The 56,879-nt window shown below is 71.4% G+C and carries 53 protein-coding genes (2 of these 53 running past the window's edge); 26 read left to right on the top strand and 27 right to left on the bottom strand.

The genetic code is table 11. The features are described from left to right. The 6 genes from ACH35V_RS15590 to ACH35V_RS15565 form a co-directional block, all read left to right on the top strand. Window positions 1-1,461 carry the 3' portion of a tetratricopeptide repeat protein gene (locus ACH35V_RS15590; RefSeq protein ID WP_395973423.1) on the top strand. The gene continues 600 nt to the left of window position 1, outside the view, so only the last 1,461 of its 2,061 coding nucleotides appear in the window; its start codon lies off the left edge, out of view; it ends in the stop codon at window positions 1,459-1,461. 2 nt (window positions 1,462-1,463) lie between these two features. Beyond that, window positions 1,464-2,534, top strand: coding sequence for a protein phosphatase 2C domain-containing protein (locus ACH35V_RS15585; RefSeq protein ID WP_395972953.1), 1,071 nt, complete (start codon window positions 1,464-1,466; stop codon window positions 2,532-2,534). Continuing rightward, entirely contained in the window at window positions 2,531-3,904 is a 1,374-nt protein-coding gene (locus ACH35V_RS15580) for a VWA domain-containing protein (protein ID WP_395972952.1), read from the top strand. The genes ACH35V_RS15585 and ACH35V_RS15580 overlap by 4 nt, the downstream gene beginning before the upstream one ends. Before the next feature lie 5 nt (window positions 3,905-3,909). Beyond that, entirely contained in the window at window positions 3,910-4,656 is a 747-nt protein-coding gene (locus tag ACH35V_RS15575) for an FHA domain-containing protein (protein WP_395972951.1), read from the top strand. Window positions 4,657-4,748: 92 nt separating this feature from the next. Continuing rightward, window positions 4,749-6,218 (top strand): hypothetical protein, encoded by a 1,470-nt coding sequence (locus tag ACH35V_RS15570; RefSeq protein WP_395972949.1) that lies wholly within the window; start codon window positions 4,749-4,751, stop codon window positions 6,216-6,218. A gap of 11 nt (window positions 6,219-6,229) precedes the next feature. Further along, window positions 6,230-7,066: a glutamate ABC transporter substrate-binding protein gene (locus ACH35V_RS15565; RefSeq protein ID WP_395972947.1), complete on the top strand. Its 837-nt coding sequence runs from the start codon at window positions 6,230-6,232 to the stop codon at window positions 7,064-7,066. Between the two features lie 9 nt (window positions 7,067-7,075). Here the strand turns inward: ACH35V_RS15565 and ACH35V_RS15560 are convergent, their stop codons facing one another. Then, on the bottom strand, window positions 7,076-7,432 hold the full coding sequence (locus tag ACH35V_RS15560) for an STAS domain-containing protein (RefSeq protein ID WP_395972945.1): 357 nt from the start codon (window positions 7,430-7,432) through the stop codon (window positions 7,076-7,078). Between the two features lie 409 nt (window positions 7,433-7,841). On the opposite strand from ACH35V_RS15560, the gene ACH35V_RS15555 reads away from it, so the two are divergent. The 7 genes from ACH35V_RS15555 (at window position 7,842) to hisC (ending at window position 13,466) form a co-directional block, all read left to right on the top strand. After that, the gene (locus ACH35V_RS15555) at window positions 7,842-8,513 is read left to right on the top strand and encodes a lysophospholipid acyltransferase family protein (protein WP_395972944.1); all 672 of its coding nucleotides are present in this window, start codon (window positions 7,842-7,844) and stop codon (window positions 8,511-8,513) included. 71 nt (window positions 8,514-8,584) lie between these two features. Beyond that, the gene (locus ACH35V_RS15550) at window positions 8,585-9,277 is read left to right on the top strand and encodes a hypothetical protein (protein ID WP_395972942.1); all 693 of its coding nucleotides are present in this window, start codon (window positions 8,585-8,587) and stop codon (window positions 9,275-9,277) included. Window positions 9,278-9,392: 115 nt separating this feature from the next. Next, a complete protein-coding gene (locus ACH35V_RS15545) occupies window positions 9,393-9,575 on the top strand; it encodes a hypothetical protein (RefSeq protein WP_395956514.1) in 183 nt (60 codons plus the stop codon). Window positions 9,576-9,773: 198 nt separating this feature from the next. Further along, the gene (locus tag ACH35V_RS15540; RefSeq protein ID WP_395972940.1) at window positions 9,774-11,135 is read left to right on the top strand and encodes an SPFH domain-containing protein; all 1,362 of its coding nucleotides are present in this window, start codon (window positions 9,774-9,776) and stop codon (window positions 11,133-11,135) included. 89 nt (window positions 11,136-11,224) lie between these two features. After that, on the top strand, window positions 11,225-11,920 hold the full coding sequence (locus ACH35V_RS15535; RefSeq protein WP_395972939.1) for an NrtR DNA-binding winged helix domain-containing protein: 696 nt from the start codon (window positions 11,225-11,227) through the stop codon (window positions 11,918-11,920). Between the two features lie 104 nt (window positions 11,921-12,024). Beyond that, complete coding sequence (locus ACH35V_RS15530) at window positions 12,025-12,318, top strand: DUF6401 family natural product biosynthesis protein (RefSeq protein ID WP_395972938.1); 294 nt, start codon at window positions 12,025-12,027, stop codon at window positions 12,316-12,318. Between the two features lie 68 nt (window positions 12,319-12,386). Beyond that, window positions 12,387-13,466, top strand: a complete 1,080-nt coding sequence (gene hisC, locus ACH35V_RS15525) for a histidinol-phosphate transaminase (protein WP_395972937.1) — start codon at window positions 12,387-12,389, stop codon at window positions 13,464-13,466. 87 nt (window positions 13,467-13,553) lie between these two features. Here hisC and ACH35V_RS15520 read toward each other — a convergent pair whose 3' ends face one another. From ACH35V_RS15520 to purD, 4 genes are all read right to left on the bottom strand, one after another. Next, the gene (locus ACH35V_RS15520; RefSeq protein WP_395972936.1) at window positions 13,554-14,885 is read right to left on the bottom strand and encodes a transcriptional regulator; all 1,332 of its coding nucleotides are present in this window, start codon (window positions 14,883-14,885) and stop codon (window positions 13,554-13,556) included. A gap of 776 nt (window positions 14,886-15,661) precedes the next feature. After that, on the bottom strand, window positions 15,662-16,948 hold the full coding sequence (murA, locus tag ACH35V_RS15515) for a UDP-N-acetylglucosamine 1-carboxyvinyltransferase (RefSeq protein ID WP_395973422.1): 1,287 nt from the start codon (window positions 16,946-16,948) through the stop codon (window positions 15,662-15,664). 282 nt (window positions 16,949-17,230) lie between these two features. Further along, on the bottom strand, window positions 17,231-18,541 hold the full coding sequence (purB, locus tag ACH35V_RS15510; RefSeq protein WP_395972935.1) for an adenylosuccinate lyase: 1,311 nt from the start codon (window positions 18,539-18,541) through the stop codon (window positions 17,231-17,233). A gap of 52 nt (window positions 18,542-18,593) precedes the next feature. Then, window positions 18,594-19,847: a phosphoribosylamine--glycine ligase gene (gene purD / locus ACH35V_RS15505; RefSeq protein WP_395972934.1), complete on the bottom strand. Its 1,254-nt coding sequence runs from the start codon at window positions 19,845-19,847 to the stop codon at window positions 18,594-18,596. Window positions 19,848-20,166: 319 nt separating this feature from the next. Here purD and ACH35V_RS15500 point away from each other — a divergent pair, with 319 nt between their 5' ends. Further along, window positions 20,167-21,252, top strand: coding sequence for a magnesium and cobalt transport protein CorA (locus tag ACH35V_RS15500; RefSeq protein ID WP_395972933.1), 1,086 nt, complete (start codon window positions 20,167-20,169; stop codon window positions 21,250-21,252). Between the two features lie 179 nt (window positions 21,253-21,431). Here ACH35V_RS15500 and ACH35V_RS15495 read toward each other — a convergent pair whose 3' ends face one another. From ACH35V_RS15495 to ACH35V_RS15485, 3 genes are all read right to left on the bottom strand, one after another. Beyond that, the gene (locus ACH35V_RS15495; protein ID WP_395972932.1) at window positions 21,432-22,301 is read right to left on the bottom strand and encodes a glycerophosphodiester phosphodiesterase family protein; all 870 of its coding nucleotides are present in this window, start codon (window positions 22,299-22,301) and stop codon (window positions 21,432-21,434) included. Between the two features lies 1 nt (window position 22,302). Then, entirely contained in the window at window positions 22,303-23,586 is a 1,284-nt protein-coding gene (locus ACH35V_RS15490; RefSeq protein ID WP_395972931.1) for an adenylosuccinate synthase, read from the bottom strand. A gap of 120 nt (window positions 23,587-23,706) precedes the next feature. Beyond that, complete coding sequence (locus ACH35V_RS15485; RefSeq protein WP_395972930.1) at window positions 23,707-24,606, bottom strand: SDR family oxidoreductase; 900 nt, start codon at window positions 24,604-24,606, stop codon at window positions 23,707-23,709. A gap of 131 nt (window positions 24,607-24,737) precedes the next feature. On the opposite strand from ACH35V_RS15485, the gene ACH35V_RS15480 reads away from it, so the two are divergent. Next, entirely contained in the window at window positions 24,738-25,631 is an 894-nt protein-coding gene (locus tag ACH35V_RS15480) for a LysR family transcriptional regulator (RefSeq protein ID WP_395972928.1), read from the top strand. Window positions 25,632-25,672: 41 nt separating this feature from the next. On the opposite strand, the gene ACH35V_RS15475 is transcribed toward ACH35V_RS15480, so the two are convergent. The 4 genes from ACH35V_RS15475 to fbaA form a co-directional block, all read right to left on the bottom strand. Next, window positions 25,673-26,095 (bottom strand): DUF3151 domain-containing protein, encoded by a 423-nt coding sequence (locus ACH35V_RS15475; RefSeq protein WP_395973420.1) that lies wholly within the window; start codon window positions 26,093-26,095, stop codon window positions 25,673-25,675. Between the two features lie 65 nt (window positions 26,096-26,160). Next, a complete protein-coding gene (locus ACH35V_RS15470; protein WP_395972926.1) occupies window positions 26,161-26,670 on the bottom strand; it encodes a GNAT family N-acetyltransferase in 510 nt (169 codons plus the stop codon). A 67-nt stretch (window positions 26,671-26,737) separates the two neighbouring features. Further along, the gene (locus ACH35V_RS15465) at window positions 26,738-27,187 is read right to left on the bottom strand and encodes a winged helix-turn-helix transcriptional regulator (RefSeq protein ID WP_395972924.1); all 450 of its coding nucleotides are present in this window, start codon (window positions 27,185-27,187) and stop codon (window positions 26,738-26,740) included. 152 nt (window positions 27,188-27,339) lie between these two features. Next, window positions 27,340-28,362 (bottom strand): class II fructose-bisphosphate aldolase, encoded by a 1,023-nt coding sequence (gene fbaA / locus ACH35V_RS15460; RefSeq protein WP_395972922.1) that lies wholly within the window; start codon window positions 28,360-28,362, stop codon window positions 27,340-27,342. Between the two features lie 240 nt (window positions 28,363-28,602). Between fbaA and ACH35V_RS15455 the strand changes: the two genes are divergently transcribed. Continuing rightward, complete coding sequence (locus ACH35V_RS15455) at window positions 28,603-29,328, top strand: DedA family protein (RefSeq protein WP_395972920.1); 726 nt, start codon at window positions 28,603-28,605, stop codon at window positions 29,326-29,328. A 105-nt stretch (window positions 29,329-29,433) separates the two neighbouring features. Further along, complete coding sequence (locus ACH35V_RS15450; protein ID WP_395972918.1) at window positions 29,434-29,811, top strand: RodZ domain-containing protein; 378 nt, start codon at window positions 29,434-29,436, stop codon at window positions 29,809-29,811. 84 nt (window positions 29,812-29,895) lie between these two features. Here ACH35V_RS15450 and pyrE read toward each other — a convergent pair whose 3' ends face one another. Further along, on the bottom strand, window positions 29,896-30,432 hold the full coding sequence (gene pyrE / locus ACH35V_RS15445) for an orotate phosphoribosyltransferase (protein WP_395972917.1): 537 nt from the start codon (window positions 30,430-30,432) through the stop codon (window positions 29,896-29,898). Between the two features lie 37 nt (window positions 30,433-30,469). On the opposite strand from pyrE, the gene ACH35V_RS15440 reads away from it, so the two are divergent. Continuing rightward, the gene (locus tag ACH35V_RS15440; RefSeq protein ID WP_395972916.1) at window positions 30,470-30,994 is read left to right on the top strand and encodes a hypothetical protein; all 525 of its coding nucleotides are present in this window, start codon (window positions 30,470-30,472) and stop codon (window positions 30,992-30,994) included. A gap of 194 nt (window positions 30,995-31,188) precedes the next feature. Here the strand turns inward: ACH35V_RS15440 and ACH35V_RS15435 are convergent, their stop codons facing one another. The 11 genes from ACH35V_RS15435 to dnaK all read right to left on the bottom strand — a co-directional run bounded on the left by ACH35V_RS15435 (window position 31,189) and on the right by dnaK (window position 45,489). After that, window positions 31,189-31,431 carry a hypothetical protein gene (locus ACH35V_RS15435; RefSeq protein ID WP_395972915.1) on the bottom strand — a complete coding sequence of 81 codons (243 nt, stop codon included), beginning with the start codon at window positions 31,429-31,431 and terminating at the stop codon, window positions 31,189-31,191. A gap of 415 nt (window positions 31,432-31,846) precedes the next feature. Continuing rightward, on the bottom strand, window positions 31,847-32,494 hold the full coding sequence (locus ACH35V_RS15430; RefSeq protein ID WP_395972914.1) for a tol-pal system YbgF family protein: 648 nt from the start codon (window positions 32,492-32,494) through the stop codon (window positions 31,847-31,849). A gap of 81 nt (window positions 32,495-32,575) precedes the next feature. Then, the gene (locus ACH35V_RS15425) at window positions 32,576-33,952 is read right to left on the bottom strand and encodes an NYN domain-containing protein (protein WP_395972912.1); all 1,377 of its coding nucleotides are present in this window, start codon (window positions 33,950-33,952) and stop codon (window positions 32,576-32,578) included. 251 nt (window positions 33,953-34,203) lie between these two features. Beyond that, window positions 34,204-35,541, bottom strand: coding sequence for an RNA polymerase sigma factor (locus ACH35V_RS15420; protein WP_395972911.1), 1,338 nt, complete (start codon window positions 35,539-35,541; stop codon window positions 34,204-34,206). Between the two features lie 261 nt (window positions 35,542-35,802). Further along, window positions 35,803-37,398, bottom strand: coding sequence for an alkaline phosphatase D family protein (locus tag ACH35V_RS15415; protein WP_395972909.1), 1,596 nt, complete (start codon window positions 37,396-37,398; stop codon window positions 35,803-35,805). A gap of 105 nt (window positions 37,399-37,503) precedes the next feature. Beyond that, the gene (locus tag ACH35V_RS15410) at window positions 37,504-38,493 is read right to left on the bottom strand and encodes an SDR family oxidoreductase (RefSeq protein ID WP_395972907.1); all 990 of its coding nucleotides are present in this window, start codon (window positions 38,491-38,493) and stop codon (window positions 37,504-37,506) included. Between the two features lie 59 nt (window positions 38,494-38,552). Next, window positions 38,553-41,150 (bottom strand): ATP-dependent chaperone ClpB, encoded by a 2,598-nt coding sequence (clpB, locus tag ACH35V_RS15405; protein ID WP_395972906.1) that lies wholly within the window; start codon window positions 41,148-41,150, stop codon window positions 38,553-38,555. 8 nt (window positions 41,151-41,158) lie between these two features. Beyond that, a complete protein-coding gene (locus ACH35V_RS15400) occupies window positions 41,159-41,605 on the bottom strand; it encodes a heat shock protein transcriptional repressor HspR (protein ID WP_395972905.1) in 447 nt (148 codons plus the stop codon). Between the two features lie 4 nt (window positions 41,606-41,609). Continuing rightward, window positions 41,610-42,791: a molecular chaperone DnaJ gene (gene dnaJ / locus ACH35V_RS15395; protein ID WP_395972904.1), complete on the bottom strand. Its 1,182-nt coding sequence runs from the start codon at window positions 42,789-42,791 to the stop codon at window positions 41,610-41,612. A 131-nt stretch (window positions 42,792-42,922) separates the two neighbouring features. Next, window positions 42,923-43,627 carry a nucleotide exchange factor GrpE gene (grpE, locus tag ACH35V_RS15390; RefSeq protein WP_395972902.1) on the bottom strand — a complete coding sequence of 235 codons (705 nt, stop codon included), beginning with the start codon at window positions 43,625-43,627 and terminating at the stop codon, window positions 42,923-42,925. Then, window positions 43,624-45,489: a molecular chaperone DnaK gene (dnaK, locus tag ACH35V_RS15385; protein WP_395972901.1), complete on the bottom strand. Its 1,866-nt coding sequence runs from the start codon at window positions 45,487-45,489 to the stop codon at window positions 43,624-43,626. The genes grpE and dnaK overlap by 4 nt, the downstream gene beginning before the upstream one ends. A 326-nt stretch (window positions 45,490-45,815) precedes the next feature. Here dnaK and ACH35V_RS15380 point away from each other — a divergent pair, with 326 nt between their 5' ends. From ACH35V_RS15380 to ACH35V_RS15355, 6 genes are all read left to right on the top strand, one after another. Further along, the gene (locus tag ACH35V_RS15380; protein WP_395972899.1) at window positions 45,816-46,265 is read left to right on the top strand and encodes a DoxX family protein; all 450 of its coding nucleotides are present in this window, start codon (window positions 45,816-45,818) and stop codon (window positions 46,263-46,265) included. 605 nt (window positions 46,266-46,870) lie between these two features. Then, complete coding sequence (locus tag ACH35V_RS15375) at window positions 46,871-47,440, top strand: hypothetical protein (protein WP_395972898.1); 570 nt, start codon at window positions 46,871-46,873, stop codon at window positions 47,438-47,440. Between the two features lies 1 nt (window position 47,441). Further along, entirely contained in the window at window positions 47,442-48,086 is a 645-nt protein-coding gene (locus ACH35V_RS15370; protein WP_395972896.1) for a class F sortase, read from the top strand. A gap of 181 nt (window positions 48,087-48,267) precedes the next feature. After that, window positions 48,268-48,834 (top strand): hypothetical protein, encoded by a 567-nt coding sequence (locus ACH35V_RS15365; RefSeq protein ID WP_395972894.1) that lies wholly within the window; start codon window positions 48,268-48,270, stop codon window positions 48,832-48,834. 94 nt (window positions 48,835-48,928) lie between these two features. After that, window positions 48,929-49,495 (top strand): RNA polymerase sigma factor, encoded by a 567-nt coding sequence (locus ACH35V_RS15360; protein WP_395972892.1) that lies wholly within the window; start codon window positions 48,929-48,931, stop codon window positions 49,493-49,495. Further along, complete coding sequence (locus tag ACH35V_RS15355) at window positions 49,488-50,648, top strand: hypothetical protein (protein ID WP_395972890.1); 1,161 nt, start codon at window positions 49,488-49,490, stop codon at window positions 50,646-50,648. Before ACH35V_RS15360 ends, ACH35V_RS15355 begins: the two co-directional genes overlap by 8 nt. Here ACH35V_RS15355 and ACH35V_RS15350 read toward each other — a convergent pair. Then, on the bottom strand, window positions 50,645-52,222 hold the full coding sequence (locus ACH35V_RS15350; RefSeq protein ID WP_395972889.1) for a 3-hydroxyacyl-CoA dehydrogenase: 1,578 nt from the start codon (window positions 52,220-52,222) through the stop codon (window positions 50,645-50,647). The two genes, ACH35V_RS15355 and ACH35V_RS15350, sit on opposite strands and share 4 nt — an antisense overlap. A gap of 96 nt (window positions 52,223-52,318) precedes the next feature. Here ACH35V_RS15350 and ACH35V_RS15345 point away from each other — a divergent pair, with 96 nt between their 5' ends. Next, window positions 52,319-53,527: an acetyl-CoA C-acetyltransferase gene (locus ACH35V_RS15345; protein WP_395972887.1), complete on the top strand. Its 1,209-nt coding sequence runs from the start codon at window positions 52,319-52,321 to the stop codon at window positions 53,525-53,527. Window positions 53,528-53,570: 43 nt separating this feature from the next. Here the strand turns inward: ACH35V_RS15345 and ACH35V_RS15340 are convergent, their stop codons facing one another. Next, on the bottom strand, window positions 53,571-54,161 hold the full coding sequence (locus tag ACH35V_RS15340) for a TIGR03086 family metal-binding protein (RefSeq protein ID WP_395972885.1): 591 nt from the start codon (window positions 54,159-54,161) through the stop codon (window positions 53,571-53,573). A gap of 201 nt (window positions 54,162-54,362) precedes the next feature. Between ACH35V_RS15340 and ACH35V_RS15335 the strand changes: the two genes are divergently transcribed. Continuing rightward, the gene (locus ACH35V_RS15335; RefSeq protein ID WP_395972884.1) at window positions 54,363-56,513 is read left to right on the top strand and encodes a heterodisulfide reductase-related iron-sulfur binding cluster; all 2,151 of its coding nucleotides are present in this window, start codon (window positions 54,363-54,365) and stop codon (window positions 56,511-56,513) included. 31 nt (window positions 56,514-56,544) lie between these two features. On the opposite strand, the gene ACH35V_RS15330 is transcribed toward ACH35V_RS15335, so the two are convergent. Then, window positions 56,545-56,879: the 3' portion of a BTAD domain-containing putative transcriptional regulator gene (locus tag ACH35V_RS15330; RefSeq protein ID WP_395972882.1), read on the bottom strand. Its footprint extends 1,462 nt past the window's final position; the window shows 335 of its 1,797 coding nt (coding positions 1,463-1,797); its start codon lies off the right edge, out of view; its stop codon occupies window positions 56,545-56,547.

Genomic DNA, 56,879 nt, shown 5'->3' with positions numbered 1-56,879 from the left:
GGCGTCGGGCTCCTGTACTGCGACTTCAAGCCGGACAACGCGATCCAGTCGGAGGAGCAGCTCAAGCTGATCGACCTCGGCGGGGTGCGGCGGGCATTCGACGTCGACAGCCCGATCTTCGGGACGCCCGGCTACCAGGCCCCCGAGATCGGCTCGCGGGGCCCGTCGATCACGTCCGACCTGTACACGGTGGGACGGACGCTGGCGGTGCTGAGCTTCCCGTTCCGCGGCTACACCGGACGGCATCTGCGCAGCCTGCCGCCCCGCGAGGAGGTGCCGCTGTTCCAGCGGCACGAGTCGTACCACCGGCTGCTGCGCCGCGCCACGCACCCCGACCCGACCCGCCGTTTCCAGAGCGCCGCCGAGATGGCCGAGCAGCTCACTGGCGTCCTGCGGGAGGTGCTGTCGGCCGAGGACGGACGGCCACGCCCCGCGCCGTCGCCGCTGTTCGGGCAGGAGCAGCAGACCGCCGGGACGGACATCGTCGGCGGCCTCGGCCCGGCGTCCGGCCAGAACGGCACCGGTGCGTCGTCGCAACCGCCGATCCTCGCCCCGCTGGAGCCCGGGGCCGCCGCGGCGGCGCTGCCCGTCCCGCTGGTGTCGGGGGCGGATCCGGCGGCCGCGTTCCTCGCCGGGCTCACCGCCCGCGACCCCGGCGACCTGGCGGCGGCGCTGAGCGCGGCGCCGGTCGCGTCCCGGGAGGTCAGGCTGGCGCTGGTCCGGGTCCGGATCGAGCTTGGCGACCTGGACGGCGCGCACCGCCTCCTGGAGGAGCTCGCCGTCGAGGACCCGGACGACTGGCGCGTCGACTGGTACCGCGGCGTCCGCGCCCTCGCGGACGGGCGGGGCAGGGACGCGAGCGCCGTTTTCAACGACCTGTACGACCTCGCGCCCGGCGAGCAGGCGCCGAAGCTGGCGCTCGCCTTCTGCAACGAGCTGATGGGCGTGATCCCGCAGGCCGACCGCTTCTACGAGACGGTCTGGCGCACCGACCCGACGCATGTGAGCGCCGCGTTCGGCCTGGCCAGGACCCGTCTCGGGAACGGCGACCGGGCCGCCGCCGAACGCGTCCTGGACTCGGTGCCGCGGATCTCCAGCCACTATCTCGCCGCGCAGCTCGCGGCCGTCGCGGTCGCCGTCCGCGGCCGGGGCCCGGCCGACCTGAACGCGCCGACGCTGATCGAGGCGGGCCGCCGCCTCGCGTCCCTCCGGCTGGACACCGAGCGCGCCGCGGCGTTCGCCGCCGAGGTGCTGGAGGCCGCGCTCGCCTGGGTCCGGACCGGCCGCACGCTCCCGGCCGGGGTGCGGCAGCCGATCCTCGGGACCGGGCTGGACGAGCCGTCCCTCCGCGTGAAGCTGGAGGAGACGTACCGCGTCCTGGCCAAGCTCGCCGACGGCGCTGAACACCGGCACAGGATGGTCAGGCGCGCGAACGCCGTGCGTCCGAGGACGCTGTTCTGACGATGGACGCCGACCAGCACACCCATGCCGGGCTATGCCGCACCTGCGGCGCGCCCGCCCGTGTGCGCGACCGCTTCTGCGAGCAGTGCGGCCGTCCAGACCCGACCGCCCCGGACCGAACGTGCGCCGACTGCGGGACCGGCTCCATCGGGACGGACGGCTACTGCGACCAATGCGGCTTCCGCCAGCCGGGCGAGCGGGAGCACGTCGAGGCCGAGCTGGGCGGGTTCGCGGCGGCGGTGAGCGACCTCGGGCTGAAGCGCAAGCGCAACGAGGACGCGTTCACGCTCGCGCCCCTGCCCGGCGGGGCGTGCGCCGTGGTGTGCGACGGCGTCGCGACGGCACCGGGCTCGGAGGAGGCGTCGCGGCTGGCGGCGGAGGCGGCGGCGTCCGTCCTGGCCGGGCGCGTCTCGGTCGGCATGGACCCGGAGGCCGCCACGCGCGCGGCGGCGGAACGGGCGGCCGAGGTCGTCGCGAGCCTCAGCGAGGACCCGAAGGACCTGGACGGCGCGCCCGCCTGCACATTCGCGTCGGCCGTCGTGGACGGAGCGGGCGTCACCGTCGGCTGGGTCGGGGACAGCCGCGTCTACTGGCTCTCGCCCGGCGCCTCGTTCCTGCTGACGCGGGACGACTCGTGGGCCGCGCAGATGATCGAGCGCGGCGAGATGAGCGCGGCGGACGCGTGGGCCGACCGGCGCGCGCACCTGCTGACGGCCTGGCTCGGCGCGGACGCGGGGATCGTCAAACCGCAGGTCGCGGCGTTCCGGCCCGCCGGTCCGGGCATGGTCCTGATCTGCAGCGACGGCCTGTGGAACGACCTGCCGGAGGCGGCGGACCTCGCGGCCGTGGCCTTCACAGACGAAGACGGCGAAGACGGCGGGGTCGGCCCCGGCGGGCGGACGGTCCGCGCGGCGCGGCGGCTGCTGCGCGCGGCGCTCGACGCGGGCGGGCACGACAACGTCACGGCGGTGCTGATCGCGTGGCCGCCGCCGGGAGCGAGCGGGCCACCGGGAGCGGGCGGGCCGCCAGGAGCGGGCGGGTCGCCAGGAGCGAGCAGGGAGCCGGGAAGATGAGCGACGTCCCCGAGTTCACGGTCCGCGTGGACCAGAACGCCTACCTCCCGGCCGGCGGACGCGAGATGCACGCGATCGTGACCGTCGAGGCGCGCTCGTCCAGGGCCGACGCCACCGGCACCGGCACCGGCACCGGCACCGGAAATGATGGAGGACGCGCGCCCGCCGCCGAGATCATCCTCATCGACACCTCGGGCTCGATGTCGTACCGGGGCAAGATGGCCGCCGCGAAACGGGCGGCGCGGGCGGCGGTGAACGTGCTGCGCGACGGCGTCCACTTCGCCGTCGTCGCGGGCGCGAACCGGCCGCGGATGATCTACCCGCAGGGGGAGCGGCTCGTCGCGGCGGACGAGACGTCCCGCCGGAGCGCCGTGCAGGCCGTCCAGCGGCTGGAGGCGGCGGGCGGGACGGCGATCGGGTCCTGGCTGCTCCTCGCCGACCGGCTGTTCACCGGTTACGACGACGCCGTCAAGCACGCCATCCTGCTGACCGACGGCAAGAACCAGCACGAGTCCGCCGGGGAGCTGGACGCGGCGCTGCGCGCCTGCTCGGGCCACTTCCTCTGCGACGCGCGCGGCGTCGGCACCGACTGGGACGTCGCCGAGCTCCGCAAGATCACCTCCGCGCTGCTGGGCGGGTTCCTGGACGTCCCCGACCCGGCGGACCTGGAGGCCGACTTCCTCGCGATGACCCGCACCGCGATGAGCAAGGAGGTCGCGGACGTGTCCCTGCGCGTGTGGACGCCGAAGCAGGCGCGGCTCCGGTTCGTCAAGCAGATGGTCCCCGCCGTGGAGGACCTCACCGGCAGGCGTGTCGAGTCCGGGACGCAGACGGGCGACTACCCGCTCGGCGCGTGGGGGGACGAGACCCGCGAATACCACCTGTGCGTCGAGATCGACGAGCCGGGCGACGTGGGACGGCAGATGCGGGCCGCGTGGGTGAAGCTCCTCGCGGGCGACGACGTCCTCGCGTCCGGGAACGTCCTCGCCGAGTGGACGGACGACGAGGCCAGCTCGACGCGGATCAGCGGACGCGTCGCGCACCACACCGGCCAGTCCGAGTTGGCCGAGGCCATCCAGCAGGGCCTGGAGGCGCGCCGGACGGGCGACGAGGACACGGCCACGGCCCGCCTCGGACGCGCCGTGGTGCTGGCCCGCGAGGTCGGCAACGAGCAGATCTCCGACCTGCTGGACCGCGTGGTGGACGTCGTCGACCCAGCGAGCGGCACGGTGCGGCTGAAGCGGGAGGTGTCCAAGGCGGACGAGATGTCGCTCGACACCCGCTCCGTCCGGACGGTCCGAACCCGCCACGGCGAAGAGCGCAAAGACCCCGATGAGCGTGATGAGCACGACGAGCGGGGAGGAGGCTGAGGCCCATGCCGGTCTGCCCGCGCGGGCACGCGTCCGAGGCCGCCGACTACTGCGACGTCTGCGGCGACCTCATGCCGGGCGCCCAACGCGCCGAACCCACCCCGTCACCCCAGCCCGAGGCGCAGGCGGCCACGACGGCTCCGGCATGCCCGCACTGCGACACCCCTCGCTCCGGCCGCTTCTGCGAGGTAGACGGATACGACTTCGACACCGGCGCGCTCCACACCATCCAGCTCTCAGCCATCCGGACCGCCGCCCCGGCCGTCCAGCCGAGGCCGCTGGTTCCGTCGCAGCGGAGCGGCAGCGGCCCGCATGCCGCGCCGCACGTCGCGCCGCCCGGCCCGGCAGCGCTGATCGCCGCCGACCGCGCGTACTTCGACTCCGTGGTCGCGCAGATGGGCCCGGACGCGTCGGCGCTGACGTTCCCGCCGTACTGCCCGGACCGCCGCGTCCCGCTGATCGGGGACCAGGTCCGGATCGGGCGGCGCAGCACGTCCCGCGCCCTCCTGCCTGAGATCGACCTGAGCGTCCCGCCCGAGGACCCCGGCGTCTCGCACCTGCACGCCGTCCTCCTCGCGCGGCCAGACGGGACCTGGAACCTGGTCGACCCCGGTTCGACGAACGGCACCACGGTGAACGGCGGGCAGGACCCGATCGAGGTGAACGTGCCGGTACCGGTCGCCGACGGCGACCGCATCCACGTCGGCGCGTGGACGACCATCACTTTGTCCTTGCAGGAAGGCCCGCCATGACGATGACTCCGCCCCACAGATCATCGGTCCGGCCGGGTCCCCCCGCCCCCCGTCCGCCCGCTCCACGCCCGGCCCCGCCTCCGCCGTCGCCCGTGCCGCCGCTGCCGGTCGACTCCGGGCCGCCGGCGCGGAGGGGACGCCTGGCGACGTTCGTCCGCGGGCGGTGGCTCAGGACGATCCCCGGCCGCATCGGCACGCACGTCGCGCTATGCCTGGCCGCCATCCTCGCGCTGCTGATCGTCCTGAACGTGGCGATCGGGAACGCGCGCGACTCCGTCCAGACGATCGGGCACGACGCGGGCCCGCAGGTCGTCGCGACCAGCACGCTGTACTTCGCGCTCAGCGACATGGACGCGCAGGTCTCCAACATCCTCCTGATCGGCCGCGAGCACAGCCTCGGCATCGGCTACGACGAATCGCTGCGCGTCTACGAGCAGCGCCGCGCGGAGGCGGACGCGGCCGCCGTGATGGCCGCGCAGCTAGCCGGACGCGACCCGGCACTCCGCCGGACCGTCCAGGAGGTCCTCGACGGCCTCGGCAAATACGAACGGCTCGTCGGCCAGGCCATGAAGCTGGACGAGCTGGCCGCGCACGCGCCGGGCCAGCTCCCGCCGGACGTCATCGAGGCCTACCGCCAGGCGACCGACCTGATGAAGCTGCAGCTCCTGCCGAAGGCGTACAACATCACGCTCGACACGGGCGCGCACGTCCGGCAGTCATACGAGACGAAGCGCTCGGCGGTGCTCGCGGGCCGCACCTGGGTCGCCGTCACCGGCCTGATCGTCCTGCTGTTCCTGGCCGCGACGCAGCTCTACCTGGCGCGGACGTTCCGCCGCGTCCTCAACCCGGCGCTGGTGCTCGCGACGCTCGCCGCGCTCGCCCTCACCGGCGTCGGCGCGGCCCTCCTGACGGCGCAGGCCGGGCACATCAAGAAGGCCAAGGAGGACGGCTTCGACTCGATCCTGCAGCTGTCCAGGGCACGCGCGATCAGCCACAGCGCGTTCGCCGACGAGAGCCGCTACCTCCTCGACCCCGGACGCGCCGACACCTACGAGCAGACCTACCTCGACAAGTCGCTGTCGGTCATCCAGCCGGACATGGGCGACAAGCCCGTGAACCTGGAGAACTACTACGCGGGCCTTGAGCAGAAACTCGGCCCCTACAAGCCCGGCCAGAAGAGCGTCCCGTTCCTCGGCTTCTTCGGGGACGAGGCGCGCCGCATGGAGAAGGGCCGCGAGGCGGAGACGCTGCGGCGGACGCTCGACGCGTACCGGACCGTCCAGCGCAACGACGCGGAGATGCGGCGGCTCGCGTCGGCCGGGAACCGGGCGGGCGCCATCGACATGCGGATGGGGCGCACGTCCGGCGCGATCCGCGACTTCGGCGCCTACGACAAGGCGCTGGGCGAGCTGACGGCCGTCCACCAGGAGTCCTTCGACAAGGAGATCGAGGACGCGGACGGCGGCCTGCGCGGCTGGAAGGCGGTCCCGGCCGGCGGCGCCGCCGTGATCGCCCTGCTGATCTTCGCGGGGGTCCGTCCCCGGCTGGCCGAGTTCCGGTGAAGGAGACGAACATGCGCGCCACCCCCCGGGCTCACCGGGCCATCGCCGCCGGCGCGGCCCTGACCGCCGTGGCCGCGCTGTCGGGCTGCGGCCTCGGCGGCTCGGAGAAGGAGAGCATGTCCCACAAGGAGTCCCTCGTCATCGGCGTGAAGGAGGACCAGCCCGCCCTCGGCGTCAAGCGCCCGGACGGGACGTACGAGGGCTTCGACGTCGACGTCGCCACCTACATCGCGGCCGAGCTCGGCGTCCCGAAGAGCCGCCTCACCTTCAAGACGACGAACTCCTCCGTCCGCGAGGAGGCCCTCGCCAAGGGCACCGTGGACATGATCGTCGCGACGTACTCGATCACCGCCAAGCGCAAGATGGACGTCACGTTCGGCGGCCCGTACTACGTCGCGCACCAGGACACCTTCGTCCGCGCCGACGCCGCAGCGATCAACGACGTGCGGGACCTGAAGGGCAAGCGGATCTGCGAGGTGACCGGCTCCAACTCGTGGCGCCGCGTCATCGAGGAGCGCAAGGTCGCCGCGCAGCCGGTCACCGTGAACACCTACGGGGCCTGCATGGACGCCCTCGCCGCCGGACGCCTCGACGCCGTCTCGACCGACGACCTCATCCTCGCCGGGTTCGCCGCCGGCCGCCCCGGACGGATGATCAACGCGCCGTTCACGGACGAGAAGTACGGCGTCGGCCTCAGGAAGGGCGACCTGAAGGGCTGCGAGGAGGTCAACCGCGCCATCACCCGCATGTACCAGGACGGCACGGCCCAGCGCCTGCTGACCAAGTGGTTCGGCAAGTCGGGCCTCAAGCTGAACACCGGCGTCCCCCAGTTCGAGGGCTGCAGCTGAGACGGCGGGTCAGGAGCGGGTGGTCGTGGACGGGAGCGCGCTCAGCGCCTCGCGGAGCGTGTCGTAGATCGGGATGAACTTGTCGATCCCGGTGATGTGGAAGACCCGCTGGACCCGCGGCGGCAGCGCGACCAGCGCGACGACGGTGCCGCGCTCGGTGGCGCGGCGGTTGGCGGCGACGATCGCGTTCAGGCCCGTCGAGTCGCAGAACGTGACCTCGCGCATGTCCACGACCATGGGCTCGCCGGAGTCCACGACCTCGTACAGCGCGTCCTCGAAGCGCGTGCGGGACACCACGTCGATGTCCCCGTGCACACGTACGAGGGTGCAGCGGTCGTCGCGCATCAGGTTGATGTCGAAGTCCATGGTCACCTCACGCCCCACTCCGGCGGTACCCGGCCATCTCAGGTGACTCCTCAGGATTGCGCACCCGTGCCCGCATTCCAAGCTCTTCCCGGGAAAAGGACCAGGTCGCCCGGTGGCGCCCCGGACCGTAACACCCCAGGACGGCCCGCCCCGTACCTGCTCTAGACACTACCCGACGGGACCATCCGGAGCGTCCCGCCGCGTCCCCGGACATCCGGGAAACGTCACAATAACTTACTCAAGCGAAACTTACTACATAGTAAGGAATGGCGGATAAGTCCCTGGGCGGCATGCTTGACCTGCGGATGGCCAATTCCTGACCGGTCCCGCGCGTTGAAAGGCGGGCGCTGACCCGGGGGCGGATCGGCGCAGACGTTACAGTGGCGGTGGGCGAATTCGGGAGGGCCGGGTGTTCTACACGTTCATGACGCGCGTGGTGCGTCCGATCCTCTGGCTGCTTTTCCGCCCCCGCGTCGTCGGCGGCGAGAACGTGCCGAGCTACGGGCCGCTGATCGTGGCGAGCAACCACCTGTCGTTCATCGACAGCTTCATCATCCCGCTCGCCGTCCCGCGCCCCGTCACCTACATCGCCAAGGCCGCCTACTTCGAGGGCGGCGGGCTCAAGAAGACCTTCGTCCGCTGGTTCCTCACCAACCTCGGGCACGTGCCCGTCCGGCGTGGCGCCAGGCGCGCCGCGATGGGCTCCCTGGAGCAGGCGGCCGAGGTCCTGGAGAACGCCGGCGCGTTCGCGATCTACCCGGAGGGGACCCGCTCCCCGGACGGACGCCTCTACCGCGGCCGCACCGGCATCGGCTGGCTCGTCCTGGAGTCCGGCGCCCGCGTCCTGCCCGTCGCGCTGGAGGGCACGGAGAAGATCCAGCCGATCGGCGCGTCCCTGCCGCGCGTGTTCGGCCCCCGCCCCACCGTCCGCATCGGGCCGCCGATGGACTTCTCCCACTACCGCGACCTGCCGCCCGCCAAGGCCCGCCGCGCCATCGCCGACGAGATCGTCGAGACGATCCAGAAGATGTCCGGCCAGGAGTACGCCGCCGAGTACAACGACCGCGCCGAACAAGGCTGACTCGGGGGCGTTTCGTCCCGAACGCGTGTCGTCCGCGGCGACTCGCCCCTTCTGCGCTTAGGGTCGCCGCCATGGCGCAGAGGCTCCTCCCGATCGTGCTGCTGTCGACGGCCGCCGCCGCCACCGCGTGCGGCGGCGGCGGTGAACGCGCCCGTCCCGTCCACGGCACCGCGCCCGCCGAGATCGCGGGCGTCGGCTACACCGCCGACGAGCTCGCCCAGGCGCTCCTCGTGCATGTCCCCGGCTACCGCCGCGCGGGCGAGCCGGACGCCGGGGAGTACGGGACGCTCAAGGCCGTCCAGAACGCCGCCAGGCTCCAGCGCGACACCGTCCTCGACAAGCCCCAGTGCGGGACGAGCCGTCCCGGCGGCGCCGTCGACGTCGACGCCCCCGCGGCCCTCGTCACGTTCGCCAGGAAGGGCATGACCGTCACCGAGACGCTGATGGGGATGCCCGCCGCGGACGCCGAGAAGCAGGTCAACGCCCGCGTCCCCGCCGACTGCCTGACGTTCCGCACCAGGGTCGGCTCCCACCGCGCCGACCACCGCGTCGTCGAGACCCCGAAGGGCGAGATCGGCGAGGGCTCCCGCACCGTCGGCATCGCCACCGTCAGCGGCGCCGCCCACGCCCGCACCTGGTACGTCGTCTTCCGCGGCCGCCACTACCTGGCCACCATCACCCTCTACGGCCCCACCGCCACCCGCGCCGAGGCCGAACGCCTGGCCCGGGCCTCCCGCGCGCACGCCGCCAAGATCCTCCCGTAGCGCCTCCGCCCGGTGCATATGGCGGTTGTTGCGGATAGCGTTCGGTTTACGTCGCGCGGGGACTGGCTCCGGGCCGTTGGACCAGGGAGTGTCGTTGATCGGTAAGGAGGGCCGGGTGACCGGCAGGGTCGCTCCCGGGACGGTCGGGGAGGTGATGATCCCGGTCCGCGGCGGGGTCGAGGCGTTCTACGCGCATCCCGTCGATCCGCGTGACGAGATCGGCGTCGGGACGATCGTCGTCGTGGTCGAGTACCACCCGCCGCGCACGGTGTACGTGGCGCCCGCGTTCGGAGGTTAGCGGCGCCCGCGTTCGGAGGTTAGCGGCGCCCGCGTTCGGGGGTTGGCGGGGCCCCGCTGCCGGGAGGGGTCTCTGGGGCGTTCTCCCAGAATGAGGCGTATTCGCGGGCGAACCAGAGGATCGTCCGTTGCGTCTATTGGGAAACGCGGACGTGCCTGGCTTCGGGGGCCGGCCGCTCACAACCGAAGAGGAGGCCGTATGCCCGTGCTCGTGGTGGCGATCGCAGCCGTCGTCGCGCTGATCGTGTTGATCATCTTGTTCAAGCTCGTCTGGCGGGTCGCGGAGCCGAACGAGGCGCTGATCATCTCCGGGCTCGGCGCCAGGTCCAAGCCGATCGACGGCGTGGACAGCCTCGGGTTCAAGATCGTGACGGGCAAGGGCACCGCGGTGATGCCGGGCTTCCAGACGTCCAGGCGGCTGCGGCTGGACAGCCGCGCGTCCAACCTCGAAGTGAACTGCGTGACGCAGCAGGGCATCCCGGTGAAGGTCCGCGGCGTGGTCATCTACAAGGTCGGGGACGACTTCGTCTCGATCGCCAACGCCGCGCGCCGCTTCCTGGAACAGCAGAAGTCGATGGATGGCGCCATCCACGAGCTGTTCACCGGCCACCTCCGCTCGATCATCGGCAACCTCACCGTCGAGGACCTCATCCTCAACCGGGAGCGGCTGACGTCCGAGACCCGCGGGTCGGCCGCGGACGAGATGAGCAAGCTCGGCCTGATCGTGGACTCGCTGCAGATACAGGAGATCGACGACGAGACCGGCTACATCCGCAACCTCGGGCGTCCGCACGCGGCCCGGGTCGCCGCCGCCGCCCGGATCGCCGAGGCCGAGCGGAACCAGGAGGCCACCGTCCGGGAGCAGGAGACCGAGCGGGAGAACGCGGCGGTCATCCGCGACACCGAGATGAAGAAGGCCGAGTACGACGGCCAGGTGCAGCAGGCCGCGCAGCAGGCCCGCCAGGAGGTCATCCTCAAGGAGACCCGCAACGCCGAGCTGGAGGCCGAGCGGACCGAGAAGCGGCTGGAGAGCGAGATCCGCAAGCCCGCCGACGCCAAGGCCTACGAGCAGGTCAAGCTGGCCGAGGCGGAGCGCGAGGAGCGCATCTCCTACGCCCAGGCGGCCGCGACCGAGGTCCAGCTGAAGGCGCAGCGCGAGTCCGAGGCGATCCGGCTGCTCGGTGAGGCCGAGGGCGACGCGATCCGCCAGAAGGGCCTCGCCGAGGCGGAGGCGATCAAGGCCCGCGCGGAGGCGCTGGCCAAGAACACCGACGCCGTCATCGCGCAGCAGCTCGCGGAGAAGTGGCCGCAGATCGTCGAGGCCGGCGCGGGCGTGTTCGGCAACGTCGACAACATGGTCGTGCTGAACGGCGCCCAGGGCGTCGAGGACATGCTCGCCAAGGCGCTGACGCTCGGCGGCACGGGCCTGGGCGTCGCGCGGCAGCTTCTGAGCAACCTGAACGTCCAGGACGGCAACCCCCAGAACGGCCACGCCCCCGCCGTCCCCGCGACGGTCCCGGTGGAGGCCCCCAAGGAGCAGAAGGAAAAGGAAGACGACTGATCCTGGTCGTCGCGTGGAGAGGCCCGGCCCTGGCGCCGGGCCTTCTCATGTCCACGGGGCGGGAGGCCGTGCCCCAATAGACTTCCCGCATGTCCGTCCCGCGGCTCGCCGTCTCTGTCGATCTTGTCGTGCTCACCGTGCGGGAGCAGCGGCTGTGCGCGCTGCGGTGGCGCCGCGACAGGGACCCCTACCTCGGGGCCTGGTCGCTGCCGGGCGGGTTCATCCAGCTGGACGAGGACCTTCCGGCGGCGGCGTCGCGGCTGATGGCGGAGCGGGCGGGGCTGGCGGACGTCCGGATTCATCTTGAGCAACTCGCCACGTACGGGTATCCAGATCGTGACCCTCGGCAGCGGGTCGTGAGCGTCGCGTATCTGGGGTTGGCGCCTGATCTTCCGGCGTCCAGCCGGGCGCAGGTGCTGTGGACGGCCGTGGACGACCTCGTCCACCAGGACAGGGCGGCGTTCGACCACCGGCGGATCCTGTGCGACGGCATGGAGCGGGCGCGGGCGAAGCTGGAGTACACCTCGCTGGCGGCCGCTTTCTGCCCACCGGAATTTACCGTCGCGGAGCTGCGCCGGGTCTACGAGATCGTCTGGGGGACGAGCCTGGACCCGCGGAACTTCCACCGGAAGGTCACGGGGGCCGACCGGTTCCTCATCCCGACCGAGCAGACGACGACCCGCGACGGCGGCCGTCCGGCGCGGCTGTACCGGCGTGGGGACGCCGAGCAGCTGCGCCCGCCGATGCTCCGGCCGTCCCCCCGCGGCCGCGATCTCGCCCCGTGACCCGGAGCCCGTGACGGGGGGCCGTGACGGGGGGGGCCGCGCCGAGGGCGGTGAGCTGGGGTGATGTCGCGGGCATGGCGGGACGGTTGCTATTTTCGCTGGCTATGAACGGTGAGTCGTCCGAAATGCTCAGCCTGCTCGTGCGGGACATCGGGGACGCCGGTGTCGCGGAGATGGCCGGGTCGCCGGGACTGGCGGCGGCCGTCGACCAGCATGTGGCGGGCCTGCGGGAGGAACTCGGCGCGCCGGGCCGGCCGCCCGGCGAGTCCGAGCTGATGGGCTACCTGCATGAATTCGCCGAGAAGGCTTTCAACCGCGGCTGGTGGCCGGATGATACCCGGGACTGGGAGTTCGTCCGGATCGTGGCGGTTTGCTGGATGATGCGGGACGCTGCATAGGCTGGGGATCATCACACCCTGGCCGGGGGTCATCACCCCCCTGCGCATCCGCTAACTGGAGGACAACGGTGTCCGAGGCAACCACTCCGCGCTTCCGCTCCGTCCTCGACCGGTTCGTGGCCTACAAGCCCGGCAAGGTCGTGGTGTCGCCCGAGGGACGCTCGTTCAAGCTGTCGTCGAACGAGTCGCCGCACGGCCCGCTCCCGTCGGTCGTGGACGCGATCGGCGAGGCGGCGCGGAACGTCAACCGGTACCCGGACAACAACGCGACCGCGCTGACCGAGGCGATCGCGGCGTTCTACGGCGTCCCCGCCGACCATGTGGCGGTCGGCTGCGGCTCGGTTGGCATGACGCAGATGCTGCTGGAGGCGGTCGCCGAGCCGGGCGCGGAGGTCGTGTACGCGTGGCGGTCGTTCGAGGCGTACCCGCTGCTGGTGTCGCTCTCAGGCGCGACGGCCGTGCAGGTGCCGCTGCGGGACGAGACGCACGACCTGTCCGCGATGGCCGCCGCGATCACCCCCCGGACGCGGCTGATCTTCCTCTGCAACCCGAACAACCCGACGGGCACGGTCGTCCGGCGGGCGGAGATCGAGGCGTTCCTGGACCGCGTCCCGTCCGACTGCCTGGTGGTGCTGGACGAGGCGTACCGCGAGTACATCCGCGACGACGACGTCCCCGACGGCCTCACCCTCTACGGCGACCGCCCGAACCTGGCGATCCTGCGGACGTTCTCCAAGGCGTACGGGCTCGCCGGGCTCCGGATCGGGTTCCTCGTCGCGCACCCCCTGGTGGCCGGTGCGATCCGCAAGACGTTCCTGCCGTTCAGCGTGAACTCGGTCGCGCAGGCTGCGGGCGTCGCGTCCCTGGCGGCCACTGACGAGCTGCTGGAGCGCGTCGAGGGGACGGTGAAGGAGCGCGACCGCGTCCGCGCCGCCCTGATCGCCGACGGCTGGACGGTCCCGCCCACCGAGGCCAACTTCGTCTGGCTGCGCCTCGGCGCCCGGACGATGGAGTTCTCCGAAGCCTGCGACGCGCAGGGGGTCAGCGTCCGCCCGTTCCCCGGCGAGGGCGCCCGCGTCTCGATCGGCTCCCCGGAGGAGAACGACGCGTTCCTCGCCGTCGCCAAGTCCTTCCCGCACCGCAACTGAACGCCCGCGACTGAACGCCCGCGACCGAACGGTGGGGGCATGCCCCCGGACGCGGGTCGCGTCCGGGGGCATGCCGCGTCGCCCTCGTCAGCTTGTCTTGGCCGTGGGGCCGAGCTTCTCGACGATCAGGCGGTAGAGCTGGCGCGGACGGCCGGGCTGCGGCGTCCGGTTCGGGGGCAGGGGCCAGGCGAGGCCCTCCTCGACGAGGGTGCGCAGGAGGCGGCGGGCGGTGCGCGGGGTGACGCCGAGCATCTTGCCGGCGTTCTCCGCGTCGACGATCAGCGGCTGCTCCTGGTCGCCGAGCTTGTCGGCGAGGCGCGCGAGGATCTCCAGTCCCTTGGGCTTGGCCTGCGGCTGCGTGCGCGGCGGGGTGCGCGGCGCGGGCACCAGGGCCCGGCCGTCGCGGTCGAGCGCGAAGCCCTGCGCGCGCTGGGAGCTCTGGGACCGGGCGAGGGCGGCGCGGGCGTGGTTCTCCGCCTCGTGCGCGGTGCGGCCCATGCCGATGCCGACCTCGATGGCGAGGCCGAGCTCCTCGCGGACGCGTTCGACGAACGGGGGCGTCCGGAACCCCTCGGTGGACGTGGTGACGGAGCCGCGGGTCGCGATGACGAGGTAGCTGTGGTCGTCCAGCGGCCAGACGGACGCGTTCATCCGGTGCGCCTCCTGGAGGAGGACGCGGTGGAGGGCGAGTTTCAGCTCGTCCCGCCAGTAGCGCGGGGTGACGCGGCGGGGCGTCTCGCGGAGGGTGGGGACGTCCACCAGCACGACGACGAGCTGGGACTCCTCCAGGCGGTGGTGCGCGCCGAGCAGCGCGGCGGTCTGCAGGGAGCTGCGGATGGCCGCCCCCGTCGGACGGACCCGGAGGGTCGGCACGCCGGCCATCTCCATCCGTTCCGCGGTGGCGTGTACGCAGGTCATCGCCACGGTCGTCGCGCCTCGCCGCCACAGCCGCTCATGGAACGCGGCGAGCGTGCCAGGCCCGGCGGACTCCTCGCGGAGGTGGACCTGCTCGGTGCCCAGGCTGATCTCGGAGTACGCCTCCTCGACCTCGGCACGGCCGAGCACGTCGATGCTCACCCTGGACGGGTCGAAGCGCTCGTCCAGTGCGGCCCGCAGTAACGCGCCCTGCAGCGCGGCGCCGTTCAGCGGGACGTAGGTGGCGGGCATGGTGAGGACGCCCGCCTTGCGCGCGAAGTCGTACGGGACGGGACTGGCGAACAGGCACACGTCCACGCCCGATCCCAGCCGCACGACCTTGTCGGCGGCCTCCTGCTCGTCTCGGTAGGCGGCGGCCACCAGCCGGCTCGGTACCGGCGTGGGGCCGTGGCCCATCAGCATGACCCTTTCGACCAGGTCATGGGGGCCCACGACGCCGATCGTGAGGTCGGGGGTGACCGACCCCGTTCGTGCGGCCGTCATCGATGATCGCTCGCTTCCGGTCCATCCTCTCGGCGGGGGTCCGGCCCCGACCACGCGTTCGCGCACGCTCCGCCCAACCGTTGACTCATGGCATGTAGCCCCTGCCTTCTGACCCAGCACCGCTCTTCACTGCCTCGTGGGCAGATCGGGTCAGGACGCCGTTGTGTGACGCTCAGACCCGAAATCGAATCAAGAGTGCTGCGAAAAAGTAACCTACGCGACCCCCTAGTCAGTAATTTGTCACCATTCGGCCAGCCATGATCCTGCATCTTCGGTCGTCCGAAGTTGAAAAACAAGACCCGAAATCATCCGCGGACGGCTGTTCTGACGCTGTTGCGCACTGGGAAGACCCGTACGGAGCGGGTTTGGTTTACGCAAGGCCGAAACCCGTCCGTCCCGATGCCGATCGGGCCGGAAAGACGAGTGATCCGTTACGGCCGGGCCGATCATCGGGTCCGGTGATTTTCTACCGGGTTACGGTCCGTCCGAACGGGACCGTTCCACTGGTTTCTTCCCAGCTCAGTGCGACGCCGCCGGACGCGCCGGGACGCGTCCGCACAGCGATGCGTGATCGCGCGGTCACCGACCGCTGATCGATTTCCCGCCCGCCCGTTACACGACCCGTCAGGTGCTACTCCGGAGTTGGTCAGAACGGGGCCACATTCGGCCGATTCAGCCGTCCAGGCCGAGAACCGCCCCGGAAGCGCCAGAGGCGCCGCCCGAGCGGCTCGCTCGGACGGCGCCTCTGGGCGCGCTGCTGGGGTGGTGCAGAGGGGCTAGTCGGCCTCGCGGACGATCTCCGCGCCGAGCTGCGAGAGGCGCTCGGCGGTGTGCGCGTGGCCGCGGTCCAGGTAGTAGCCCGAGGTGATCGTGGTCTCGCCCTCGGCGGCGAGGCCCGCGAGGATGAGCGCGCTGCCGCAGCGCAGGTCGTGCGCCTCGACCTCGGCGCCGCGCAGCCCGCGCGGGCCGTTCACCTTGGCGCGGTTGCCGTCCACCTCGATGTCGGCGCCCATCTTGGTCAGCTCGTCGGCCAGCTTGAACCGGCCGTCGAAGATCCGCTCGTAGATGTAGGACGGCCCCTCGGCGAGGCAGGACAGCGCCATCAGCGGCGACTGCAGGTCGGTCGCGAAGCCCGGGTACTCGTCGGTGATGACGTTGATCGGACGCAGCGTCCGGTCGCGGCGGACCTGCAGCACCGCGCCCTGCTGGTGGAACTCCAGGCCCATCTGCTCCAGCTTGTCGGCCGCGACGCCGAGGTGCTCCAGCGTGGCGCCGACGAGGTTCAGGTCGCCGCCGGTGATCGCGGCGGCCATCACGAACACGCCCGCGTCGATCCGGTCGGGCATCACGGTGTGCTCGACGGCGGTCAGCTCGTCCACGCCCTCGACGGTGACGAACCCGGTGCCGCCGCCGCTGATCCGGGCGCCCATCGCCTGGAGGATCGCGATGTTGTCCAGCACCTCGGGCTCCAGCGCCGCGTTCTTGATCAGCGTGGTGCCGCGGGCCAGCGCCGCCGCCATGATCAGGTTCTCGGTGCCGGTGTGCGAGGGGGTGTCGCAGTAGAGCGTCCCGCCGCGCAGGTCGCCGGCCTTGATGTGGATGATGCCGTCGCCGTTGTCGGCCACGTGCTCGGTGACCGTGGCGCCCATCCGCTTGAAGCCGTTGTAGTGGAAGTCGAGGTTGCGGCTGCCGAGGTTGCACCCGCCGACGCCCTCGATGACCGCCTCGCCGAGCCGGTGCAGCAGCGCGGGGACGAACAGGAACGAGCCGCGGAACCGGGACGCGATGTCGGCGGGCAGCACCGGGCTGCTCAGCGACGACGCGTCGATCACCAGGGTGCGCTCGGTCTCGTGCAGCTCCGCCTTCGCGCCCACCGCCCGCGCCAGCTCCACGGCGCGCCGGACGTCCTCGATGATCGGGACGTTGCGCAGGACGGTCCGGCCCTTGCAGGCCATCAGCGAGGCGCCGATCATCGGCAGGACGGCGTTCTTGGCGCCCTGGACGAATACGGTGCCGTGCAGCCGCCGGCCGCCGCGCACGCGATAACGAACCTCGTGGCCCATGCTCATGCCGCCTTACTCCTTCTCGGTGCGGATTGTGCCTGCAAGTGGGAGCACGAGGGCCGAGCGCGCCGAACGGTCCCCCCTCTGCGCCAACGCGACCCCAGTAAACCATTGGGCCGGGTGTGTCGGGCCCGGCCCGCGCCACGCGGGCGTCAGTCTGCCCGTTGGGATGCCCGCGAGGCGGAGAAAGTTCAGTCTTCCCCGATGGCGGGCAAGCAAAAGCCATGATCAGGCGGCATGAGCGAAGGCTGCAGGCGGGCGGCGGTTACTGGAGGGCGGCGGTTACTGGAGAGCGGCCAGGCGGTCGAAGACGGGGTCGAGGCGCTCGACGAAGCGTTCGGGGCGGCACACGTCGTCCAGGCGGGCCTCGTCCAGCTTCAGGCCCGCTTCGGCGGCGCGCCTGCGCAGCGTCTCGCGGAACGGGACGCCGGTCTCCCAGGTCTCCATCGCGGCCTTCTGGACGAGCGGGTACGCCTCGTCGTCGCGCGACATCCCGGCCTCGACCAGTTCGAGCAGGACGGTCGAGGTGTAGATGAGCCCGCCGGTCGATTCGAGGTTGGCCAGCATCCGCGCCTCATCGACGACGAGCCCGGACATCAGGCGGTTCGTCAGGTTCAGCATGTAGTCGAGGGCGACGGACGCGTCCGGCAGCGCGATCCGCTCCGTGGACGAGTGCGAGATGTCCCGCTCGTGCCACAGCGGGATGCCCTCTAGGACCGGGACGATCTGCGCCCGCACGATCCGCGCCATCCCGGCGAGCCGCTCCGAGATGATCGGGTTCTTCTTGTGCGGCATCGCCGACGAGCCCTTCTGGCCCTTCCCGAACGGCTCCCACAGCTCGCGGACCTCCGTCCGCTGCCCGTGCCGCACCTCCAGCGCGACCGCCTCGCACACCGTCGCCATGATCGCCAGCGTGGACACCCACTCGCTGATGCCGTCCCGCATGACGACCTGCGTGGACACGTCCGCGGACCGGAGGCCGAGCTTGCGCGCGACGTGCAGCTCGACGGCCGGGTCGATGTTGGAGTACGTCCCGACCGCGCCGGAGATCGCCATCACGCCGACGGCCTCGCGCGCGCGCCGCAGCCGGTCCCGCGACCGCGCCATCGCGAACGCGAAGTCGGCGACGCGGTGGCCCCACACGTCGGGCTCGCCGTGGATGCCGTGCGTCCGCCCGACCCGCAGCGTCGCCCTGTGCGCCAGCGCGTGGTCGCGCAGGGTCGCGACGAGCGCGTCCGCCTTGGCGAGCAGGATGTCGGTGGCCTCGACGAGCTGCAGCGCCAGCGCCGTGTCGAGCAGGTCGGACGACGTCATCCCGAAGTGGACGTACCGCGCCGCCTCGCGCGGCTCGGTGTTGTCCGCCCACGCCGACAGGAAGGCGATCACGTCATGCTGCGTGACCGCCTCGATCGCGTGCACCGCCTCGGGCGTCGGCGGCGGCGCGTTCCGGACCGGCTCGACCACCTCCGGCGGGATCGTGCCGGCCTCGGCGTGGGCCTCGACCACCAGGGTCTCGACCTGACACCACAGCTCGTACTTGTGCGCGTCGCTCCAGACGCGTCCCATTTCCGGAAGCGTGTACCGTTCGATCACCCGACGATTGTCCCAGGTCGACGGGCCCGCCGCGCGCCCGGGGGCGCGGGGTTCAGGCCCTGGTCTTGATGGCCTTGAGTGCGATGTCCGACCGGTGGTGGGAGCCGCGCAGGCCGATCTTCGACACCGCCTCGTAGGCCGCGCCGCGGGCCGCGCCCAGGTCGGAGCCCGTGCCGACGACGTTCAGGACGCGCCCGCCGGACGCGACGAGCCGTCCGTCCCCGTCGACCTTCGTGCCCGCGTGCAGCACGTACGCGCCCTCGACCGCGGCGGCCTCGGCCAGCCCGGTGATCTCGTCGCCCTTCACCGGCGCGGCCGGATACCCCTCGGCCGCCACGACCACCGTGACCGCCGCGCCCGGATGCCACTCGGGCCGGAACGCCGGGTCGAGGCCGCCGATCGCGCACGCCTGCAGCAGCTTCCCGATCGGGGTCGCCAGCCTGTCCAGGACGACCTGCGTCTCGGGATCCCCGAACCGCGCGTTGAACTCCACCACCCGCACGCCCTTGGACGTCAGCGACAGCCCCGCGTACAGGACGCCGACATACGGCGTCTCGCGGCGGCGCAGTTCGTCCACCGCAGGCTGGACGACCGTGGACATGACCTCGTCCACGAGCCCCGGCGGCGTCCACGCGAGCGGCGTGTACGCGCCCATCCCGCCCGTGTTGGGACCCTCGTCGCCGTCGTGGGCGCGCTTGAAGTCCTGCGCGGGCAGCAGCGGGACGGCGTTCTCGCCGTCGCACAGCGCGAACAGGGAGACCTCGGGACCGTCCAGGAACTCCTCGATCACCACCCGCTCGCACCCGGCGGCGTGCCGCGACGCCTCCGCGCGGTCCCCGGTGACGACGACGCCCTTCCCCGCCGCGAGCCCGTCGTCCTTCACGACGTAGGGCGGGCCGAACGCGTCGAGCGCCTCCTCCACCTGCATCGTCGTGTCGCACACCCGCGCGTCGGCGGTCGGCACCCCGGCCGCCGCCATGATCTCCTTCGCGAACGCCTTGGACGCCTCGATCCGCGCGGCGGCGCGGTCCGGCCCGAAGCACGGGATCCCCGCCTTCCGGAGGGCGTCGCCGATGCCCGCCACCAGCACCGCCTCCGGCCCGACGACCACGAGATCGACCCGCAGCCGCTCCGCCAGCTCGGTCACCGCCGTCGGGTCGGTCGGATCGAGCTGATGGTTGTCCGCGATCCCGGCCGTGCCCGGGTTGCCCGGGGCGCAGTGGAGGGCGGTGACGACGGGGTCGCGGCGCAGGGCGCGGGCGAGCGCATGCTCGCGGCCACCCGATCCAAGGACGAGTACTCGCACGCCACGCGAGCTTACTTGCCCGGCCCGCTGAGGCGGCCGTCACACCGTCGACGTGTGAACCTCGGCGATGCGGGCGGCGTCCTAAATGTCGGCTGGTAGGCTTCCACCGGCTTTACCGCGTGCCGTGAGACGTGCGAAAGGAGGTGGTCGGGATGAGTCCTGGTGATCCTTGCAGTTCGCCGGAAAACCCTCACAGTCCGGGCAGGACTGTCCGACCGTCCGCCTCCATCTGGCGTCCGGCCACCGCTCCCGCGCGCTCCCCTAACTGACCGGGTCGAGCGCGCCACCGCGCGCGTGGCCGGCGGGTTAGGAGCACCTCATGGCCATGACACGAGTCCGGCCGGGCCGCGCACTGTTCAAGACCCGCGGCCGTCCCACCGGCGTCCAGGCGCCGCACCGCGGCTCCGCCGTCATCGACTGGGCCGCCTACATCGACGGGCACCGTGCCTCCACCGACACCGTCGCCGACGCCGTCCGCCTCATCCGCGACGGCCGCCTCACCGCCGACGGCGACAGCGCCGGATTCGTCTGGGTCGGCCTCCACGAGCCGTCCGCCGCCGAGCTCACCGACCTCGCCGAGGTGTTCGGGCTGCACCCGCTCGCCGTCGAGGACGCCATCAACGCCCATCAGCGTCCCAAGCTGGAGCGCTACGACGACGTCCACTTCGTCGTCATGAAGACCGTCGGCTACGTCTCCACCGGCCCCGGCGGCGCCGAGGTCGTCGAGACCGGCGAGATCATGATCTTCTGCGGGCCGGACTTCGTCGTCACCGTCCGGCACGGCGAGCACGGCGCGCTCGGCCCCGTCCGCCGCGACCTGGAGCACGACCCCGCCCGCCTCGCGCTCGGCCCCGCCGCCGTCCTGCACGCCGTCGCCGACCGCGTCGTGGACGGCTACGTCGGCGTCGCCGAGGCCGTCATGGAGGACATCGACGAGGTCGAGGAGGCCGTCTTCTCCCCCGAGCGCACCGACGAGTCCCGCCGCATCTACCGCCTCAAGCGCGAGGTCATCCAGCTCAAGCGCGCCGTCGGCCCCCTCGCCGGCCCGCTGCGCCACCTGACGGGACGCCGCTTCGTCCCCGCCGAGATCAAGGAGTACCTGCGCGACGTCGAGGACCACCTCACCCGCGTCCGCGAGCAGGTCGAGGCCTACGACGAGCTCCTCAACCCGATCCTGCAAGCCCACATGACCCAGGTCACCGTCGCCGACAACAGGGACATGCGGAAGATCTCCGCCTGGGGCGCCATCTTCATGGTCCCCACCGCCATAGCGGGGATCTACGGGATGAACTTCGACTTCATGCCCGAGACCCAATGGCGCTTCGGCTACCCCATGATCCTCAGCGTCATAGCGATGGCCTGCTTCTCCCTCTACCGAGGCTTCCGCCGCAACGGCTGGTTGTGATCTTTTGGGGGGGCGACCCCCCAATCCCCCCGGCTGCGCGGCACGGGTCTCCTCGCTCTGGTCGCTGGCGCTCCCGCCGCTGCGGGGACGCGGCGCGCCGGGCATGCCCGCTGCGCTCGCTGGCGCTCGCTCCGCGTGCCTGCCCTTGACCGTCGGCTGAGGTTCAAGCCCTCGTTCGGTCAGTCTGCGAGGTGCGGACCAGTGAGGAGGCGGCGGAGGCGGTCGGGGTAGTCGGTGACTATGGCGTCTACGCCGTATTTGGTGAAGCGGGTCATGTCTTCGGGGGTGTTGACCGTCCAGACGATGACGGGGAGGCCCGCGGCGTGGGCCTGGTCCACCAGGGCGGGGGTCGTCAGGACGTGTTCTGGGGAGACGGCCGTGGCGCCTATCGCGGACGCGGCGGCGACGGGGTTCTCTGGGGAGTGGCCCGCCAGCCATGGAGTGCCCTCGGCGAGCGTCTTGCGTTCGTAGAGGGCTACGCGGCCGAACTCCGGGTGGCGGTCTCGGGCCGTGGTCAGGACGCGCCAGTCGAAGGCCAGGAGGCGGGTTCGCTTCGTTAGGTCGGCGGATTTCAGGACGTCCACTGTGGCCGTCAGGAGGTCGTCGATCTCCGTCAATGGCCAGGTGGGGTCGGTCTTGAGCTCTACGGAGAGGGTCACGTCCGCTGGGGACAGGAGTTCGCACGCCTCGGTGAGGGTGGGGATGCGCGCTCCGGGGACGGGGGTCTGCGTGAAACGGTCGTGGCGGCGGACCCCCGCGTCCACGGTGCGGAGTTGAGCGAGGGTCAGGTCGCGGATCTTCTTGCCCACGTAGGGGTAGGCCGGGTCGTCGGGGCGGACGGGCGCCGTGTCGGTGAGGTTGGCCGGTGAGAGCGTCTGGTCGTGGTTGAGGACGACGACGCCGTCGGCGGAGCGGCCCACGTCCAGCTCGATGGCGTCCACGCCTAGGTCGAGGGCGTGTGCGAAGCCGGGGAGGGTGTTCTCCGGACGGAGGCCGCGGGCGCCGCGGTGGCCATGGATCTCGACGGGCGCGGGGATCTCGGCGGGCACGTCAGACGAGGGAGCGGAGGGAGAGCGTCTGGTCGCGGCCGGGGCCGACGCCGATCGCGGAGATGCGGCAGCCGGACATCTCCTCCAGCGCCCGGACGTACGCCTGCGCGTTCTTGGGGAGGTCCTCGAACTTCTTCGCGCCGCTGATGTCCTCGCGCCAGCCGTCCAGGTACTCAAGGACGGGCTTGGCATGGTGGAACTCCGTCTGCGTCGTGGGCAACTCGTCCGCGCGGACGCCGTCGATCTCGTAGGCGACGCACACCGGGACGCGCTCAAGCCCGGACAGGACGTCCAGCTTCGTGAGGAAGTAGTCGGTGATGCCGTTGACGCGGGTGGCGTAGCGGGCGATGACGGCGTCGAACCAGCCGCAGCGGCGGTCGCGTCCCGTGGTGACGCCGTACTCGCCGCCGGTCTTGCGCAGGTATTCGCCCTGCTCGTCCAGCAGCTCGGTGGGGAAGGGGCCCGAGCCGACGCGGGTCGTGTACGCCTTGATGATGCCGATCACGCGGCTGATCTTCGTGGGGCCGATGCCGGAGCCCGCGCACGCGCCGCCCGCCGTCGGGCTGGACGACGTCACGAACGGGTACGTGCCGTGGTCGAGGTCGAGCAGCGTCCCCTGCGCGCCCTCCAGCAGGACGACCTTGCCGCCGTCCAGCGCCTCGTTCAGGACGAGCGTCGTGTCGGCGACGAACGGCTTGAGCCGCTCCCCGTACTCCACGTACTCCTGGACGATCGGCCCGGTCTCGATGCGGCGCCGGTTGTAGACCTTCGTCAGGACCTGGTTCTTCTCGCGCAACGCCAGGTCGAGCTTCTGGGTGAGGATGTTCGGGTCGAACAGGTCCTGCACCCGGACGCCCATCCGGTTGATCTTGTCGGCGTAGGTGGGGCCGATGCCGCGTCCGGTGGTGCCGATCCTGGCCTTGCCGAGGTAGCGCTCGGTGACCTTGTCGAGGGCCCGGTGGTGCGGCATGATCAGGTGCGCGTTCGCCGAGATCAGCAGCCGTTCGCAGCTCACCCCGCGGTTCCGCAGGCCGTCGATCTCCTGCAGCAGCACGGCCGGGTCGATGACCACGCCGTTGCCGATCACCGGGACGACCTCCGGCGAGAGCACCCCGGACGGCAGCAGGTGCAGCGCGTAGCTCTGGTCGCCGATGACCACGGTGTGCCCGGCGTTGTTGCCACCCTGGTAGCGGACGACGTAGTCGACGTCCCCGCCGAGCAGGTCTGTGGCCTTGCCCTTGCCCTCATCTCCCCATTGGGCTCCGACAAGAACGATGGCAGGCATGCCACTTTCCCTTCCCACGACGAAGGCCCCGGTCGCCGCAAGCGCGCGAAGGGGCCTCTTGCGATCAAAGCGTACCCGCACCTGGACGGCAAGAAAACCGGAGGCGAACGTCCGCGCCGATCAGCCGGTGAAGTAGTGGCCGTCCTCCAGGTCCGGGATCAGTCCGGGCCCCGCGGGCTCCCAGCCGAGCAGCTTCCGCGTCGACTCGCTCGACGCCGGGCAGTCGGCCGACGCGAACGGGGAGAGGAAGCCGAAGTGGCCCTCCTTCTCCTCGGCGGGGATCGCGGCGACCGGCAGCTTCAGGCGGCGGCCGATGACGCCGGCGATGTCGCGCAGCGGCACGCCCTCGTCGGCGACCGCGTGCAGCCGCGTGCCCGCCGGCGCCGACTCCAGGGCCAGCCGGAACAGGCAGGCCGCGTCGAGCCTGTGCACGGCGGGCCAGCGGTTGGCGCCGTCCCCCACGTACGCCGCGACGCCCTTCTCGCGGGCGATGCGGATCAGCGCCGGGACGAAGCCGCCGGCGTCGTCCGGGCCGTGCACGGACGACGGGAGCCGGACGACCGACGACCGCACCCCGCGCTCCGCCAGGGCGATCGTCGCGTCCTCCGCCGGAGTCCGGTGCGAGGCCGCGGCGGGCGGGTCGTCCTCCGTGGCCGGGCGGTCCGCCGGAGCCGCCACGGTGCCGGACGCGACCGCGAACGGCTTGCCGGTCCCGCCGAGCGCGGCGCCGATGGCCTGAACGGCGCGCAGGTCGACCTCACCGGCGAGTTCGAGCTCGGACGCGTACATGAGGTCGTGCCGGTAGGCCAGGTGGACGACGCCGTCCGCCGTCCCCGCCCCGGCGCGCAGCGTGCCGAGGTCGCCGAGGTCGCCGCGATGCACGCCCGCCCCGGCGGCCGACAGCGCGGCGGCGGACGAATCCGACCTGGCCAGGCCCACGACCCGGTGCCCGGCACCGATGAGCTCGCGGACGACGGCGGAGCCGATGAACCCGGTCGCGCCGGTCACGAATACGCGCACGATGCACTCCTTCTGGGCAGCGGTGCGTCCATCGTCGGAGCGGCATCGGGCGGACGTCCAAAGCCTGTTGTGCATCGGGCAATGCGCCTCAGGCATCACCGCAGCTCAACGCGTATGAGTACGCTTTCGGCATGCCCGATCCGACCGCCGCCGTCCCAGACCTCGACCTGCGGCTGGTGCGGTACTTCGTCGCCGTCGCGGAGCAGCGGCACTTCGGCCGTGCCGCCGAGATCCTGCACGTGACGCAGCCGTCGCTGAGCCGGCAGGTCCGCCGCCTCGAACGGCAGCTCGGCGCCCGCCTCCTCGACCGCACCCCGCGCGGCACCCGGCTCACCGAGGCCGGGGAGGTGTTCCTGCCCCGCGCAAAGGCGCTGCTGCGCTCAGCGGCACAGGCGGCGGCCCAGGCCCGGGCCGCCGCCGAGCCCAGCCGGATCGTCATCGGATACACGACGGGCCTGATCGTCACCCCGGCGGTGCGCGAGCTGCGCCGCCGCCACCCGGACGCCGACGTCCGCACCCTGCACATCGCCTGGAACGAACCGCGCGCGGCGCTTCTGGACCACCGCGTCGACGCGGTCGTGACCCGGCTGCCGTTCGCGACCGGCGGGCTGCGGGTGACCGTCCTGTACGACGAGCCGCGCGCCCTGCTGGTACCGCTCGACCACCGGCTGGCGGGGAGGGAGTCGGTCACCCTCGACGACATCGCCGATGAGCCGCTGCCCCGGCTGTCCGGCGACCCGGAATGGAACGCGCACTGGCGCATCGATCCCAGGCCCGACGGAAGCCCCGCGCCCGGCGGACCCGTCGTGGACGCCATCGAGGACAAGAACGAGTTCATCGCCGCCGGCCAGGCCGTGGCGATCGTCCCGGCCGGCTTCGCCTTCCGCCCCGACCTCACGACCGTGCCGCTGGACGGCGTCGAGCCGAGCCATGTCGTCCTCGCGACCCGTCCCGGTGACCGCGACCGCCTGCTCGCCGACTTCCGCAAACTAGCCGAAGCCCACCTCGCGCAGCCTTGCCGATGAATCCCTTCCGGGGCCGAAATCGCCAGAGTCCGTGGTTCGGGTCAGGGGGCGTTGAGGGTGTCGGCGGCGGTTGGGCTGCTGTCGCGGAGGAAGGTCTTGCAGCGTTCGGCCTCGCCGTCCTCGCCGATGGCGGCGGCGGCGCGGCCGAGGGCGTGCAGGGCGCGGAGGAAGCCGCGGTTGGCCTCGTGCTCCCACGGGACGGGTCCCTGGCCCTTCCAGCCGGCCCGGCGGAGCTGGTCGAGGCCGCGGTGGTAGCCGGTGCGGGCGAACGCGTACGAGTCGATGACGCTGCCGTTCGCGAAGGCGCGGTCGGCCAGCTCGGCCCAGGCGGCCGGGAAGTCGGGGTGGCGCGCGGCGACCTCGAACGGGTCGACGCCGTTCTCCAGGGCCGTGCGGGCCTCGGTGTTGTCCGGCAGTTCGGTCGGAGGCGGGCCGCCGAGCAGGTTCTGGGTCATGCGGGTCATCGTAAGCGGGCCTGTCATGTCCGCATCAACCCGGGTCACGGCCGATGTGACCGCCGTGCGGAGCCCTAGGCGGGCATGGGGAGCGGCAGGTGGAAACGCGCGGCGCCGCCGTCCCGCGTCGAGCGGGCCGCGGGCCAGCCGTGGCGGACGAAGAGGAGGCCGCCCGGGTTGGTGAGGGTGACGTCCGCGCCGAACTCGGTGATGCCGCGGAACTCGGCCAGCTCGGCGAGGCGGGCGACCAGCGCGCTGCCGACGCCGTGGCGCTGCCACGGGTCGGTGACGAGCACGGCGATGTCGGCGCACCACGGCCGCTTCGCGAAGCGGACGTACTCGGCGCTGCCGATGATCTCGTCGCCGTCCAGCGCGACCAGGGCCTCGCGGTCCCAGTGGTCGAGGCGGTCCAGCAGCCCGAGGTAGTGCTCGGGGATGTACGGGGTTCCGGAGAAGAAGCGGGTGTAGAGGCTGGTGGCGGACAGCCGGTCCGACATCCGCCGGACGCCGTCGCGGTCGGCGATTCCGTACGGGCGCACCAGGACCCGGCGGCCCCCGGCGCCGCGACCCTCAAGTTGCTTCATGAAACTCATTGGACCGCAAAAGGTTTCATGAAGCAACTCAATAAGCGGGCGCTGCGCCGGCGATGCGTCAGGCGGCGGGGCCGGGGCGGGGCTCGACGTCGGCGGGGCCTAGATGCCCGCCGCAGGAATCGCAGGTGAACTGTGGGGTCAGCGTGCCGTCGCAGCCGCGATGGCCGATGATCAGCGGCGGCCCTTCGGGCGCGTAGTGCCGGTCGCCCCACATCATCAGCGTCATCACGGCGGGCCAGAGCTCCACGCCCTTGCGCGTGAGCCGGTACTCGTACCGCTCCGGCCGCTCCTGGTACGGGACGCGGCGCATGATGCCCTCGTCGCACAGCCGGACGAGCCGGTTGGCGAGGACGTTGCGCGCGATGCCGAGATCGTCCTGGAAGTCGTCGAAGCGCCGCACGCCCTGGAAGGCGGTGCGGATCACCAGCATCGTCCAGCGGTCGCCCACGACCTCCAGCGACCGCGCGACCGAGCAGTTCTGTGACTCATAAGTGCGGGGTAGTGCCACATCTCCGACACTACCCAAGTTTCGTCAAACAACGCGCCCGCTTGCCGCCCGGAGCAGCCGTCTGACCTGGACGATCTCCATCGCCGTCACGCTCGCCGTCACGCTCGCCGCGCCGCCCCTGCGGCGAGCGTGACGGTCTACGGTCAGAGCCGCTACTTCAGCTTCTTGCCCGCGGACTGGAGGCTCTCGCACGCCTCCACCACCCGCGCGGCCATCGCGGCCTCGGCCGCCTTGCCCCACGCGCGCGGGTCGTACTGCTTCTTGTTGCCGACCTCGCCGTCGACCTTCAGCACGCCCTCGTAGTTGCGGAGCATGTGGTCGGCCACCGGACGGGTGAACGCGTACTGGGTGTCGGTGTCGATGTTCATCTTGACGACGCCGTACGACACCGCCTCGCGGATCTCCTCAAGCGTCGAGCCGGAGCCGCCGTGGAACACCAGGTCGAACGGCTTCTCCTTGCCGTGCTTGGCGGCGACCGCGTCCTGGATGTCCTTGAGCACCTCGGGACGCAGCTTCACCGAGCCCGGCTTGTACACGCCGTGCACGTTCCCGAACGTCGCCGCGAGGATGTAGCGGCCCTTCTCGCCGACGCCGACGGCCTCGGCGGTCGCGAGCGCGTCGCCGGGCGTCGTGTACAGCTTCTCGTTGATCTCGTTGGCGACGCCGTCCTCCTCGCCGCCGACGACGCCGATCTCCATCTCCATGATGATCCGCGCCTTGGCGCACTCGTCGAGGAGCTCGGCCGCGATCTGCAGGTTCTCGTGCAGCTCGACCGCCGACCCGTCCCACATGTGCGACTGGAACAGCGGCTCCTCGCCGCGCGCCACCCGCTCCTGCGAGATCTTGATCAGCGGACGCATGAAGCCGTCCAGCTTGTCCTTCGGGCAGTGGTCGGTGTGCAGGGCGATGTTCACCGGGTACCTGGCCGCCACGACCCGGGCGTACTCGGCGAGCGCGCTCGCGCCGACGACCATGTCCTTCACCGCGGCGCCGGACAGGTACTCGGCCCCCCCGGTCGACACCTGCACGATCCCGTCGCTCTCGGCGTCCGCGAAGCCGCGCAGCGCGGCGTTCAGCGTCTGGCTGGACGTCACGTTGATCGCGGGGAAGGCGAAGCCGTCCCGCTTCGCTCGGTCGAGCATCTCCGCGTAGGTCTCGGGCGTTGCGATGGGCATTGGTCAGCGTCCTTTCATACGCAGTGAACGTCGTCATCCGGCCTGTCGCCAGAGTCCTCGCCGGCGCGGCGCCGCCGGATCAGGACGTTCGGGTGTGCCGCCGGGCGTCCAGCGGGCGGTAGCACCCGGACGTCCGCCTACCCAAGCACGAGCCAAGGTCACGCGGTTTTCCGGGTCGGGCATGCCGTCCACGCTCAGTATCCCGCCTAATCGGAGCGTGTGGAAAGGTACGCTCGCGGTGTGGATCTCTCGACCCTTCCCCTCGACATCACCGAGCTTCTGCACCCGCAGTGGTGGCTGCAGCTGTTCGGCACGTTCGCGACGATCGGCGTGCTCGCGATCATCTTCGCGGAGACCGGACTGCTGTTCGGCTGCATCCTGCCGGGCGACTCGCTGCTCTTCACGGCGGGGATCCTCACGGCGGTCTCGACGATCAACGGGGAGGAGTTCCAGCCGCTGTCGCTGCCCTGGCTGCTCGTCGGCGGCCCGATCGCGGCGATCGCGGGCGCGCAGCTCGGCCACTTCCTCGGTGCCCGCTATGGGCGAAAACTCTTTGATCGTCCCGACTCCAGGATCTTCCGGCAGGAGTGGGTGGAGAAGGCCGAGTACTACTTCAACCGATTCGGTCCGGCCAAGGCCGTGGTTCTGGCCAGGTTCATCCCCATCGTCCGGACGTTCCTCAACCCGCTCGCCGGGATGCTCGGCATGTCCACTCGCCGGTTCTTCATCTGGAACTGCATCGGCGCCGTCATCTGGACGGACAGCCTGTTCCTCCTCGGCCACTTCCTCGGTTCCGAGGTTCCCGACATCGAGCGTTACATCCTGCCGGGCGTCGCGGTGATCCTCGTTCTGTCGGTCATCCCGATCATCCGAGAGGTCCTGAAGGGCCGCAAAGCGGACCGGGGTCCAGATAAGAATGACCCCGAAGAGTCACGTCCGTCGCTCAGCGGTGACAGTTATCGCTAACCTCCCCATGTGGGACGTCATCGGTCGGACCCTAGGGGTCTCGCGCGCATACTGATCGCGGCTGTGGCCGTGATGGCCGCCTTGGCCCTCCTCGTCGGCGGAGGCATGGCTCTGGTCAACGCGGTCTCCGGCGAGCCCGAGCAGAAGGGACCGTCGACGAACGCGAGCCGGCCGGCCGCCGAGGAGACCAGCGGCGGTGATCCGTCCCCGGAGACCGCGACGTCGCCGACGGCCGCCCTGCCGCTGGTGATCCGCGTGACCGGCCCGGCGACCCAAGTGGTCGTCCGGGTCGCCGACACCGGCGGCAAGGTCCTCACGAAGGGCATCCTCAACCAGGGCGAGACCCGCAACTACAAGGAGGCGCCGCTCCAGGTCGTCGCCTTCAACGGCGGCGCGGTGCAGGTCGTCATCTACGGCAAGGTGCAGCCGCCGGAGCCGGACGGCCAGCGCGCCGAATGGTTCGTCAAGCCCCGCGCCGGCTGACCCCAGGGCGAGCGGCGGCCAGCTCAGGACAGAGCGGCGGTTAGCCGAGGGCGGAGCGGCGGCTAGCTCAGAGCGGGGCGGCGGTTAGCTCAGGGCTAGGTCGGTGACGTTGTAGGGGTGGCGGTAGACGAGGCCCTCCTCGGCGATGCGCCCGGCCGCGCCGCGCTCCACGATCGTCGCGACCGCCACGACCTCCGCGCCCGCCTCCCGCAGCGCCTTCACCGCGGTGAGGACGGACCCGCCCGTCGTCGACGTGTCCTCGACGGCGAGGACGCGCCGTCCCGCGACGTCCGGGCCCTCGATGCGGCGCTGCAGCCCGTGCGCCTTGCCTTCCTTCCGGACGACGAACGCGTCCAGCGCCCGGCCGCGCGCCGCCGCCGCGTGCAGCATCGCGGTCGCCACCGGGTCGGCGCCGAGCGTGAGGCCGCCGACGGCGTCGTAGTCCAGGTCGGCGGTCTCGTCCAGCATGACCCTTCCCACCAGGGGGGCCGACGACCCGTCCAGCGTCACCCGCCGCAGGTCGACGTACCAGGACGCCCGCTTCCCCGAGGACAGCACGAAGTCGCCGTGCACCACGGCCTTGTCCTTGATCTGCCGCAGCAGCTCATCACGATCGCTCACGTGAAGAACCCTATTGCCGCCGTGTACGGTGCCCGGCATGACGCCGGGAACACTCGTCCTGCTGCACGAGCCGAACGCCACCGCCGCCGCCTGGGGCGACCTGCCCGAGATGCTCCGCTCGTACGGCCTGGACGTGATCGCCCCGGACGTCCCGGACGACACCGGCCCCCGCTACATCGCCCGCGCCTCCCTCACCATCGCCGCGACCGACCCCGTGCCCCCGCTCGCCCTCGCCGCGCACGGCGCCGCCGGACCGCTGCTCCCCGGCATCGCCCTCGCGCAACGCGCCGCGCACCGTCCGATCGCCGGTTACGTGTTCATCGACGCCGATCTGCCCCGTCCCATGCGGCACGACCATGAGGCGCCGCAGAACGACGTCCCCATGCCCCCAGATTGGCCGGAGGCGCCCTGCGGGTACCTCCGCACGCATTCGGACCGCTCCGCCTCGTCCGGTCACGACCAGGCGATCAGGGAGGCCCGCCTTCGCGGCTGGCCCGTCACCGAACACGAACCCCCGACCGCGGTGGCCCAATCCCTGAGCGAACTCCTCATGGAGCTATGAGCGGTAGTTCCGCTCGGAGTACGGGGCCAAAAAGGAGCACCGGCCCGGGGGCGCGTGCCCCCGGGCCGGTGCCCGGCAAACAAGAATGGAGATTGGCGTGCTGACTGACCAGGGCGGTCACGGGCACGGCAGGCAGGGAAGTGCGTGAGGTCTGCCGCGCGGCGGGTACCCGAAGACCACCAGGTGTCGGCCGGTCAGCCGGCCTCGAGCTCGACGCCCGGCTGCACGTTCGGCTGAACGCCCGGCTGCACGTTGGGCTGGACGCCCGGCTGCACGTTGGGCTGGACGTTCGGCTGGACGTTCGGCGCGACCGCGGGCGCCACAATGGGCGCGACCACGGGGGCCACCGTGGCGACATCGGCGTGCGCGGCCGAGGAGGCCAGCGCGGGCACGGCGAACGCGGCGCCCACGACGAGGGTCTTGGCGGTCAAGGACATGAACTTCACAGTTCCTCCGGGGGGATGACGGTCCCGCTCTTGCGGTGACCGTGTGAAATCATGCCATCACCGTTCGCAGTGAGCAATCGCTTTTAGTAACTAAATGATGACTCACAGTCCAAAAAACTACTCTGTGTACGCGTATTATTGCAACGTGATAATTGACAGAGTGATCCCTGTGGCTCGGATTCGTGGGGATTGGTCCGGCGGCGTGGGCGAGCGCAAGCCGTATCTCGGGGACCACTCAAGCGCGGATCACGGGGTGGAGGCGGCGTCACCGGAGGTCGCACGACCGGGCGAGGCGGGCGTCCGCAGCGGCACACGGCAGATCCGCGCGGGCACGACAAACCCGCGCCGTGGCGTGAGGATCGAGCGGCTCGTGACGGGGGTTCCAGGGGGTCGCCCCCTGGGCTGGCTACGCGTTCTTGAGGAGGTCGTCCAGGAGGGCGTCGTAGTCGTCTTCGCTGCGGCCGAGGTCGATGCGGGCGCGGTAGCGGAGGCGGAGGAGGGCTTCGAGGCTGTCCTCGGCGATGGCGACGTCGTCGGGGCCGGGGGTGAGGGAGTCGGCCTCGGGGGCGGGGGGTTCGTCGGGGCCGCCGCCGATGCCGGTGCCCACGGCGCGGTCGCGGAGCGCGAGGATGACGTCGGCTCCGCTGGTGGCCCATTCGTGGGCGCCGGTCGCGTCGCCCTGCGCGTAGAGGACCTCGGCCACGGTCCGGTAGACCTCGGGGTCGCGCGGACGATCGGCGCGGATCTGCTCGACGAGTTCACGGGCCTCGCCGGCGCGCCCCAGCTCGAAGAGGGCGTCGGCGAGGTAGGCGCGCGCGTCGCCGTAGGTCTCGCCGCCGTCGTCCAGGGCTCTGCGGTACAGCTCGGCGGCCTTGGCGTGGTCGCCCGCGTGCTGCCACTGCTCGCCGGCGCGCAGCAGCACGTTGGCGCGTGACACCCCGCCGGACACCGACTCGGCCAGCTCGGACAGCCGGCGGGCCGCCGAGATGTGATCGCCGGTGCGCAGGGTGTCGAACTCCAGGTCGTCGAGGTCGTCTTCCGTCACGTGCGTCACGCTTCAACGCTACCCGCCGCCGCGCGACCGAAGCGGGCGAATCGATGATGATCGTGTGAAAACCGGGGCGTAGGTATCAGCTCACCTGCGCGAACGTTCAAGTGCGTCCCAGAATCCGCGGCGCAGGGCGTGCCGTACCTCGTCGTGCAGAAGGAAGTCGATCGGGAGCGAGGAGCCCTGCAAAAGGCGGGCCTCCAGGTCGGACGGCATCCGCGGCTTGCGGGCGAGGACGGCCTCCAGCCACAGCGCGGGCGCGTCCCTGGCGACGGACTCGCCGAAGTCCTGGCCTTCCTGGTGGGCGGCCTTGACGGCGTCCGCCAGCGTCGGGGTGCTCTGCTGCACCGGGACGGGCGAGATCTGCTGGGGGCCGGTGTAGGGGCCGTGCGGGCGGTTCTCCGGCTGCATCGTCTGCGGCGGCGGAGGCGGCGACGGCGCCGGGATCGGCGACGAGCTGTACTGCGGGCCGGGCGGCTGCGCGGGCGGGGCGGGGGCCGGCGGGGACTGCGTCGAGGACGGCCCGGACGCCGACGTCGGAGCAGGGGTGGGCTGGAGCGGGAGCTGCTGGCCGCCGGTGCCGTAGGACGACCCGCCCCCGCCGCCGGGCAGCGGCATCGGGCCGGTGGTCATGCCGGGGTTGCCGGTCGTCCCGGGGCCGCTCATCGGGCCGGTGGTCATGCCGCTGCCGGTCATGCCGGTGCCGCCCATGCCGGTGCCACCGCTCATGCCGCCGGTCATCGCGGGGCCGAGGTCGCGGACGGGCGGGGCGGGCGACGACGGCGGCTGCCCGCTGATCGGGGACGAGGGCGGCGGGCCGTTGTGCGCGGCCGGCTGGAGGTGGCCGAGGCTGCCGCCGTGGCCGTTGGCGCCGTGCCCGTTGGACAGCGGGCCCGCGCCGAGCGCGGAGCCGGCCGTCCCGTCCATGCCGGTGAGCAGGTTGACGTAGGGCCGCAGGTGCCCGGAGCCGATCTCGATGAGGTCGTCGCACTCCTGCCGCAGCACCCGCGAGATCGTCCAGTTGCCGTCGACGGCGACGTGCACGACGGTGACGCGGATGCCGAGGTCCTGCGCGTCGGCGACGACCTGGGCGAGGTCCTCGTCGCCGGTGACCAGGACGGCGTCGGTCAGCGCGCCGTTGCGGGCCAGGGTCATCAGGTCGCGGTGGATCTCGGTGTCGACGCCCTCGCGGCGGCCGGGCCGGATCCGGCCGAGCCGCAGCTTGAGGCCGGGCAGGTCGGCGAGCGCGTCGTGCTCGGGGGAGCGGCGGCCCTCGACGGTCGCCTCGTACCAGTAGCAGCGCAGCAGCGGCATGCCGGTGCGTTCCCTGGCGAGGTTGCCGAGGAGCTGGAGGACCCCGCCGAAGTCCCACGAGACGGTCTCGCGATGGCGCGTGCCGTGCACCGCCATCGCGCCGTCGGACAGCAGGTAGCCGGCGTCTACGAACAGCGCGCAGCGATCCATGCGACACCGCCCTTCCTCAACACGGGACTTCACGGCATGCCCATCCGGCGTAGTGTCCCGGGTCGCCTATAGCGTAGTGAAGCGCGTCAACCCGGTAGGCCAATACGGCGATTCGCCACTCTTTCATGGCAAGCCGCTGGTTGGCGACTCCCCGGTAACAAAGTTTCGGGAGCCGCGGCGGACGCTACCAGCCCCGCGGCCCCGGCCCCGCGCTTCCTCATGATCTTTACGGGAACGGGCAGGTCAGGGGCTCAGTCCCGGGGTCCCCGCGACCCGGACTTCAACCGCCCATGGCGACCGGCCCCGACCGTCGCCTTCTGTGCCGCCTTGTGCGGGACCTTCTGGTGGACGCGTCCGGGCGTGCCGCCCGGACCCCGGAACGGGACGCCGCGCGGCGTGGCCACCTTGACCCGCACCCGAATTCCGGTGTGATGCCGCGAAACGCGCACCTTGACATGGATCTGGAGACCTCCGGGTCGTTCGCTCGGGAGATGGCGCGGCGGGTACGTCCGCGGGCGTTCGGGCGGCTCCTCCGCGGGCGCCTTCCGGGGCGGCGATTCGGGCTCCGCGGCGGCCGGACGTGGCGCCAGGGGCGGGGGCGGCGCGGACGGCGGCGCCGCGGCGGGCGGGGCGCTGGGCTCCGCGGCGGCCCGCGGCGGGGGCAGCGGCCGGGTCGGCTCCTCGCCGGACACCAGCGTCAGCGCCAGGGCGACCGTCGTCGCGGCGACCACCCCGCCGCCGATCGCCTGCTGCTGCCGCTTCGGCAGGCGCCGGAACCACAGCAGCACCCCGCCCTTGGACGCGAGGTAGCCGGACGCCGCCGCGCCCAGGACGAGCGGGCCGAGGACCTCCCGCAGCGCCGTGTTGACGTCCACCAGCTCCGCGTGGATGCCCTTGCAGCGCTTGCAGCCGTTCAGATGCCGCTTCACCTTGCCGGTCTCGCGTTCGGCCAGGCCGCCGCGCACGTACGAGCCGAGCTTCTCCAGGGCCGGACGGCACGCGTCCTCGGCGGCGACGCCGTCCAGGTGCATCTGCAGGTAGGCCTGGCGGAGGCCCTCGCGGGCGCGGTAGGCGAGCGCGGCGGCGCCGTTCGCGGTGAGGCCGAGCAGCGGCGCGATCTCGGCGGGCTTGGCGCGCTCGACCTCGGTGTGCCAGAGGACCGTCCGCCAGCGGGCGGGCAGCGACCGGAACGCGCGGGCGATCATCGAGCGCTCCAGCTCCCCGACCGCCGGGTCGTCGAACGGGACGCCGGGGTCGAAGCTCTCGATCGCGTCGGTGTGCTGGACGCGCCGCTCGGCCCGCCGCCGGTCGTAGACGGCCCGGCGGACGACGGTGAGCAGGTACGGGCGGAACCCGGCGTCGGGCCCGCCGCCGCTCTTGAGGACCTTGAGGACCTTCGTGAACGCGTCCTGCACGGCGTCGTCGGCGGTGTCGCGTCCGGCCAGGTGGCGGGCGAGGCCGCGGGCGGCGGCGAGGTGCCGTTCGTAGAGGGTCCCGTAGGCGGAGACGTCGCCGTCGCGGACCCTGGCGATCAGCTCCGCGTCGCTCACCTCGGGCGCGGGGTCGTCTCGCCTGGCACGTCGTTCCATGATTGCTCATTGTGACGACTTGGCCACGAGTTGTCGCGCAATTTGGCCACAGTCGCAGATCTTTGCGTGAGCCGCGTCATGGCCGGGACGTTGTGGCGTCGGAGAGGGCGTGGGCGTTACCGGGGCGGGTCGCCCACGCGGGGCGCGTTCGTTCCGGCGAGGGGGTGGAACGAGCGCGCCCCGCGCACCGCAGACCCGAGCGGGCGCGCTTCCCCGCGCAAACGCGCGCCCGCTCGCCTGCTGTGCGCGAGCCCGCGTGCGCTAGCCGGTTATCTTCGCGCGGCCCATCTCGTTGAGCGTGCCGCCGTCCCGCGGGGTCTCCCAGCGCACGTCGCAGTCGCGTCCCGACAGGTGGACGGTGGCGATCGCGTTGTCGAACCACGGTCCTTCCGTCATCCGCCACCGGATCGGCGGGACGGGCACCTTCGACAGCTTGGCCAGGGCGCGGAACGGCCCGCCGGCCACCCGCGAGCACGCGATGCGGTTGGCCCAGCGGAACTTGCCGATCAGCGGGTTCCGCAGCGGCGAGCAGACGATCTGCGAGATCTTCGACTGCGTGCCGGGCTCGGTGACCCGCGCCAGGTACGAGTAGTGGATGTCGCCGGACAGGAACGAGATGGTCGCGGGCGCGGGGCCGCGTTCACCGCGTCCGACCGCGAGGACGTCGGCGGCCACGTCGCGGAACGAGCGCTCGAACGCCGCCCAGTGCTCCAGGTCGGCGGCCTGCCGGATCTTCTCGCCGAGCCCGGCCCCGGCCTTGCCCCAGGCGCCGCCGGCCATCGCCTCGTTCCACGACTCGGCGTGGTGGATCGCCATGGGCAGCAGGTAGGGCAGGGAGCTCGCGATGAGCAGATGGTCCATGCCGCCCTGGCACTGCTCGTCCAGCCACTGGAATTCGTCGTCGTCGAGCATGCCGCGCCGGTCGGCGGTGAGGAGGCGGGAGCAGCGGCTGTCCACGACGATGAGGCGGGTGGCGCCCCAGTCGTGCGCGTAGCTCCAGCGTGTGCTGGCCGGTTCCTTGTCTGCCTTCTCGGCGAACTCGTCCAGGACGGCGGCCGCGTCGCCGGTGCTGTCGGACGCCGTCCGCACCGCCTTGTAGACGGGATCGGACGCGCGCTCCTCCGGCGACATGTTCCCGAGGTGCTGGTAGATCCAGTACGAACCGATCCCGCCGGTGATGCGGTCCTTCCACCAGGGCTGCGACCACATCTCCTGGCGCCACGCGTACGAGGTGTTCCAGTCGTCGCGGATGTCGTGGTCGTCGAAGATGGTGAACGTCGGGACGGTGGACAGCAGCCACCGCACCTCCGGATCGTCGTGCCAGGCCAGCTTGTACAGGTGCGTGTAGTCCTCGAAGTCGGCGGCCTCGTCGGAGGGCGGGTCGCCCGGCGCGCGGCGTCCCTTGATGAACTCGCGCATCGCGTCGCTCAACTCGTCCGCGTAGACCTGGTCGCCGACCATGAGCAGGATGTCCGGCCAGGTCACCGCGTCGCCGCCGCCGCTGAGCCGGCGGGCGAGCGCGGCCAGCGCGTCGTGGCCGAACTGCTCGACCGTGCCGGGCGAACGGCGGCAGGACCCGAACGAGATCCGCAGGCCGCCGGCGGGGTCGAGCGTCCTGATCTGGGACGGCGGGAGCCCGGCGCCGCCGTCCTCGGGCCAGACGGTGTCGCCGTCGGCGATCACTTCGTACGGGACGCGCGCGCCCGCCGCGAGACCTTCGATCTCGACGAGCGCGTAGTGGTGGCCGTGCGCGGTGAACGTGCGGGCGCCCGCGTCCAGGCCATGCTCCCGGTTGACGACCCGGACCTCGCATGGACGGTCGGTCTCCACCCAGATCGTCGCGGTGTGGTGACTCACGTGCCGAAGGTGGGGGCCGAGTACCAAAGCGGTCATACCACGTCTCTCTAGCGGACCGGGGGCGGTCGCGTCCACTTATGCGGGCAAGCCCGGACCGGGCTCGGGTCAGCGGCGCAGCACCTTCGCCTCGGTTTCGGGGTCCAGGCCGACCGTGGGACGGTCTGGGCGTTGGGGAGCGCGTCCGCCTATGGACTGAAGCCACTCCCACGTGTCCGTCACCGTTTCCTGGACGGTTCTGCAACGCAGCCCTGTGGAAAGTGCCTTGGCGACGTTGCCGCGGTGCAGGGTGTCGTAGTCCTCACCGGGTGGGAGCCAGATCGGGAGGTCCATCCAGGGCTCGATGCCTGCTTCGAGGATCTTTTCTGGGGGCGTCCAGACGAGTTCGGCGTCTGAGGCCGTCGTCTGAATGCACGCTTCGAGCAGCTCGCGCATTGTGGTGTGGTCTGGTGGGCTGACGAGGTCGAAAGGCCCGCCGAGTTCTTGCTCGATGGCGTCCAGGGTCCAGATGGCGAGGTCTCGGACGTCGATGTACTGCAACCCGGCATCGCGTGGGCCGGGCGCCAGGACCTTGCCGCCCTTCGCGATCCGGTTCAGCCACCAGGGCAACCGTCCGAGGTTCTCGTACGGACCAAGGATGAGCCCCGCGCGCACCAGTAGCGCCCTGTCGCCGAACACATCGAGCACTGCAATTTCTGCACCGCGCTTGGCGGCGGCGTAGTCGACGTCGTCTCCGTCGTCTGGGGAGCCCTCCACTACGGGGGCGTCCTCGCCGAGTGCGTCGGGTTCGGGAAATGCGTAGACGGAGCGGCTGGAGATGTAGACGTATCGTCCGACCCGTCCGTCTAGGAGGCGTGCGGTGTCGCGGACGACGGACGGGGCGGCAGACCAGGTGTCGACGACCGCGTCCCACTCCTCGTCGGTGGCGAGTGCCTTGAGACCCTCCTCGGTAGTGCGGTCGCCGTGCAATGAGGCGACTCCCTGGGGTGGGGCATGGCGTCCCCTGTGGAACACGGTCACGTCCCAGCCGCGCGCGAGAGCGCCCTCGGTGACGGCACGTCCTGCGAACTCCGTCCCACCGAGCATCAGAATCCTCATAAGAAGACTCTGCCTTCTGTACGTACTGTACGAAACACCTAGCCGCTCACAGCAGCGGGCTACTTGTTGAGGGTTAGGCCGCGGGTTGGGTGGACGGACAGGCGGTCGGCGGGTTCGTCCAGGTCTACGGTCACTTCGTCGCCGTCTCGGACCTCGCCGGAGAGGAGTTCGCGGGCCAGTTGGTCGCCGATCGACGTCTGGACTAGGCGGCGTAGGGGGCGCGCCCCGTACAGGGGGTCGTAGCCGGTCAGGGCTAGCCATTCGCGGGCCGCGGGAGTGACGTCCAGGGTGAGTTGGCGGTCGGCTAGGCGTTCGGCGAGCTTGTCGACCTGGAGGTCGACGATGCGGGTCAGCTCGTTCGTGGAGAGCGCGTCGAACAGGATCACGTCGTCCAGGCGGTTGAGGAATTCCGGTTTGAAGGAGTTGCGGACGGCGTTCCAGACCGCTTCCTTTTTCGCGCCGTTCTCCAGCGTGGGGTCTACCAAATACTGTGAACCGATGTTGGACGTGAGGATCAGGATCGCGTTGCGGAAGTCGACCGTGCGGCCCTGGCCGTCGGTGAGGCGGCCGTCGTCCAGGACCTGGAGGAGGACGTCGAACACCTCGGGGTGCGCCTTCTCCACCTCGTCCAGGAGGACGACGGAGTATGGGCGGCGGCGGACGGCCTCTGTTAGCTGCCCGCCCTCCTCGTAGCCGATGTAGCCGGGCGGGGCGCCGACGAGGCGGGCGACGCTGTGCTTCTCGGAGTACTCGCTCATGTCGATGCGGGTCATCGCGCGCTCGTCGTCGAAGAGGAATTCGGCGAGCGCTTTGGCGAGTTCCGTTTTTCCTACGCCGGTCGGGCCCAGGAAAAGGAACGAGCCGGTGGGGCGGTCCGGGTCGGAGATGCCGGCGCGGGCGCGGCGGACGGCGTCCGACACGGTGCGGACGGCCGTTTCCTGGCCGATCAGGCGGCGGCCCAGCTCGTCCTCCATGCGGAGGAGCTTGGCGGTCTCGCCTTCGAGGAGGCGTCCGGCAGGGATGCCCGTCCAGGACGCGACCACGTCGGCGACGTCGTCCGGGCCGACCTCCTCCTTGACCATCGCGTCGCGGTTGTCGGCCGCCTCGGACGCCTCTTCGAGCTGCTTCTCCAGCGCGGGGATCTCGCCGTAGGTGAGGCGGGCCGACGTTTCGAGGTCGCCGTCGCGCTGGGCGCGTTCGGCCTCGCCGCGCAATTGGTCGATCCGCTCCTTGACCTCGCCTACGCGGTTCAGGCTGGCCTTCTCCTTGTCCCAGCGGGCGACGAGGCCGGTGAGGTGCTCCTGCTTGTCGGCCAGATCGGCGCGGAGCCGGTCGAGGCGCTGCTTGGACGCCTCGTCCGTCTCCTTGGACAGGTTCATCTCCTCCATTTTGAGGCGATCGACGGTGCGTTGCAGCTCGTCGATTTCGACGGGGCGCGAGTCGATTTCCATGCGGAGGCGTGATGCCGCCTCGTCCACGAGGTCGATCGCCTTGTCGGGGAGGTAGCGGGACGTTATGTATCGGTCGGAGAGTGTGGCGGCTGAGACCAAGGCCGAGTCGTTTATCTGGACTTTGTGGTGCGCTTCGTAGCGGCCTTTGAGGCCGCGCAGGATCGCGATGGTGTCTTCGACGGTGGGTTCGCCTACGAAGACCTGCTGGAAACGGCGTTCCAGGGCGGCGTCTTTCTCGATGCGCTCGCGGTATTCGTCCAGGGTCGTGGCGCCGATCATGCGGAGTTCGCCGCGGGCCAGCATCGGCTTGAGCATGTTGCCCGCGTCCATCGCGCCCTCGGCCGCGCCCGCGCCGACGACGGTGTGCAGCTCGTCGATGAACGTGACGACCTGCCCCTCGCTCTGCCTGATCTCGTTGAGGACGGCCTTCAGCCGCTCCTCGAACTCGCCGCGGTACTTCGCCCCCGCGACCATCGCGCTGAGATCGAGGGAGATGAGCTTCTTGCCGCGCAGCGACTCGGGGACGTCGCCCGCGACGATCCGTTGCGCCAGGCCCTCCACGACGGCGGTCTTGCCGACGCCGGGCTCGCCGATCAGCACCGGGTTGTTCTTCGTCCGGCGGGACAGCACCTGGACGACCCGGCGGATCTCCGAGTCGCGTCCGATGACGGGGTCGAGGCGTCCGTCGCGGGCGGCGGAGGTCAGGTCGACGCCGTACTTCTCCAGCGACTGGTACGTGCCCTCCGGGTTCTCGCTGGTGACGCGAGCGTGGCCGCGGACCTTCTCGAACGCGTCCAGCAGTGCTTGCGGCGTGGCGCCGAATTCTTTGAGCAGGCCCGCGGCCGGGCCGCCGTCCGTGGCGAGGCCGACGAGGAGGTGCTCCGTCGAGACGTAGTCGTCCTCAAGCTGCTTCGCCCGGTTCGCCGCCGTGTTGACCGACCGCTGGAGCTGCCCGGACAGGCGCGGCGTCGACACCGTCGAGCCCTGCGCCTTCGGCATCGCGGCGAGCTGCTCCTCCGCCCGGCTCCTGATCGCCCGCCAGTCGGCGCCGACGGCCTCCAGCAGGGGCACCGCCGTGCCGTCGGTCAGCGCGATCAGCGCGGCCAGCAGGTGCTGCGGCTCCACCTCGGGATGCCCCTCGGCCGCGGCCCGCCGGACCGCGACCGACACCGCCTCCTGGCTCTTCTGCGTCAGCTTGTAGTCCACCGGTTCCCCTATTCCCGGTTGCGCTCGTGCCAGACGACGACGCTGGTGTGCCGGATCGGCACCAGGTCGGCGCCGGGAGTGCCCTCCGGCTCACCGTGCCGGCGCTGCTGCGCCAGCCGCGCCGCGACGGCACGGGTCGATTCGAGTTCGTTGGCGAGGTCGTCCAGCGCGGCGTGCGCCTTGCCGAGCTCCTCGCGGAGCCGCACGTTGTCGCGCTGCAGCTCCAGGATGTGCTTGATGCCGGACAGGTTGATGCCCTCCTCCTGCGAGAGCCGCTGGATCTCGCGGAGCATCACGATGTCGCGCATCGAGTAGCGGCGGCCCCGGCCCGGCGTCCGGCCGGGGGACACCAGGCCCATCCGGTCATAGGTCCGCAGCGTCTGCGGATGCAGCCCGGACAGCTGGGCCGCCACCGAGATCACGTAGACCGGGGTGTCGTCGCCGAAGGGGTCCATGGCGTCACTCCTGCCTGGCCTGCTGGACGAGCTCGGACCGCAGGTCGTCGCCCGAGCCGGCCTCGCGCAGCCGGACGAGCGCCTCCCGCGCCTGGTCGTCGAGCTTCTGCGGCACCTGGACGTCGACGGTGACGAGCAGGTCGCCCTTCGTGCCGTCCCGCCGGGTCGCGCCGCGGCCCTTCACGCGGAACTTCCGGCCGTTCGGGGTGCCCTCCGGCAGCTTCAGCGTGACCGGCTGCCCCTGGAACGTCGGCACCCGGATCTCCGCGCCGAGCGCCGCCTCCGGGAACGTCACCGGGACGGTCAGCGTCAGGTTGTCGCCGCTGCGGCCGAACACCGGGTGCGGGCGCACCTTGATGTTGACGTACAGGTCGCCGTGCGGGCCGCCGTTCTCGCCCGGTGCGCCCTTGGCCTTGAGCCGGATCTTCTGGCCGTCCGCGACGCCCGCCGGGATGCGGGCCTGGATCGTGCGGGTGCCGGTCGCGCGGCCGCTGCCGTGGCAGATGGGGCACGGGTCGTCGACGACGAGGCCCCGGCCGTGGCACTCCTTGCACGGCTCCTGGAACCCGAAGCTGCCGAGGTTGCGGGTCTCGTGCCCGGTGCCCTCGCAGCTCGGGCACACGCGCGGGACGGTGCCCGCCTTCGCGCCGGTGCCGCGGCAGCCGTTGCACGCCGCCTCGCTGGTCAGCTTGATCGGGACGGTGACGCCGTTCATCGCGCGTCCGAACGACAGCGTCACCTCGGTCTCGACGTCCGCGCCCCGGCGGGCGCGGCGCGCGCCCGTCCCCGTTCCGGTGGTGCGGGTGCCGCCGCGGCCGAAGAGGCCGCCGAACAGGTCGCCGATGCGCTCGCCCGCGCCGCCGGTCTGCGTCCCGGTCCCGGCGCCGCCCTGCCCGAACAGGTCGCCGAGGTCGAACGGGAACCCGCCGCCCTGCTGGCCGCGGAAACCGCCCGGCATCGACCGGACCGCGTCGTACTCCTTGCGGCGCTTGTCGTCGGACAGGACGTCGTAGGCCTCGGAGACCTCCTTGAAGCGGTCCTCCGCCTCGGTGTCGCCCTTGTTCGCGTCCGGGTGGTACTTGCGGGCCAGCTTCCGGTACGACTTCTTGATCTCCTCCTGCGAGGCCGTCTTCGCGACACCGAGGACCTTGTAGTAGTCCTTCTCCAGGTAGTCCTTGGTGCTCACGGCGCCCCGCTCTCTGCTATCGCCACTTGCCACATGTCTTCACGCGACCCCGCGGGGCCCGCCCCGGACGGGACGGGCCCGCGGTCCCTCTGGGGAGACGATCCCCCGGAACCCCCGGCGAGGGCCAGGGGTCATTCGCCGTCGTCACCCGAGTCGGCCTCGTCCGCCTTGTCGGCCTCGCCGGTCTTGCCGGCCTTGGTCGCCTGCTCGGCGTCCTCGGCCTGCTCGACCGGCTCCTCCTCGGCGTTCGGGTCGGGCTCGGCCACCGCCACGCGCGCGGGCCGCAGGATCCGCTCGCCGATGCGGTACCCGGGCTGGAGGACGTCCATGACGCTCGTCTCGGTCACCTCCGCCGAGTACCCGTGCATGAGCGCCTCGTGGACGACCGGGTCGAACGGCTCGCCCTTCTCGCCGTAACGTTCCAGGCCGAGCTTGCCCGTGACCGCCTCCAGGCTCTCCGCGACGGACTTGAACCCGCCGGTGAGCTCGTCGTGGTCACGGGCGCGGCCGATGTCGTCCAGCACCGGGAACAGCTCGGACAGCACCTGCCCGAGCGCCTGCTCCCGGACCGCGACCCGGTCGCGCTCGACCCGCTTGCGGTAGTTGTCGTACTCGGCCTTCAGCCGCTGGAGGTCGGCGAGACGCTCCGCCAGCTGGGTCCTGAGCGAGGCGGCCTCCTCGTCCGAGACCGTGGCGCCCCCGTTCGCCGGGGCCTCCGGGGCCGGCGGCTTGTCCGCCGCCCGCTCCCGGACTTTCCCCGTTTCGGGATCGATGCGCCGCTTGTCGCGGATCACCGGGCCCTCCTTCTCCTCGCCCTCGTCGGGGGAGGTCGTCACGAAGCATCACCCTTCGGCTTGTCCTCGTCCACGATCTCGGCGTCGACGACCTCGTCGTCCTGCGGCTCGCCACCCTGGGCGTCGGCCGTGGGACCGTGGTCGTCGGCGCCCGCCTGCGCGCCCTCGGGGTTCTGCGCGTACATGGCCGCGCCCATCTTCTGGCTGACCTGCGCCAGCTTCTCGGCGCTGCCCTTGATCGCCTCGACGTCGGTGCCCTCAAGCGCCTTCTTCACCTCGGCGACCGCGTCGTTGACCTCGCCCTTCAGCTCCTCGGGGACCTTCTCGTCGTTCTCCCGCAGGAACTTCTCGGTCGAGTACGCGAGGGTGTCGGCCTGGTTGCGGACCTCGGCCTCCTCCTTGCGCTGGCGGTCCTCCTCGGCGTACTGCTCGGCCTCGCGGACCATCTTCTCGATGTCGTCCTTCGGCAGCGCGCTGCCGCCGGTGATGACCATCGACTGCTCGCGCCCGGTGCCCTGGTCCTTCGCGCTGACGTTCACGATGCCGTTCGCGTCGATGTCGAAGGTGACCTCGATCTGCGGGACGCCGCGCGGCGCCGGCGGCAGGCCGGTGAGCTGGAACGTGCCGAGCTTCTTGTTGCGCGCGGCGATCTCGCGCTCGCCCTGGTAGACCTGGATCTCCACGGACGGCTGGTTGTCGTCGGCGGTGGTGAACGTCTCGGACCGCTTGGTCGGGATCGTCGTGTTCCGCTCGATGATCTTGGTGAAGATGCCGCCCTTGGTCTCGATGCCGAGGCTCAGCGGGGTCACGTCCAGCAGCAGGACGTCCTTGACCTCGCCCTTCAGCACGCCGGCCTGGAGGCTGGCGCCGATCGCGACGACCTCGTCCGGGTTGACGCCCTTGTTCGGCTCCTTGCCGCCGGTCAGCTCCTTGACCAGCTCCGACACCGCGGGCATGCGGGTCGAGCCGCCGACCAGGACGACCTGGTTGATGCCGTCGACCGAGATGTTGGCGTCCTTCAGCACCTGCTGGAACGGCGCCCTGGTGCGTTCGAGCAGGTCGTTGGTCATGCGCTGGAACTCGGCGCGGGTGAGCTTCTCGTCCAGGTGCAGCGGGCCCTCGCTGGACGCGGTGATGTAGGGCAGGTTGATCTGCGTCTCGGTAGCGCCGGACAGCTCGATCTTCGCCTTCTCCGCGGCCTCGCGGAGCCGCTGCAGCGCCATCTTGTCCTTGGACAGGTCGACGCCGTTGTTGTTCTTGAACCGCTCGACCAGCCAGTCGACGACCTTCATGTCCCAGTCGTCGCCGCCCAGGTGGTTGTCGCCGCTGGTCGCCTTCACCTCGACGACCCCGTCGCCGACCTCCAGCAGGGACACGTCGAACGTGCCGCCGCCGAGGTCGAACACCAGGATGGTCGCCTCGTTCTCCTTCTCCAGGTGGTACGCCAGCGCGGCCGAGGTCGGCTCGTTGATGATCCGCAGGACGTTCAGCCCCGCGATCTGCCCGGCCTCCTTCGTGGCCTGCCGCTGGTGGTCGGAGAAGTAGGCGGGCACGGTGACGACCGCGTCGGTGACCGTCTCGCCCAGGTAGGACTCGGCGTCCCGCTTCAGCTTCTGCAGCACGAACGCGCTGATCTGCTGCGGGGTGAAGTCCTTGTCGTCGATCTTGGTCTTCCAGTCGGTGCCCATCTCGCGCTTGACCGAGCGGATCGTCCGGTCCACGTTGGTCACGGCCTGGCGCTTGGCGACCTCGCCGACCAGCACTTCGCCGTTCTTCGCGAAGGCGACGACGGACGGCGTGGTCCGCGACCCCTCCGCGTTCGCGATGACGGTGGGCTCCCCGCCCTCCAGGATCGCGACGACCGAGTTGGTCGTCCCGAGGTCGATGCCGACCGCACGTGCCATGTTCTCGTCCTCCGTCGTATCCGGTGTTTATCGCTTTCCCGGTGTCCAAGCGCCCCGGTCGCCCAGGGTGCGGCCGGTCTCGTTGCTGTCGGCAAGCGTGCCCGGACGGTTCTCCTGTGTCAAATCACTTGAGCCGCCCAGACTCAACTTTGCTGACGACCTCTCCAACACTACGTCTGAGTGCCCTATTCCAGTTCCCGATCCGCGGCCGACGGCCCAGAGATCGGTCCTGCGGACGAGACCGGCCGTCGATCCATCCCCCGCCAGAAGGACGGCCGTGCTACCCTCGCCGACTAGTTCAGATTTGAACAATCCCAGGAGGGCGCATGAACCCCGCGACCCGGATCCCCCACCTCTCCGACATCGGCCTGCTCATCGGACGCGTCGCCCTGGGCGTCGTGTTCGTCGCCCACGGCTGGCAGAAGATCAACGACCTGGGCCACGGCGCCGTGACCAAGATGTTCGAGGGCATGGACGTGCCGATGGCGTCGCTGTCCGCGTACTACTCGACCTGGGTCGAGTTCGTCGCCGGACTCGCGCTCATCGCCGGCGCCGCCGTGCCGATCGCGGGCCTGCTCCTCGCCATCGACATGGCCGGGGCCTTCTGGTTCGTCCACAAGGGCAACGGCGTCTTCGTCGCCGAGAACGGCTACGAGCTCGTCCTCGTCCTGGGGGCGGGCGCCGTCCTGGTCGCCTTCGCCGGCGCGGGCCGGTTCTCCGTCGACGGCCTGATCTTCAGCCGCACCGAATCCCGCGAACCCGAGCACGCGACCTGATCCTTACGCGGGGTGCGCGGGCGGGCGGTGCTCCACCGCCCGCCCGCGCACTCGTCCCGGGGGTTGTTCGTGGGTCGGTGGATCGCGAGGTGCCTGTGTTGATCGTCACACCGGCTGCGTGGCTGGAGTCGACGTCGCGCATCAAGGACGGCGGGCGGCAACCCCGCTGATCTTCGTTTGAGGGTCCTCGACGCGTGTGTCGGGGGCCTCTCGCATGTTCGGTTTGATCAGGTGGCGCTGGGATTGGCGAGCGCCTCCGGTGGCGCATTGGTGATCTTCCGGCGCGGGTTCTCGGGCCGTGCCATCACCGTTCTGTGGCCTCCACCTGCACCGATCGGCCGTACGGTTCCGAATGGCTGGGCGTTAGACGCTTGAACGGCCGTTTAGGTTCGCACGTGGCCCGATAAGGACGAAACCGCCCCTGAGCAGGTGCGTTGCACGACAAACACCGATATGATCACGCCTCGTTGTCAACACCCTGACATCTGCCCGCGACTACGGGAGTTTCGCGGATGAGGTGCGAACGCTGCGCCGACCAGGGCGGCCATCGCACCTTGCGCCTTCGGCCGCACGAACAAGCAGCCCCTCCAAGAGGAGTAAGACACATGAACCTGACCCGACTTGCGGCCGCCGGTGCCGCGGCCACGTGCCTGGTGCTGGGCTCGGCGGGCGCCGTCCAGGCGCAGGAGCAGCCCAAGATCGACGTCAGCCCCCGGGTGTTCACCCCCGGCCAGGCGATCACCATCACGATCACCGAGTGCACGAAGAAGCCGACCATCAACGCCGCGCAGGCCATCCGCGTCTTCACCGCCGTCCCGGCGTTCGCCGGCACGCCGGGCGAGACGTGGCGGGCCCGTCAGGCCACCCGGTCCAGCCTCGTCCCCGGGAAGACCTACACCGTCAACCTGACCTGCACGGTCGGCGAGCAGACCGTCAAGGGCTCCATCACCGTCAACCCCGGCAAGAAGCCCTCGCCGAAGCCCACGCCGACCACCCCGGCCCCGCAGCCGAGCACGCCCACCATCCCCAGCGGCCCGATCAACACCGGTGACGGCAGCACCCAGGACGGCGGCTCCGGCTCGACGCTGCTGGCCGGCGGCGCGGCCGTCGCGCTGGCCGGCGCCGGCATGGGCGCCCTGGCGCTCCGCCGTCGGGCCGGGCGGGAGCGTTCCTGAGTTGACGGACCGCACCACCGTCCCCGCCGGTCGCCGCGCCGTGTGCGCGGCGGCCGGCGTGCTGCTCATGGGACTGCTGCTGGGCTCTTGCGGCGGCGACGACGCGTCGCCGCCCGCGGCGGGCGGCGGTGGGAGCACCCCGGCCGCGCCCGCCACAGCCCCTGAGAAGGACGCGAAGCCGCTGCCCAAGTCGGCGCCGAAGTCGATCAGCATCGCCAAGCTCGGCGTCACCGCTCCGGTGGGCCGGCTGGGGCTGCGCCCGGACGGACGCATCGAGGAGCCGCCGCTCAGCCAGCCGAACCTGACCGGCTGGTACAAGCTCGGCCCCACCCCGGGAGAGAACGGCCCGTCGGTGATCCTCGGCCACGTGGACGCCAACAAGAAGCAGGCCGTCTTCTACCGGCTCAAGGAACTGAGTCCGGGCGACCAGATCCAGGTCACCCGCCAGGACGGGACCACCGCGACGTTCGCGGTGACCTCCAAGCAGGACGTGGACAAGAACGCCTTCCCGCACAAGAAGGTGTTCGGCGAGACCCTCGACTACTCGTCCCTGCGCTTGGTCACCTGTGGCGGCGCGTTCGACACCTCGACCGGGCACTACAAGAACAACCTCATCGTCTACGCCAAGCTGGTGCAGAGCGCCTAAGCGCGTACGACCGCAACGGCCGTTCCTTCTCCGGGGCTATCGGAGGGGGGACGGCCGTTCTGCGTGCCGGCCCCGGACCCTATCTTGTCATTGACAAGATGGGGTGTACTGTCGCAATCTAGACAGTGACAGGATTAAGTGTTCGGGGCCCTGGCGCCCCCACGTCCGGAAGGCCGTATCCATGGAAGACCTCATCAACGCCATCGGCGTGGAGTTCATCGTCCTCGTCGTCGCCACACCGGCGCTGCGCCTGCTCGGGGCTCTGGGCGTCCGCCGCTTCGCCGACTGGCCGGCCAGCGCCGCTCACGCGACGGCGGCCATGCTCGTCCTCACCGGAATCGTGCGGTTCGTGCCCGACAGCGTGGCCGCCATGCCCAGCGCCGAAGAACTCGCCCGCATGGTGCCGCCGTTCGTGCCCTTCCCGCTGGCCATGGTCTACCTGACCGGCGTCCTGGAACTGCTCATCGCGGTCGGTCTCGTCCTGGCCCGCACCCGCTGGAGCGCCGCTGTCGGCCTGGCCGTCCTGCTGCCTCTGCTGCTCCCGGCCAACATCTACGCCGCCCTCAACGACATCCCCCTCAACGGCGTCGAAGCCACCCCGCTGTGGCTCCGCATCCCCCAGCAGGCCGCCTACGTCGCCCTCGCGCTGTGGATCGCCAAATCCGCCGACGCCACCAGCGCGCGGCGCGTGCTGACGCGGCTCCGCGGATGGTGGACGGGCGTGAAAGTGGTGCGGGGGTCCGGGTGATACGTGTGCGAACGCCGTCCGCGCCGTGGAAAGGCAGCACATGACTGGGGAGCCCCTCACCGCAGATCCGCCCCTGGACGGGAGCCCGGGGCGGATGGACGACAGCGCTGTCCTGCGGTCGTCCCTCCGCGAGCCCGAACGGTTCGGGCAGATCTTCGACGCGTACTTCGCGGAGATCCACGGGTACGCGGCGAAGCGGCTCGGACCGGACGCGGCGGCCGATGTCGCCTCGCAGACGTTCCTGGAGGCGTTTCGGGTGCGGGGCCGCTACGACTCGTCGCGGGCCGCCGTCCGGACGTGGCTGTACGGCATCGCGACCAACGTGATCGGCAAGCACCGGCGTGCGGAGGTGCGCGGGCTGCGGGCGCGGGAGCGGCTCGGGGGCGTCCAGGACGCGGGGCATGCGGACCGCGTGGACGAGCGGGTCAGCGCCCAAGGGCTGCGGGGACGGCTCGCCGGCGCGATCGCCGGGCTGCCGAGCGGGGACCGGGACGTGCTGCTGCTCGTGGCGCTCGCCGACCTGAGCCACCAGGAGGTCGCCGCCGCGCTGGACATCCCGTACGGGACGGTCGGCTCGCGGCTGAACCGGGCGCGCAGGAAGGTGCGCGAGGCGCTCGGCGGGACGAATCCGATGCGGGATCTGGAGGACGAGCATGGATGAGCTGCGGGTCGTCGAGCGGGCGTACGGGGAGCCCGCCCCGCCGACGATGGAGGAGATGACCGAGGCGCGGGCCCGGATGTTCGGGGAGGCGCCGCGTCCGCGCGTCCGGTCCGGGTGGCGGGTCAAGGCCGGGGTCGGCGTGGTCGCGGTGGGCGCCGCTACGGCGGTCGCGGTCGCCGTGGCGGGGTCGGGGTCGGGGACGCCCGCGCCGTCGTCGCGTCCGGCGGCCGTCGATCTGGGGAAGGGGGCCGTGCTTGCGGCGGCGGAGAAGGCCGAGCTGCAGCCGACCGGGAAGTACTGGCATGACGACACCGTCAGCGGCCAGGCGTACGTGGTGCGCGCGAAGACCGGGACGTACGCGATCTTCGGTGCGCACAGCGAGACGTTCAGCTGGGCCGGCGCGAAGGCGGGCATGGGCGAGGCGTACTACGGCCGCGACCTCCCGGCCCGCCCGCAGACCCCGCGGGACGCGGCGCTGTGGCGCGAGGCCGGGTCGCCGTCGAAGATCCGCGTCTGGTCGGGCGATCACTACGCCACCCACAGCACCGAGGCGACGAGGTGGCGGTCGGACGGGCCGAACGTGGGGATCGACCCCGAGGGCGGCGGGACGTTCGTGGACGGCAAGTCGGCCGAGGACCTGCGGAACCTGCCGACCGAACCGGGCATGCTCGCCGAGATGTTCTTCGACGGGAAGATCATGGAGCGGTCGGGCGCGGACCCGAAGGGCGGCCGGGCCGTGGCGGCGACCGTCAAGATCATGCGGGCCTCGGCCGTGCTGAGCGCCCCGATCCCGCCGAAGGCGCGGTCCGGGTTGATGAAGGCGCTGGCCGCCCAGCCGGGCGTGCACGCGATCGGCCGCGTCACCGACCCGCTGGGCCGGACGGGCGTCGCGCTGGCCTCCGCCGACCGCGCCGTGACGGAGACCGGCGAGTTCGGCGGGCCGGCGGCCGACCGGGGGACCTACCGCCACCGGCAGGTGATCGTCTTCGACGAGCGGACGGGCGCGCTGCTGTCCCGGCAGGACGTGCTGACCGTCCCCGGCGGCCCGTACGCGGAGATGAAGCCGGGCTTCGTCATCGAGTACCAGGCCAGCCGTTCGGCGGGATGGACGAACGCCAAGCCGGCACCGCCCGTGGAACTGCCCTTCCGTTAGGACGTGAGGTCGGACGGGGCGGTGCCGGTCTCCGTCAGCGGGAGTCCGAGCGCCGCCCGTTCGGCCAGCCAGGCGCTCGGACGGTAACGCGGGTCGCCGGTGGCTCCGTGCAGGCCGCGCAGGATCTCCAGGACGCGGGCCGTCCCGGCCTGCTCGCCCCACTCCAGCGGCCCGCGCGGATAGCCGAGCCCGAGTTTCACGGCCGTGTCGATGTCCTCGGGACGGGCCAGCAGCTGCTCTGCGATGCCGCAGCCCACGTTGACGATCGAGGCGAGGAGGCGTTGGGCGACGGGCGCGGGCGCGTCCCTGACGACGGTGACGGGTCGTCCTGTTGCGAGGAGGGCCGCCAGGCCAGCGCGGCCAGCCTCCTTGTCTACGCCGGGGTGGACGGCCAAGGAGAGACGCGTGAAGAACCCACCGAATGGGTCAACGCCCAAGGTGCGCTCTAGGGGAAGACCTTCGGCGCTGGCTGCGGTGACGGCGCTCTGTCCGAAGGGTGCGACGAACACCACGGCCTGGCCGGACGGCTCGTCCCCAGACTCGACCTCCACGCCCGCCGTCGAAAGCAGCGCGCCCAGCTCGTCGCGAACGTCTCCCTGTATCCAGACAGGACGAGCCTCCACTGGGGGTGCCGTTGCTTCGGGCGGCTCCTGCTTCGCGCCGTCCACGTACTTGTAGAAACCCTCGCCCGTCTTGCGGCCGTAGAGGCCCGCCTCTAGCCGAGCCCGTCCGATCCTGGACGGACGCAACCGCGGCTCTGTGTAGAACCCCGTCCAGATGGACTCCATCACTGGGTGCGACACGTCCATCCCAGTGAGGTCGAGCAGCTCGCAGGGGCCCATCTTCAGGCCGAGGACGTCCCGCGCTATCCGGTCGATGTCCACGGGCTCGGCGGCGCCCTCCGACAGGATCTGCAGGGCCTCCGTCACCAGTCCGCGCCCAGCGTGGTTGACGAGGAAGCCAGGCGCGTCTGGCGCGAGCACCGGTTCGTGACCGAGACGCCGGACGAGGTCAGCCAACGCGCCGGGAATCCACTCTGCCGTCCGAGCGCCCGGAATCACCTCGACCAACCGCATCAGCGGCACCGGATTGAAGAAATGCAGCCCCGCCAGCCTGGACGGATCGTGCATCGCCGCGCCGATCGCCGTCACGGGCAGCGAGCTGGTGTTCGTCACCATGACCGTGTGCTCGGGGCAGACCTTCTCCAGGGCGGTGAACAGGTCCCGCTTCGTGTCCATGTCCTCCCGGACGGCCTCGACCACGAGATCGCAGTCCTGGAACGGCGTGAGCGGTTCGCCGACCGGACGGAGCCGCGCCTTCGCCCGCTCCGCCTCGTCCGCCGCCATGCGCCCCTTGCGCACGAGCTTGTCGAACATGCCGCCGATGTGCTCGACCGCGCCGACGACGGCGTCCGTCCGGACGTCGGCCAGCTCCACCGTCAGCCCGCCCGCCGCGGCGAGCTGCGCGATCCCGCGTCCCATCGCCCCGGCCCCGATCACCCGGACCGCCGTCACCTGCCGCGCCCACTGCTCCACCGTCGCCTCCTCGCTCGTCGTCCGCTCCCCGCCTGCCACGCATTCAACCTCCTGCCAGGCGGAAGCCCGGACGCCGCCCTCCCGAACCGGGGACGTAACCTGCGAAGTGCCTGAAAACGACGCGAGGAGCCCACCATGCGCGACGCGGTCATCTGCGAGCCGCTGCGTACCCCGATCGGCCGGTTCGGCGGGGTGCTGAAGACCGTTCCGCCCGCCGAACTCGCCGCGACCGTCATCCGGACGCTCGTCGAACGCACCGGCCTGCCCGGCGACGCGATCGACGAGGTGATCCTCGGGCACTGCTACCCGACGTCCGACGCCCCCGCCATCGGACGCGTCGCCGCGCTCGACGCCGGGCTCCCCGTCGAGGTCGGCGGCGTGCAGCTCGACCGGCGGTGCGGGTCCGGGCTCCAGGCCGTCGTCAACGCGGCCATGCAGGTCCAGACCGGCGTCAGCGACGTGATCATCGCGGGCGGCGTGGAGAGCATGAGCGGCGCTCCGTTCTACACGACCCAGGCCCGGTGGGGGATCCGCGGGCCGTCCCTCGAACTGCACGACGCGCTCGCGCAGGGCCGCGTCACCGCCGGAGGCGCCCACCACCCGGTGCCCGGCGGGATGCTGGAGACCGCCGAGAACCTCCGCCGCGAGTACGGCATCGGACGCGAGGAGCAGGACGAGCTCGCCGTCCGCTCCCACCAGCGCGCCGTCGCCGCGCAGAAGTCGGGGGCGTTCGCGGAGGAGATCGTCCCGGTGACCGTCCGGTCGCGGAAGGGGGACGCGGTCGTCGACACCGACGAGCACCCGCGTCCCGACACGACGGTCGAGTCGCTGGCGAAGCTGCGTCCCGTCCTCGGCAAGGCCGACGACCAGGCGACCGTCACCGCGGGCAACGCCAGCGGCCAGAACGACGCGGCCGCCGCCTGCGTCGTCACCACCCCGGAGCGCGCCGCGGAGCTGGGCCTGCGCCCGCTCGTCCGGCTCGTCTCGTGGGCGCGCGCGGGCGTGCCGCCGCGCACGATGGGCATCGGCCCCGTCCCCGCCACCGCCAAGGCCCTCGCCGCCGCCGGCCTCACCCTGTCCGGCATCGACCTGATCGAGCTGAACGAGGCGTTCGCCGCGCAGGTCCTCGCCGTCACCCGCGAATGGGACCTCAAGGACGCCGACTGGGACCGCGTCAACGTCAACGGCTCCGGCATCTCCCTCGGCCACCCGGTCGGCGCGACCGGCGCCCGCATCCTCGCCACCCTCGCCCGCGAGATGCACCGCCGCGAGGCCCGCTACGGCCTCGAGACGATGTGCATCGGCGGCGGCCAGGGCCTCGCCGCGATCTTCGAGCGCGTCTAGAACCCGGCGGAGCGCGCCGGGTGCGTGCCGGGACGGGACGGGTCTAGCCCGCCGTCCAGTCCGGGCGGCGGCCGGTCATGGCGATGAGGCGGTCCAGGGGCGAGGCGTCGGCGGGGACGTCGACGGCGGGCCCGAACAGGCCCTCGATGCCCTTGCCGCCGCTCTGCTCCACGGACGGGGCGACGAAGAGCAGGCAGGTCTCGATCTCGTCCGCGCCCGCGTCGTAGGGCCGGCCGGTGGCGCGGGCGACGTCCCAGCCGTGCACGACCAGCTCGTTCATCGCCACGTGCCCGGCGTCCTGGCCGGGCAGGTCGAGGCCGCCCGCCCGGGTCATGCCCTGCCAGGCGTCCGGGGAGCGCCAGGCGGCGGCGAGGGCGTCGAGCTGCTCGGGGATTCGGGTCCGCCAGTCCGGGGGCAGTTGGGACGCGTCCGAGGACGGCGGTCGGGACAGGGCGTCCGGGAACTCCTTGCGGGCGGCCCAGGTGAACGCCAGGGACAGCCCGTTCACATGGTCGAGCAGCGTGCCGAGCGACATGTCCGCCGGGGTCGGCGCGGTGAGCTGGTCGTCGCGGACGCCCGCGACCAGGCCGGCCATCCGGCGGGCGGCGGGCGCGAGGTCGGGCATCGAGGTCATCTGGTCTCCTCACTGGACGGGCCGGATACCGCTGGACGGGACGTCGCTGGACGTTCCCCGCCCTCGTGATATGGACTCAAGGTACTGACCTGCGAATGCAACGCCTAAGCTACTGCCGAGTAGTATTCGGGCCCCGGATGATGCGCGGTCAGGCGCGAGCCTTACCCTGACTGCCATCGCCGTACCCAGGAGGACGGAACAGTGTTCTGGATCACGTTGGTCATCGGGCTCGCCGGAACGGCGGTCGCGCTGGCGCTCGCCGGGCGGCGGGTGCTGTTCCTGTACGCCATCGCCAAGAGCGGCCAGCCCGACCCCGAGCGCGTTCTGCAGGTCAAGCGCGAGCCGAAGGCCGACGTCCAGGACCAGGTCACCGAGGTCTTCGGGCAGCGCAAGCTGCTGAAGTGGACGCTCGCGGGCGCCGCGCACTTCGCCGTGATGTGGGCGTTCTTCCTGCTGGCGACGGTGTACCTGGAGGCCGCGGTCCAGCTGCTGTTCGGGCTGGAGGAGCACATCCCGGGGCTGCAGACGTGGGGGCCGATCGGGTTCGTCCAGGACACCATCGCGCTGGCCGCGCTCGCCGGGCTGATCGTCTTCACCGCGATCCGGGTCAAGAACTCGCCCAAGCGGATCGGGCGGGCGTCGCGGTTCTCCGGCTCGCACCTGTCCGGCGCGTGGATCACGCTGTTCATGATCTTCAACGTGATCTGGACGATGTTCTTCTTCCGCGGCGTCGAGGTCGCCCGCGACAACTTCGGCTACGGCAAGGCCGCCTACTTCTCCCACCTGGCCGGGAACCTGTTCGACGGGATGAGCGACGACACCCTGCACGTGCTGGAGTCGGTCGGGCTGCTGGCCCACATCGGTGTCGCGCTGGTGTTCCTGGTCTTCGTCGTGAACTCCAAGCACCTGCACATCTTCCTGGCGCCGCTGAACGTGATGTTCAAGCGCCGCCCCGACGGCCTGGGCGCCGTCCAGCCGATGATGTCGGGCGGCAAGCCGCTGGACTTCGAGGAGGCCGACCCCGACGAGGACGTCTTCGGCCGCGGCAAGATCGAGGACTTCACCTGGAAGGGCTTCCTCGACATGGCGACCTGCACCGAGTGCGGCCGCTGCCAGTCCCAGTGCCCGGCCTGGAACACCGGGAAGCCGCTGTCGCCGAAGATGCTCGTCCTGGAACTGCGCGACCACGCCCTGGCCAAGGCCCCCTACTTCACCGCGTCGGAGGAGGCCCGGGAGAAGTTCTCCGACGAGGAGAAACTCGGCATGGAGGCGGACAAGGCGCTGGTCGGCGACGACGGCGTCATCCACCCGGACGTCCTGTGGTCCTGCACCAACTGCGGCGCGTGCGTCGAGCAGTGCCCGGTCGACATCGAGCACATCGACCACATCCTGGATATGCGCCGCTTCCAGGTCATGATCGAATCCAGCTTCCCGTCCGAGGCCGGGGTGATGCTGAAGAACCTGGAGAACAAGGGCAACCCGTGGGGCATGTCGGAGACCAAGCGCCTCGAATGGGTCGAGGAACTCGACTTCGAGGTCGAGGTCGTCGACGACAAGGTCTCTGAAGACACCGAGTACCTGTTCTGGGTCGGCTGCGCCGGAGCCCTGGAAGACCGCGCGAAGAAGACCACCAAGGCCGTCGCCGAACTGCTGCACATCGCGGGCGTGAAGTTCGCCGTCCTGGGCCCGATGGAGGCCTGCACCGGCGACCCGGCGCGGCGGCTGGGCATGGAGTTCGTCTTCCAGATGCTCGCGCAGCAGAACGTCGAGACCCTCAACGACGCCGGCGCGAAGAAGATCGTCGCGACGTGCCCGCACTGCTTCAACACCCTGGCCAACGAGTACCCGCAGCTCGGCGGGAACTACGACGTCGTCCACCACACCCAGCTGCTGGCCCACCTCGTCGAGGAAGGCAAGCTCACCCCGGTCACCCCGATCGAGGAGAACATCACCTACCACGACCCGTGCTTCCTGGGCCGCCACAACAAGGTCTACAAGCAGCCCCGCGACATCATGGCCACCGTCCCCGGCGTCAAGACCCAGGAGATGCACCGGCACAAGGACCGCGGCTTCTGCTGCGGTGCTGGCGGCGCCCGGATGTGGATGGAAGAACGCATCGGCAAGCGCATCAACACCGAGCGCGTGGACGAGGCACTGGAGACCAACCCCGACACCGTCTCCACCGCATGCCCGTTCTGCCTGGTCATGCTCGGCGACGCCATCAACGAGAAGAAGAATTCCGGTGACGCGAAGGAATCCCTCGAAGTCGTCGACGTCTCCCAGCTCCTGATCCGCTCCATCAAGGGCGAGGCCACCCCGCCCGAGGAGAAGGAGCCCGTCGCCGCCGAGTAGGGCAGCGGCCGGGCTCAGGCAGCGGCCGGGCTCAGGCCCCGGCGGCGGGCGTCGCCGGGGCGCTTCCCGGTGCCGGGGTGCTTCCCTTCGCGTCGATTTCCTCGGGCATGGCCGTCGGGACGGCGATCAGCGTCTCGCGCAGGGCGTGCACCGTCTGGAACGGCATGATCTGGCGGGTGACGAGGTCGTCGACGGTGGCGAGCGGGCCCTGCGCCGTCCGGGACAGCACGATCAGCTTCGCGTGGGACGGGTCCAGGCCCGGCAGCGCGGCGAGCACGTGCTCGGGCGCCGCGTTGACGTCGATCAGGCCCCCGTCGTCGAAGGTGCGCGCCAGGTCGGGACGCCCGATCCGGAGGAGGCGTGCGA

The organism is Actinomadura sp. 1N219 (genome assembly GCF_044326405.1).
GTDB lineage: Bacteria > Actinomycetota > Actinomycetes > Streptosporangiales > Streptosporangiaceae > Spirillospora.
The sequence above is the reverse complement of the archived record's forward strand: the minus strand, read 5'-3'. Positions and strand labels throughout refer to the sequence as shown.

Excerpts from the sequence above, each read along its gene's own strand:
- ACH35V_RS15585 (WP_395972953.1), top strand. The coding sequence starts at position 1,464 with ATGGACGCCGACCAGCACACCCATGCCGGGCTATGCCGCACCTGCGGC.
- ACH35V_RS15580 (WP_395972952.1), top strand. The coding sequence starts at position 2,531 with ATGAGCGACGTCCCCGAGTTCACGGTCCGCGTGGACCAGAACGCCTAC.
- ACH35V_RS15575 (WP_395972951.1), top strand. The coding sequence starts at position 3,910 with ATGCCGGTCTGCCCGCGCGGGCACGCGTCCGAGGCCGCCGACTACTGC.
- ACH35V_RS15565 (WP_395972947.1), top strand. The coding sequence starts at position 6,230 with ATGCGCGCCACCCCCCGGGCTCACCGGGCCATCGCCGCCGGCGCGGCC.
- ACH35V_RS15560 (WP_395972945.1), bottom strand. The coding sequence starts at position 7,432 with ATGGACTTCGACATCAACCTGATGCGCGACGACCGCTGCACCCTCGTA.
- ACH35V_RS15550 (WP_395972942.1), top strand. The coding sequence starts at position 8,585 with ATGGCGCAGAGGCTCCTCCCGATCGTGCTGCTGTCGACGGCCGCCGCC.
- ACH35V_RS15540 (WP_395972940.1), top strand. The coding sequence starts at position 9,774 with ATGCCCGTGCTCGTGGTGGCGATCGCAGCCGTCGTCGCGCTGATCGTG.
- ACH35V_RS15535 (WP_395972939.1), top strand. The coding sequence starts at position 11,225 with ATGTCCGTCCCGCGGCTCGCCGTCTCTGTCGATCTTGTCGTGCTCACC.
- ACH35V_RS15530 (WP_395972938.1), top strand. The coding sequence starts at position 12,025 with ATGAACGGTGAGTCGTCCGAAATGCTCAGCCTGCTCGTGCGGGACATC.
- ACH35V_RS15520 (WP_395972936.1), bottom strand. The coding sequence starts at position 14,885 with ATGACGGCCGCACGAACGGGGTCGGTCACCCCCGACCTCACGATCGGC.
- murA (WP_395973422.1), bottom strand. The coding sequence starts at position 16,948 with ATGGGCCACGAGGTTCGTTATCGCGTGCGCGGCGGCCGGCGGCTGCAC.
- ACH35V_RS15500 (WP_395972933.1), top strand. The coding sequence starts at position 20,167 with ATGGCCATGACACGAGTCCGGCCGGGCCGCGCACTGTTCAAGACCCGC.
- ACH35V_RS15490 (WP_395972931.1), bottom strand. The coding sequence starts at position 23,586 with ATGCCTGCCATCGTTCTTGTCGGAGCCCAATGGGGAGATGAGGGCAAG.
- ACH35V_RS15480 (WP_395972928.1), top strand. The coding sequence starts at position 24,738 with ATGCCCGATCCGACCGCCGCCGTCCCAGACCTCGACCTGCGGCTGGTG.
- ACH35V_RS15475 (WP_395973420.1), bottom strand. The coding sequence starts at position 26,095 with ATGACCCGCATGACCCAGAACCTGCTCGGCGGCCCGCCTCCGACCGAA.
- ACH35V_RS15470 (WP_395972926.1), bottom strand. The coding sequence starts at position 26,670 with ATGAAGCAACTTGAGGGTCGCGGCGCCGGGGGCCGCCGGGTCCTGGTG.
- fbaA (WP_395972922.1), bottom strand. The coding sequence starts at position 28,362 with ATGCCCATCGCAACGCCCGAGACCTACGCGGAGATGCTCGACCGAGCG.
- ACH35V_RS15450 (WP_395972918.1), top strand. The coding sequence starts at position 29,434 with ATGGCTCTGGTCAACGCGGTCTCCGGCGAGCCCGAGCAGAAGGGACCG.
- ACH35V_RS15440 (WP_395972916.1), top strand. The coding sequence starts at position 30,470 with ATGACGCCGGGAACACTCGTCCTGCTGCACGAGCCGAACGCCACCGCC.
- ACH35V_RS15435 (WP_395972915.1), bottom strand. The coding sequence starts at position 31,431 with ATGTCCTTGACCGCCAAGACCCTCGTCGTGGGCGCCGCGTTCGCCGTG.
- ACH35V_RS15425 (WP_395972912.1), bottom strand. The coding sequence starts at position 33,952 with ATGGATCGCTGCGCGCTGTTCGTAGACGCCGGCTACCTGCTGTCCGAC.
- ACH35V_RS15420 (WP_395972911.1), bottom strand. The coding sequence starts at position 35,541 with ATGGAACGACGTGCCAGGCGAGACGACCCCGCGCCCGAGGTGAGCGAC.
- ACH35V_RS15410 (WP_395972907.1), bottom strand. The coding sequence starts at position 38,493 with ATGAGGATTCTGATGCTCGGTGGGACGGAGTTCGCAGGACGTGCCGTC.
- ACH35V_RS15400 (WP_395972905.1), bottom strand. The coding sequence starts at position 41,605 with ATGGACCCCTTCGGCGACGACACCCCGGTCTACGTGATCTCGGTGGCG.
- dnaK (WP_395972901.1), bottom strand. The coding sequence starts at position 45,489 with ATGGCACGTGCGGTCGGCATCGACCTCGGGACGACCAACTCGGTCGTC.
- ACH35V_RS15380 (WP_395972899.1), top strand. The coding sequence starts at position 45,816 with ATGAACCCCGCGACCCGGATCCCCCACCTCTCCGACATCGGCCTGCTC.
- ACH35V_RS15375 (WP_395972898.1), top strand. The coding sequence starts at position 46,871 with ATGAACCTGACCCGACTTGCGGCCGCCGGTGCCGCGGCCACGTGCCTG.
- ACH35V_RS15365 (WP_395972894.1), top strand. The coding sequence starts at position 48,268 with ATGGAAGACCTCATCAACGCCATCGGCGTGGAGTTCATCGTCCTCGTC.
- ACH35V_RS15360 (WP_395972892.1), top strand. The coding sequence starts at position 48,929 with ATGGACGACAGCGCTGTCCTGCGGTCGTCCCTCCGCGAGCCCGAACGG.
- ACH35V_RS15355 (WP_395972890.1), top strand. The coding sequence starts at position 49,488 with ATGGATGAGCTGCGGGTCGTCGAGCGGGCGTACGGGGAGCCCGCCCCG.
- ACH35V_RS15345 (WP_395972887.1), top strand. The coding sequence starts at position 52,319 with ATGCGCGACGCGGTCATCTGCGAGCCGCTGCGTACCCCGATCGGCCGG.
- ACH35V_RS15340 (WP_395972885.1), bottom strand. The coding sequence starts at position 54,161 with ATGACCTCGATGCCCGACCTCGCGCCCGCCGCCCGCCGGATGGCCGGC.